The organism is Pseudomonas sp. UBA5666 (genome assembly GCF_002420785.1).
In the GTDB taxonomy this organism is placed as follows: Bacteria; Pseudomonadota; Gammaproteobacteria; order Pseudomonadales; family Pseudomonadaceae; genus Aquipseudomonas; species Aquipseudomonas fulva.
The window spans coordinates 57233-114903 of record NZ_DIIQ01000048.1; the positions used below are offsets into that span (position 1 = coordinate 57233).

The window sequence follows — 57671 nt, forward strand, 5'->3', positions numbered from 1 at the left end:
AATAACCGCTCGACGAGATGGCTGGACGAAATCATCTAAGGCAAACACTCAGAAGCAAGTAAAAACGACTGATGAATATGGAGCGTACTTCTTATAACCAACAGACTGTACTGATACACGGCAAAGGAGATTACCCCATGTCCTCGCGCATTACCCTACACGACCTGCAGACCGCACCAGAGGCGGCCAAGCCGTTTCTTGAAAACGCCCAGAAGAACTCGGGCTTCATCCCCAACCTGCTGCGTGTCTTGGCCAATGCGCCAGCAGCGCTGGAGACCTATGTCACCGTTTCGGCGTTGAACGGTAAGTCGGAGCTGACCTTGGCCGAGCGCGAAGTGGTGCAGTTGATCGCCGCCACCCAGCACGGTTGCGACTTCTGCGTGGCGGGCCATACCGCAGTGGCCCTGAATAAAGCCAAGCTGCCCCATGAAGTGGTCGACGCCCTGCGCGCGCGCGGTGAGCTTCCCGACGCGCGTTATGAAACCCTGGCGGCGTTTGCCCGCGAAGTCATCGCTACCCGCGGCGACGTGAGCCCGGCAACCTACCAGGCTTTTCGTGACGCCGGCTTCACCGAGGGCAATGCGCTGGAAGTGATTCTGGGCGTCAGCCTCGCAACCCTGTGCAACTTTGCTAATGTGTTCGCCCAGACGCCGCTCAACGAGGAGTTGGGTAAGTACCGCTGGCAACAGCCGTCTGCATAAGGCGCAGGCAACCCGCCGCACGGCGGTCGGTGCAGGAGCGGCCATTGGCCGTGGACGGGTCGCCAGGCGGCCGCGGCGTTTCAAAAGGAGCAAGAACACATGCAAGAGTGCGCATTTGGACAGTGGCTGGATGCCAATGCCGAAGCCATCGACCGAGGCCAGTGCGAGCCGCAACGGGTGCTGTCGCAGATCGCCCAGTCGCAGCTGCTGCGCGTTGGCATTGACCCTGCCCTGGGTGGTTCAGGTGGTCAGATCACCGATGCCGTGGAGGCCATCGCAGCCATTGCCAGCCGTTCACTGGCGACGGCCTTCGTTTGCTGGGGGCAGCGGGCCTTCATCGAGTACCTGCTACAGAGCCCCAATGCCGGGCTGCGCCAACGGCTACTGCCTGCACTGCTGAGCGGTGAACTGGCCGGCGCTACGGGTTTGTCCAACGCCATGAAGTTTCTTTCGGGTATCGAGACACTGCAGGTGCGCGGTAGGCCTCTGGAGGATGGCTGGGACCTGGAAGGGCGGTTGCACTGGGTGACCAACCTGCGCAAGAGCGGCTTCGTTGTCGCCGCGGCTATCGAAGATGAAGGCGGTGGCGCCCCCTTCGTGCTGGCCATTCCGTCCGATGCTCAAGGTCTTGAGCGCTCAGATGACCTGCAACTGATGGGCTTGCAGTCGAGTAACACCGCTGCGCTGGCCTTTCACCAGGTGCAGCTGCCGCGTGACTGGTTGCTGCACGATAACGCACGTGAATTCCTACCCCGGGTGCGGCCGGCTTTCCTGGGGCTGCAGTGCGGCATGGCCATCGGCCTGGCGCGCAGGGCGCTGGAGGAAGTCCAGGGTCACCTGCACGGGCGCGCTTCGTTCCTGGATGAAGCCAGGCAGGTACTCGGTGCTCGCCTGGAGAACACCGTGAGCGAGCTCAAGCAGGGGCTGCTCGATGAGCGCTTCAAGGAGCAACCGGCAGCGCTGTTCAAATTGCGCATCACCCTGGCCGAGTGCGCTGCCGATGCCGTGCAGCTTGAGCTTCAGGCAAGCGGCGGCAAAGCTTACCTGTGCGAGTACGGCGAAGGCTTCGCTCGGCGCTGGCGTGAGTCGGCCTTCGTGCCCATCGTCACCCCCAGCCTGGTGCAACTGCGCGCTGAACTTCACCGCCAGGCAGCATCGGCATGACCCGCGTGGTGCTACAAGCCCAGGGCATCAGCCTGGGTTACCCCCGTGCCGAGGGCTGGCAGCAGGTACTGGCGCAGTTCGATCTGCAACTGGCCCCAGGCGAGGTGGTGAGCATCCTGGGCCCCAGCGGGGTCGGCAAGTCCAGCCTGCTGCGCGTGCTGGCCGGCCTTCAGCAACCCCAGGGTGGGCATGTGATGTTGCACGGCCAGCCACTGCAGGGTCCGCATCCGCGCCTGGCAGTGGCCTTTCAGGATCCAAGCCTGCTGCCTTGGCTGAGCCTGGAAAAGAACGTTGCCTTCGGCCTGGACTTCGCTCGCCAGCCAGCGCTTGCCGCAGACGAGCGTCGGGCACGCGTCGACCATGCCATTGCCGCCGTGGGCCTGGAGCATGCGCGCAACCAGTACCCGGCCCAGCTCTCCGGCGGCATGGCCCAGCGCACGGCATTGGCCCGTTGCCTGGCGCGCCAACCTGAAGTGCTGCTGCTCGACGAGCCATTCGGTGCGCTGGACGAGGTGACCCGCGCCGACATGCAGCAACTGCTGCTGCAATTGATCGCCACGCACAACACCGCGGCGGTCCTGATCACGCACGACATCGACGAAGCCCTGCTGTTGTCCGACCGCGTATTGCTACTGGGCGACCACCCAGCGCACACGCTCGGGCAATGGCGCGTCGACCTGCTGCAACCCCGGACGCAGCAGGTCGAGGCATTGGGCGCCTTGCGCATCGAGATTCTCAAAACCCTTCGGCGGGCAAGCCGCTCAAACGAACCTCAACCCACCCCGTTGCCCTCGGAGGCTGTCCATGTGCATGGATGACTGCTGCGGCGCTTCTTCGCGTCGCGATTTTCTCAAGATGAGCGCACTGCTGACCGCAGCTGGCGCCTTGCCGCTGCTGTCCAGCCTGCAGGCGCGCGCCGCCGCAGAACCCGATGCGCCTGTGCGCATCGGTTATCTACCTATCACCGATGCCACCCCGTTGCTGGTGGCGCATAACAATGGCCTGTTCGAAGCCGAAGGCATCAAGGCCGAACGGCCCGTGTTGCTGCGCAGCTGGGCACAGGTGATCGAAGCGTTCATTTCTGGGCAGGTCAACGTCATTCACCTGTTGTCACCGATGACGGTTTGGGCGCGTTACGCAAGCAAGGTGCCGGCCAAAGTGGTGGCCTGGAACCACGTGGGCGGTTCGGGGCTGACGGTAGCGCCGGACATCACCGACATGAAACAGCTCGGTGGCAAGACCGTGGCCATTCCGTTCTGGTACTCGATCCATAACGTGGTGCTGCAACAGATGCTCGCCGACAGCGGCCTGACCGCCGTGTCCAAGCCTGCCACAGCAGCGCTCGCCGCCAACGAAGTCAACCTGCTGGTGCTGCCTCCCTCTGACATGCCCCCAGCGCTGGCCAGCAAGCGCATCGCCGGCTACATCGTCGCCGAGCCGTTCAACGCCTTGGCCGAAAACCTCAAGGTCGGTCGCGTGCAGCGCTTCACCGCAGACGTCTGGCGCAACCATGCCTGCTGCGTGGTGTTCATGCACGAGCACGACCTGAACAACCGGCCGGACTGGTCGCAGAAGGTGGTCAACGCCATCGTCAAGGCCCAGCAATGGACCCGCGAACACCGGGCAGAGGCGGCTGCCTTGCTGTCCAAGTCAGGCCCTAACAAGTACACCCCGCACGATCCCGCGGTGTTGACCAAGGTGTTGGCACCCGCTGCCAGCGACCGTGCCGACTACATTGCCACTGGCGCCATACAGCACCAGCAGTGGGATGAGAAACGCATCGATTTCCAGCCGTACCCGTACCCCAGCTACACCCAAGAGCTCGTTACCCGGCTCAAGCGCACCCTGATCGAAGGCAACAACGCGTTCCTCGCCGACCTGGACCCGGCCCACGTGGCCGGTGACCTGGTCGACGACCGTTTTGTGCGCAACGCCATCGCCAGCGTCGGTGGCCCTTCGGTCTTCGGTATTGGCGACAGCTTCGAGCGCAGCGAGGAGTTCGCGGTCTGATGCGCAAGCACGTGGTACATGCCAGCCTGGGGCTGGCCGGATTGCTGGGGTTGCTGCTGGTCTGGTGGGCGGGGGTGGCAGCCTTCGGCCAGCCCGATGGTCTGTCGGCACGCTTCTCGCCCTCAGCCACCTTTACCAGCCTGATCGAGCTGCTTGGGCAAGGCGAGGTGTACGGTCACATCTGGGTCAGCCTCAAACGAATCCTGATCGGGTTAGTGCTGGCACTGCTGATAGGCGTGCCCCTTGGGCTGTTGGTGGGCAGCTACCGGCACCTGGAGGCGGCGACTACACCTGCTTTTCAGTTTCTGCGCATGATCTCGCCGCTGTCGTGGATGCCGGTCGTGGTGATGCTGATGGGGGTGGGCGACCAACCTATCTACTTCCTGCTGGCGTTCGCAGCGCTGTGGCCGATCCTGCTCAATACCGCTGCCGGTGTAAGGCAACTGGACCCGCGCTGGCTGCAGCTGAGCCGAAGCCTGAGCGCCACCCGCTGGGAAACCTTGTGCAAGGTGATCGTCCCTGGTGTGATCGGGCACGTGCTCACAGGCGTACGGCTGGCCATCGGCATTCTGTGGATCGTGCTGGTGCCCTGCGAGATGCTCGGGGTGAGCGCAGGCCTGGGATACTTCATTCTCGATACACGCGACCGTCTGGCCTATTCAGAGCTGATGGCCATGGTGCTGCTGATCGGGGTGTTGGGCTTTGCCCTGGATGCGCTGGCCCGTGGTCTGCATCGCCGTTGGGTGCATGCCTGAGTGTGGGCAACCTGCGCCGTGTCACAGGCGCAGGAGCAGGGGGATCAATGTACCGTCAGGCGTTGCTGCACACAGGCTTGAGCCTGAAGGGCTAGCTCATCCAGACGCTCGTCCCGACGCTGTTCGGCCTCGATCATGGCGTCCTCGCCGTGCTGGTTCAGCAGATAGGTGTGGATTTGCATGACTTCGGTGGTCTGGTAGATGGGCGCGATGTCCAGGCGCCCGATCAGCGCATCACCGCCCTGACCGGTACTGCTCATCAGTACCTGTGGGCCGTTGGCCGAGACGGCTTGCATGCCCATGACTTCGAACCACGGCACCTGATGGGCAAAGGCATTCAACTCGATGTACCTGTACTGAGCCTGCAGGTCGGCCAGCAAGGCGCGCGCGACCCCCTTGCGGCGGTACGTGGGCGCTACAGCGAGAAAAGCCAGGGCGCAGGCCTGGTCGTCGTTGTCGGCGGGCAATGCCAGAGCGAAGCCCAGTAACTGATCCGGGGCATCGGCATCGAGCGCCAGCGTCAGGGCAACGCGCAGCCCGCGGGTGCCATCGAGTGCTTGCAGGTACTGGTGTACCTCCATGCCTACACCGTATTGGTACAACGGGTACAACGGGTTGTCAGGCGTAATGGCGACACTACTCAGCTCACCCACCTCGTGGATGACCAGTTCCCGGATCTGGTTCTGGAACGACTCGGGTGGCACGCTGGACAGGCGGCTCAGGATGTACATCGGCAAACAGGCTCCGGCGAATGGAATACAGCCCGCAGCATGAGTGCGCGGGCTGTACAGTCTACCCGTTTTTGCCGTTATCGCCGTCGGCGCGCAGGGCGTAGAGCATCAAGTCCAGGTTCTGCACGGCAGCCCCGGCAGCCCCTTTGCCCAGGTTGTCGAAGACGGCGGTCAACAGCACCTGGCCGTGCGAGGGGTTGGCGTACAGGGCCAGGCGCAGATCATCGGTCCCGTTGAGCGCCTGGGGGTCGAGCCGCTCGGCTGTGCCCTGGGTTTGCAGCGGCATCACCTTCACGTGGCGGGCGCCCTGGTAGTGCTGCTCCAGACACGCCTGCAACTGCTGCGCGCTGACCCGGCCGGGCAGCATGCGCAGGTGCAGGGCGATGCTGAGGACGATGCCCTGGCGATAGGCGCCATAGGCGGGCATGAACATGGGACGGGCCGATAGGCCGGCGTGGACCTGGATCTCGGGCACATGCTTGTGCGCCAGATCCAGCCCGTACATGAGCACGGCCGAGGCGTCGCTATTGTCCTGCTGCTCATGCTGCTGCACCGCTGCGCGCCCGCCGCCGGAATAGCCCGAGATGGCATGGATGGCCAGCGGGTAGTCGGCAGGTACCAAGCCTGCCGCGATCAAGGGGCCGAGCAGTGCGATCGCGCCCGTCGGGTAGCAGCCAGGGTTGCTGACCCGGGTACTTTGGCCGATATGCGCAGCCTGGTCACGATTCAGTTCGGCGAAACCGTAGGTCCAACCTGGCGCGGTACGGTGGGCTGAGCTGGCATCGATCACCCGCACCCCGGGATTGTCGATCACGCTCACCGCTTCGCGTGCAGCGTCATCGGGCAAACAGAGGATGGCGATGTCGGCACGGTTGATGGCCTCGCTGCGGCACTTGAGGTCCTTGCGCTGGGCGTCGGCAAGTGTCAGCAGGCGCAGGTCCTTGCGATCGTGCAGGCGGGCATGGATTTGCAGCCCGGTGGTGCCTTGATCGCCATCGATGAAGACAAGAGGTAGATGCATGTTCACGTGTCCAAGCCAGTAGGTCGGACACCAGCGTCGCTCAAGCCAGACGTAAAGAAAATTTACATTTCATGACCGGGACGTTCAGCTATTCTGAACCTTTCGACGTTTAGCTCAAGGAAACCGTGGCACTGTGCGTGAAATAAGCCTTGACCGCCTGCGGACGCTGGTGGTGATCAGTCAGCTAGGGTCTTTTGCGGCGGCAGCCCGTCAGCTCAATCTGGCACCCCCCACCATCAGCCTGCACGTGGCCGAGCTGGAGTCGCGGGTGGGCGCTTCGCTGCTGACCCGCACACGCGGCCAGGTTCGGCCGACAGCCATTGGCGAAACCCTTCTGGTGCGCGCCAGGCGCCTGCTTGCCGATGCCGAACTGGCCCTGGATGAGGTGCGCAATCAAGTGCAAGGCCTGACAGGGCGTGTGCGGCTTGGCGCATCGACAGGGGCCATCGCGCACCTGCTGCCCGAGGCGCTTGAGCACCTGCGCATTGATCACCCGGGCATCGATGTGCAGGTGCAGGTCCTCACTTCCCAGGCGTCCCTGGTGCAGTTGCGTGAAGGGCTGCTGGACATCGGCCTGGTGGCCTTGCCACAAGTGGCGGGCAAGGGCCTGGCGGTCACTGCTTGGCGCCGAGACCCCATCCTGGCTTACATGCCGGCTGACTGGCAGCCGCCGGCAGCTGTCACGCCTCAGTGGTTGGCCGAGCGCCCTTTGATCCTCAATGACAGCAGCACGCAGTTGTCGCGGGTCTGCTCCGAATGGTTCGCAGCGGCCGGGCTGCACCCACAGCCACGCATCGAACTGAACTACAACGACGCGATCAAGCGCCTGGTGAGTGCCGGGTACGGTGCCACGTTGCTGCCGCAGGAGGGTGAGGTAACGGAGGCAGACCCACGTCTGGTCTGTCGACCCTTGAGGCCTGGGTTGTGGCGGCAGTTGGGGATCGCCTGCCGGGACGCCAGGCAGGATAAGGCTACTCACTATGTGCTTCAGGCATTGGAGCGGCTGAGTCAGTAGCGTGGGCAGGCGCAGCAGCGGTCAATGCTGGGGATGACGGGTTGAGCAATGCCGAAAACGGGCAGGGCGCAAGTATCTGCGCCATGGGCTAAGCAGGCGGGGCCGCGATGGGCTGCGCCGCAGCCCCAGGCGTTCAGCCCGAATCGTCAATACAAGCCTTAGAACCAGCGATCGCTCTTTTTCCGCCCACGGGTCAAGGCCGGTAGAATGAGACCGACCAACAAGCCCGCCCCTGCGATGCTGCCGCCATACACCATGTAGCGCATCATCACCTGCTTGTTCTCGTCACCCAGGCGCGCCTGGGCATCGCGAAGGTTCGACTGGCTCTGGTCCAGTTGCTCGTTCAAGTCCTTGTTGCGCGCCTGGAGTTCGTCGACCAGTTGCTTGCGCGAATCCAGGGTTTCCTGCATGCCCTGCACCCGGTTCTTCCAGCTGTCATCGATGGTCTTCAATTGCCCTGTCAATTCGGCCACCTTGGCATCGAGCTCAGGCAAGCGCTCATTCTGGCCAGGCACTGACTGCAGATCACTGGAGAGGATCCACACCACATCACCGTTTTGTCCACGGACCTGGCTGTAGTTGCCCTGGGTACCGATCAGCGTCAGCGGCTGCCCGGACTTCAGCGTACCGACGATACGGTGGCCGTCTGTCGGACCACTGCGTACGTAGGTGCTGAGGCTGTCACTGACCCAGCGGGCATCGCTGGCTGGCGTCTCGGCGTGCGCGGGCGTGACGAGCGCCAGGGCGCTGGCAAGCAGACCGCCGCGCAGGGCAGGGAGGGCAAAGGCAGTTAGGCGGGAGTCGGGCATTTTGGGGTCTTCGCTGAAGCTGGACAAATGTAGGCCGATGAATGGGCCGCGAACCGGTCGGGTAGTGAACCGTCAGCCAAAGACCGTTTTTTTGTAAGCTGGTTCACCGTTGGCGTCGCGAAAAGTCTTCAACATGTTGCGCAAATGGATGAGGTGCGGGGCAGGGTCAACCAGGCATTCTTTCTGTACACCGGTTCGATTGGTAAACCTGAGCGCGGCAATGGGGCCTGCCTGGGTCTAGCAGGCGTCGCCCCTGGAATGGAAAACTGATGCCGTTCGTTCCCTGGCTGCAGCCCAACCCTGGCCGGCATCGAACCAGGCGACTCTACCTTGCTGAAGGTCATTCATGAGCGCTGCGCTCATTCGGCTGGAAGGCGTTGACGATATTGCGTCGGTCGCTGGGGCTGCGAAACTGGCACTTTTACCAGTTTCGCGGGTAGGCATCAGAGCGCCCGATCTGGCGACCTCATGATTCGGTCAGCTCTTTGGTTGCAACAGCTTTCACCGAGGCTTTCTTTTCCTGAACGACGATGTAGAACTCTTCGCCATGCTTGACGGCGCCATACAACACAGCTTTTTCGATCAGCTCGGTACCGCGAAGGTGGCGCAGCATCATGGGGTCCTTGCGCAGGTCGCGATAAAGCGCCAGACACAGCAGCACCATGACCAGTACGAAGGGCAGGGCCACCACGATGGTCAGGTTTTGCAGCCCGGTCAGGGCTTTGTCCGGCGCGCTGGGATCACCGATGGCCAGCATGATGGCTGCGACCGTGCCGGTGAGCGCTCCCCAGAAAATCACCGTGCGTCGTGAAGGGGAGGTGGTGCCATGTTCGGACAGCGTCCCCATGACCAGTGATGCTGCGTCGGCACCGGAAACGAAGAAAATACCGACCAGGATCATCACCAGCACCGAAGTGGCGGAGGCCAAAGGGTAACTGGCGAGCAATTGGTACAGCGCATGGTTGCTGTTGACGGCACCGTTAGCCAGCACGAAGGCGCCTTCGCGCAAGGCGTCGATGGCCGCTCCGCCGAAGATGGTGAACCACGCCAGGCTGACCAGGCTTGGCACCAGCAGTACCCCGGTGACGAATTGGCGAATGGTGCGGCCACGGCTGATACGGGCGATGAACATGCCGACGAAAGGCGTCCAGGAGATCCACCACGCCCAGTAGAACACCGTCCAGCCGGCCAGCCAGGCGTTCATGGGTTCGCCGCCGCTGGCGTTGGTGCGCGCCATCATTTCCGGCAGCATCTTGATGTAGATACCGATCGATGTCGGCAGCAGGTTGAGCATCAGCAGGGTAGGCCCGACCAGAAACACGAACACGGCGAGCACAAGTGCAAGCACCATGTTGGTATTGGACAGCCACTGGATACCCTTGCCGATGCCCGACACGGCTGAGGTGACGAAGGCGATGGTCAGCACGGTGATCAGTGCGATGTAGAACAGCTTGCCGGGGTGCTCGATCCAGCCGTTGTATTCAAGGCCACCTGCAATTTGCAGCGCCCCAAGCCCCAGCGATGCGGCCGAGCCGAACAGCGTGGCAAAGATTGCCATCATGTCGATCAGCCGGCCGAGCGGGCCATTGGCGTGCTTGCCGATCAAGGGCCTGAAGGCTGCGGATATCAGTTGGGAGCGGCCGCGCCGAAAAGTGCCATAGGCGATGGCGAGCCCGACGATGGCATACATCGCCCAAGGGTGCAGCGTCCAGTGAAACAGGGTGGTGGCCATGGCCACCTGCATCGCTTCGCTCGACTGACCAGTGGTCGAGCCCGGCGGCGGGGAAACGTAGTGCGACAACGGCTCGGCCACGCCGAAGAACATCAGGCCGATGCCCATGCCGGCGCTGAACATCATCGCCACCCACGACACCGTTCGAAATTCGGGCAGTTCCCCGTCCCGGCCCAGCGGCACACGACCATAACGACTGGCAGCCAACCACAGTACGAACACGACGAACACTGTCGAGGTCAGCACGAAGAACCAGCCGAAGTTGAGAATGACCCACGACTGCGCACTGGACGCGCTGCTAGCCAAATTGACTTGGTTGAGGAAACCCCACAGCACGAACGCGATGGCCAGCAGGCTGGTGAAACCGAACACGACCCAGTCGAGCTTGCCCTCCAGGCGCCTGTCCTGTCGGGCTTCGTCCGTTTTGGAGGGATCGGTCACGCCAAGATCGGGTGTCTCTGCGAAGTGTTCCTTTGCCATGAAGTTGAAGCCCTGTGTGACGTGCCTGCTGAAACAGGCTTGTTGTTGTAGGGGGGAGCGCGTGGTGGCGTTCTCGGCAGGGTGGTTTGCCGGGCGATTATCCTGCGCACCAAATCCCGCTGCCTGTCCCGGTTGCGCCCTGGGGCTTCCATTGCGCGACCTGCTGGTCACTTTTAGTTCCTGGGCGGATGACCCTTTCTGTGTCGTGTTCTGTTAACCTGATCGACATCACCCGGGCCTGCTTGTCCGAGTAGCGTGGACACGCTGCTGCTCGTGGCCTGGGCCGCATCAGGAAACGGAGATTCGTCAACATGGCCACTGATCGTGTGAGCCTGATTCATTTCGATAAATTGAGCATGAGCCCCGCCGCTGCCGATCGCTTCCAGCAGGCACTCGACGCCCTGGAGACACTGAAACTGCAGGATCGCTATGTCTACCTCATCGCGCCTTATCTGGGTGATATCGCCGACGCCTCCGATGCGGACCAATTAGCCACTGCCGTCGAGCAAGGCCTGCGTGTGGTCGACGAACTGCTGAGCGGCAAGTCGGTTACCAAGGCCAAAGCCGACGAGGTGCGCGAGGTGTTCCAGCGGGCCGGTGAGCGCGCGCGGGTAGAGCTGACCGCCTGAAGCAGGTTTTACGTCCAGTGCCCAGCGTAGGGAACGAGGAATCACAGCGTCGTCTGCCGGAGTTCTTGCATGATCAAGGGTTTGGTTGGCCTGTTGTGCCTCGGGCTGTTGCCATCGTTGGCAATGGCTGCCGAGCCGTGTAAACGCCTGACCGCTACCGGAAATCCGGAATACCCACCTTACCTTTGGCATGACCCCCTCGACCCGCAACACCTGGTTGGGGCCAATGCCGATCTGGTCACCCACCTGGCCAACAGCCTTGGCCTCGAAATCGACGTCCTCTATGTAGGCCCTTGGTCCAGAGCCCAGGAAGAGGTTCGCACCGGCAGAATCGACTTGATGGCCGGCTACTTCATCACCGACGCTCGCCGGCAGCAGATGGACTACATTCTGCCAGCATTTCTCTACACGCCGAGCGTGATCTGGGCTCGTCAGGGGCATGGCTTCGTCTACGGGCAATGGTCGGATCTGCAGGGCCTCAAGGGCGGAACGCTGGTCAATAACAGTCACGGTCAACAGTTCGATGCCTATGCCAGGCAGCACCTGATGCTCGAAGCGGTGCCCAGCGCCAGGCAGGCTTTCGAAAAGCTGATGCACGGGCGCAGTGACTATGTGATCTATGAGCAGTACCCGGGCATGGCCCTGGCGCGCACCTTGGGCATCGACCAGCAGGTGCTGATCCTGCAGCCGCCTGTCTCCAGCGAAGGCCTGTACCTGGCCCTGTCCAAGGCTTCGCCGTGCAACCAGCCGGCGCTGCGCGAAGCCTTGGGCCGGGCGATGCAGCAGCTCAACGCGCAGGATGTACCGCAGCAGTTGCTCAGACTCAACCTGCAACGCAGCCGCTAAGGCCTTCCCATGCTCGACGGCGTGGCATGCCTCAGCGCATTTGCAGGATGATCGGGCTGGGGCTGGCAGGGTCGGTATCGTTGCGCAGCTTGGCCACGGCCGCCGCTTTCACGGCGTTGCCGTGGTTACCCCAGGCACTTCGGGTATAGCTCAACACCTCTGCTATTTCCTGATCGCTCAATTGTGCACGCATGGCGGGCATGCGGTAGGCATCGGGCCTGCCATCGGCCACGGCCCGCTGCGACCCGTTCAGGGTGATGTTGATGGCCGAGGCAGCCTCCTTGGCGAGCAAGGAAGTGGCACCAGCCAGGGGCGGCATCCACTCGCCCTGGCCCTTGCCATCCATGCCGTGGCAGGTGGCGCAGCGTGCCATGTAAGTGCGTACGCCTGGGCGCTCCAGCTGCGCGAGTGTGGGCTCGGGCTGATACTGCCAGGGTTTGCCATCACGGGATGGGTCGCCGGGCAGCGCCTTGAGGTAATGGGCGATGGCCTGTAGATCGCCATCGGTCATGAACTGCGTAGAGTTGTTGAATGCCTCGGTCATCGAGCCGAAGACCACGGCATGTCGATTGCGACCGGTCTTGAGAAACTGCACCACCTCAGTCTCGTTCCAGCGCCCGAGGCCGGTGTTGGGATCATTGCGCAAACTTGGCGCGTACCAGCCATCGAGCAAGGCGCCTGCGAGGTACGCCGTGCCCGAGTCATCAAAGGCTTTTTCATTGAAGGCCAGGCCGCGGGGGGTATGGCAACTGCCGCAGTGCCCCGGTCCCTGCACGATGTAGGCGCCGCGATTCCACAGTGTGTTCTTGTCGTTCTTCGCCAAGTACGGGCTGGCAGGGGCGAAGGCTCCGTTCCACAGGGCAATGGGCCAGCGCAGGTTCAATGGCCAGGGTATGTCGACAGGCTTGTTCGGCTGCCGTGCTGGCTGAACACTGCGCATGAAGAATGCGTACAGCGCTCGTACGTCATCGTCGCTGAGTTTGGCATAGGAGGGGTAGGGCATGGCGGGGTAAAGGCGGCGGCCACCAGGCGCCACACCGTGGCGCACGGCCCGGTCGAAATCGGCCAGCGAGTAGGCGCCGATGCCTGTTTCTTTGTCAGGGGTGATGTTGGTAGCGTGGATCGTGCCAAGCGGCGTTGCCATTTCGAGCCCACCTGCCATGGGCGGGTTATCAGGCACGCTGTGGCAGGCGACGCAATCGCCCAGCCGTGCGACGTATTCCCCGCGTCGGATCAATGCCAGGTCGTCGGTGGCGCGTGCCTGCTCATCAGCGAACGGCGAGGCAGGTTCTCGGGTGACGTACCAACCGGCCAAGCCAGCGACGACCGCGCAGGGCAGCAACAGCCAGCCGAGGGTTCTAGCAGTACGAGGGTTCATGGCGGCGTCCTTGTCGGTCAGCTGAAGGTATGACGGCTCATGGGCAGGCTGCGAACCCGCTGTCCGGTCAGCTGGGCCACGGCATTGGCCACTGCCGGTGCTACCGCGGGCAAAGGTGGCTCGCCGATACCGCCCATCTTCGCGCCGCTTTCAACGATGCGTACATGCACCCGGGCCATGCGCGCAGGCGGCAGGATTGGGTACAGGTCATAGTTGCGCGCACGCGGCATGCCATCGACGTATACCGCTTCCTCGACCAGCGTCTGCGACAACCCCAAGGCAACCGCGCCATTGACCTGGTGCTCGATGATGGCCGGGTTGACGATGCTACCCGGATCGATCGCCTGCCAGATGTCGTGGACCTTCACGTGGCCATCTTCGATGGAGACCTCGGCGATCACGGCCGCTTCGGACCCGAAAGGGGACGCCATCGCCAAGCCCCGGGCCCGCCGCGTGCCATCCTCGGCAGTGAAAGGCCCGCGTTTCCAGCCACCTGAAAGCTCGACGACCGCTTGCAGTAACTGGGTCAGGCGTGGGTTGTCTCGCAGCAGGTGTTGACGCAGGGCCAGAGGGTCCTGGCCCCCTTTGTCCGCCAGCTCATCCAGGAAGGACTCATAGAAGAAATCGTTGAGCGAGTTACCCACCGACCGCCAATAGCCGAGCATGGCCGGGCCCTTGACGTACACCTGTGCAATGCGCTTGTTGGCAATGGCATAGGCTTTGCCCGATAGCCCCTCCAATGCCGTGGGGTCTACCTTTTCACCTTGTTTGCCGGCCAGGGCTTCAGTGGGGCCCTCCGTGGCGCTGACCGCTTCCAGGACCACCGGCAAGCCTTCGGCATCGAGCCCGGCCCGGAACTTGACCGCGGCGACTGGGCGTAGCACATCGCGCAAGAACTCTTCCTCGCGGCTCCAGATCAGCTTGACGGGTTGGCCTACCGCCTTGGCCAGCGCGATGGCCTGCGGGTAGGGGTTGGCCGACTCATACAGGAAGTGCCGACCGAAGAAGCCCCCCAGCAGTGGCGAATGCAGCGTGATCTGGTCGGGTGGCAGTCCGGTGCGCTTGGCAATGTCATCGCGGAACATGTCGGGCGCCTGGTTGGGCAGCCAGACCTCCAGTGTGCCGTCGGGATTGAAGCGGGCAAGGGCAGAAGGGGGTTCCAACTGGGCATGGTTCAGGTACTGGTTGTGGTAGCTGGCTTCTACAGTGGTCACGGCGTTGTCCAGCGCGCTTGCCACATCTCCGGCCGTTTCCTCATCACGGGCCGGACCTGTAGCATCGGCCAGGTGCTGGAGCCAGCCGTCGCTGGAGAAATCCGCCGGCATGGCCCTTACGGTGGAGTCTGCGGCCGGCTCCAGCCACTCCACTTGCAGCGCCTCGACAGCACGCTTGGCGTGCCACCACCGCGGCGCAACCACGGCAACAGCCCCGGGCAGGCGATGTACCGAATGCACGCCCTTCATGGCAGACACCTGTGCCTCATTGCGCACTTGGCCCACCGTCATGCCCAGGCGAGGGGCATGCTGCACGGCTGCGTGAAGCATGCCTGGCACGCTGATATCGATGCAGTACAAGGCCTTGCCGGTGGACTTGTCGTACGCATCCAACCGCCGAACCGGTTTGCCGATCCAGCGAAACTGGGCAGGATCTCGTAGCTTGACGGTGGCAGGGTCGGGGACCGGCAAGTCCATGGCGCGCTTGGCGAGCTCGCCATAACCGAGTGTGCGCCTTGACGTGGTATGTACTACGGTACCCGGTGTCGTGGTGAGCTCGCTCATCTCGACCCCGAGTTGCTGCGCGGCGGCCTGCAGCAACATCGCCCGCGCCAGTGCGCCCAGACGGCGCATGGTGGGGTAGCTCATGCGTACGGACATGCTGCCGCCGGTGATGCGCATGCCGTTTTCCATCACGACATAGGCTTGGCCGGGTGGGGCGCTGTCCACGACGAAATGAGCGGGATCCACATCCAGCTCCTCGCCAACGATCTGCGCCATGGCGGTAAACGGTCCTTGGCCGCCTTCCATGAACGGACTGAGCAGACGAACCGTGCCATCCGGTCGGATTTCCAGGAACGCCGGTACCTGGGTGCCTCGCTGCGCATCGGCAGCGGCTTGCACACGCGCAACGCCCGTCGGCAGGCCGAAGCCCAGGACCAATGCGCCTGCGGCCGTGCCCACGAGGAAACGGCGGCGCGAAAGATTGACGGTTTCGCCAGCTTGCAACCTATGCAGTTCGGCAACGGGATCAGGAGCGCTCATCAGGCTTTGACTCCCTGCGCCAAGTCATGCATGGCTGCATGGATAGCGTTGTAAGTGCCGCAACGGCACAGGTTGATCATGGCCGCATCGATCTGCTCGGCGCTGGGTGCAGGGGTATGCTTGAGCAGTGCGGTCGCCGCCATCACCTGACCGGACTGGCAATACCCGCATTGCGCGACCTGGTGTTCCACCCAGGCCGCTACCACCCGCTTGCCCACAGGGTCCGCTTCGATCGCCTCGATGGTCGATACCTGTCTGCCAACCACGCCGGACACCGGGGTAACGCAGGCGCGCACCACAACGCCGTCGACCAGCACCGAGCAGGCCCCGCATTGGGCCAGGCCGCAGCCATACTTGGTGCCGGTCATGCCCAGATCGTCGCGGATCACCCACAGCAAGGGCGTGTCGGCATCTGCATCGACCTGGTGGGTCGTGCCGTTGATGTGTAATTCCATGGTTCACCTGCCAGTGATCGGTCTGCGCTGTTCTTGTCGTAATGGTTGGGGGTGCGTTGCCCCGTGCAGAAACGCTAGCACACCGCTGAACCGTTGCCTGCGGCAGGCTGTGCAGATGCAGAGGATCAGGCAAGGATTTCCCCGGAATGCGCAAGCGTGCGCCTGTAGCTGCCGCGTACGACCTTCGGGGAGGATTTCCGCGGTGAAAAACCGGATAATGCCGACCATTGTGTTTTGCACGCTTAAAGTCACGGTAAACCCGCATGGAAATCAAGGTCAATTTTCTCGACAATCTCCGTCTCGAAGCCAAGTTCGACGACTTCACGGTGATCGCCGATCAACCGATCCGCTACAAGGGCGATGGTTCGGCCCCTGGGCCGTTCGACTATTTCCTGGCGTCTTCGGCGCTGTGCGCGGCTTACTTCGTCAAGCTCTACTGCCAGACACGCGGTATTGCGACCGAAAACATTCGCCTGTCGCAGAACAACATCGTCGACCCTGAGAACCGCTACAACCAGGTGTTCAAGATCCAGGTCGAATTGCCCGAAGACATCACTGACAAGGACCGCCAGGGCATCTTGCGTTCAATCGAGCGCTGCACGGTCAAGAAGGTGGTGCAGACCGGTCCGCAATTCGTGATCGAGGTCGTCGACAACCTCGACGCCGATGCCCAGGGTCTGCTGATGCCGGTGGCCGAAACCAGCACGCGCATCCCGGGCAAGGACCTGCCACTGGAACAGACGATTGCCAACATGTCCGGCATCCTGGCCGACCTTGGCATGAAGATCGAAATTGCCTCCTGGCGCAATATCGTGCCTAACGTCTGGTCGCTGCACGTGCGCGATGCGCAGTCGCCCATGTGCTTCACCAATGGCAAAGGCGCTACCAAGGAAGCTGCCCTGGCGTCAGCATTGGGCGAATTCATCGAGCGGCTGAACTGTAATTTCTTCTACAACGACCAGTTCTGGGGAGAGGAGCTGGCCAATGCGGCGTTCGTGCACTACCCGGACGAGCAGTGGTTCAAGCCCGGCCCCCGTGATGCCCTGCCCAGCGAAATCCTCGACGCGCATTGCCTGGCCATCTACAACCCCGATGGCGAACTGCGCGGCTCGCACCTGTACGACACCAACTCGGGCAACACGGCCCGGGGCATCTGCTCACTGCCGTTCGTGCGCCAGTCGGACCAGCAAGTGGTGTACTTCCCATCGAACCTGATCGAGAACCTGTTCCTGAGCAACGGCATGAGCGCGGGCAACACGCTGGCCGAAGCGCAGGTGCAGTGCCTGTCCGAAATCTTCGAGCGAGCGGTCAAGCGTGAAATCCTGGAAGGCGAGCTGTGCCTGCCAGATGTGCCGGACGAGGTGCTGGCGCGCTATCCATCCATCGTCGCGGGTATCCAGGGGCTGGAAGAACAGGGCTTCCCGGTGCTGGTCAAGGATGCCTCGCTGGGCGGTGAATTCCCGGTGATGTGCGTGACCCTGATGAACCCGCGCACCGGTGGTGTGTTCGCCTCGTTCGGTGCGCACCCAAGCCTTGAGGTGGCTTTGGAACGCAGCCTGACGGAACTGCTGCAGGGCCGCAGCTTCGAAGGTTTGAACGACCTGCCGCAGCCCACGTTCGAAAGCCACGCCCTGACCGAGCCGAACAATTTCGTCGAGCACTTCATCGACTCCAGCGGCGTTGTGTCGTGGCGCTTCTTCAGCGCTAAGCCTGACTTCGAGTTCGTCGATTGGGATTTCACTGCCCAGGGCGAAGGTGCCACTGCGCAGGAGGCAGCCACCTTGTTCGGCATCCTCGAAGACCTTGGCAAAGAAGTCTACATGGCCGTGTACGACAACCTTGGGGCGATCGCCTGCCGAATTCTGGTGCCAGGCTATTCGGAAATCTACCCGGTCGAGGACCTGATCTGGGACAACACCAACCGGGCGCTGTCCTTCCGCGCCGACATCCTCAACCTGCACCGCCTGGACAACCGCTCGCTCAAGCTGCTGCTCAAGCGCCTGGATAACTGCGATGTCGACGACTACACCACCATCACCACGCTGATTGGCGTCGAATTCGACGACAACACGGTCTGGGGGCAACTGACTATCCTCGAGCTCAAACTGCTCATTTGCCTGGCCGTGCAGCGCTTCGAGGAGGCCAAGGAACTGGTCGAGGCGTTTTTGCAGTTCAACGACAATACCGTGGAGCGGGGGTTGTTCTACCAGGCGCTTAACGTGGCATTGGAAGTGCAGTTGGACGATGAGCTGGACATGGCCGACTACGAAGTCAATTTCCGCCGCATGTTCGGCAACCCACGGATGGACGCGGTACTGGGCTCGATCGAAGGTAGCGTGCGCTTCTACGGCCTGACCCCGACCAGCATGAAGCTCGAAGGGCTGGATCGCCATTTGCGCCTGATCGACAGCTACAAGAAGCTGCACGCCGCTCGGGCGCGGCTGGCTTGACGTCCTGCAGGCATGCGGGCCTGGATAGGCCGCGCATGCCACACAGGGAGGCGGCTCGGGATTTCTTGCAGGATATTTCAGTGGTGCGTGGCTGAACTATCGGCTCGCCAGGGTGCTCATTTGCTAGGCGCACCCTGCGTATCCCCGTGGGCCGTCTCTCGTCGGCCCTGGTCACTGAACGAAAAGGAGGCACCGTGACCGTATCCGATCCTACCCTGTACCGCTGCAGACCTGGCCCACTGCATGCGTTGTTGTTGGCGGGCACCGTGCCGCTGTTCCTGGGGGCAATGATCAGTGACATTGCCTACTACAACAGCTACCAGATTCAATGGAGCAACTTTGCCGCCTGGCTGATCGCAGGGGGCCTGGTGTTCTGCGGGCTGGCCCTGCTGTTCGCCCTGGCCAACTTGATCAGCGCTCGGCGCAAGGCCGGGCGGCCGACCCTTTATTTCTTGTTGCTGCTGGTGACGTGGGTGCTTGGGTTGGTCAACGCCTTCGAGCACGCCAAGGACGCCTGGGCTGTGATGCCGTCCGGGCTGGTACTGTCGGTAATCGTGACGGTGCTCGCGGTGGTAACGGCGTGGCTTGGCTTGAGCAACCTGCGTTCGGGAGGTGAAGCATGAGAGCGCTGCACGCTGTGAGCTTGTTGTCCCTTTCGCTGTTGCTGGCCGCTTGCGGCGGTGAGGGTGACCCTACCCAGGCCCGTGGGCCCGACCCGAAACTGCCCGAGCCCCAGCGCGGTCTGCTGCCCAGCATGAAGATCGCCGAGCCGGTGGCTTGGGGTCAGCAAAAGCCGACCGTACCCGACGGTTTCAGCGTCACCGCCATCGCCACCGATTTGAAAATCCCGCGTCAGAGCCTGGTGTTGCCCAACGGCGACATCCTGGTGGCAGAGGGGCGCGGCGGCAGCGCTGCCAAACTCAAGCCCAAGGATGTGATCGCCAGCCAGATCAAGGCCAAGGGCAATACCCAGGTCAAGGGCGGCAACCGCTTAACCCTGTTGCGCGATGCCGACGGTGACGGCAAGTATGAGTTGCAGACCGTCTTTGCCGAAAACCTGAATGCGCCCTATGGCCTGGCATTTGCCGATGGCAAGTTGTACGTGGCCAATCAGGATGCGCTGGTGCGCTTCGACTACCGCGACGGCCAGACCAAGGCCGACGGCCCACCGGTCAAACTCACCGACCTGCCAGCCGAGATCAACCATCACTGGACCAAGGCACTGACCATCAGCCCGGACGGCCGCTTCCTCTATGTGGGCATCGGTTCGAACAGCAACATCACCGAGCGGGGCCTTGAGGTCGAGATCGACCGTGCGATGGTGTGGGAAGTCGATGCCCAGACTGGCGCGCATCGCCCCTACGCCACTGGGCTGCGCAACCCCACTGCACTGGCCGTCCAGCCGGGTACCGGGCAGCTCTGGACAGTGGTCAACGAGCGCGATGAACTCGGCCCGGACTTGGTTCCCGATTACCTGACTTCAGTGCGCGAAGGCGGCTTCTACGGCTGGCCTTACAGTTACTGGGGGCAGAATGTCGATGACCGGGTGCGCCCGCAGAACCCTGACAAGGTGGCTGCCGCGATCAAGCCCGACTACAGCCTGGGGTCGCATGTCGCAGCGCTCGGTGTCGACTTCTCCACGGCCGCCATGGGGCAAGGCTTTGCTGAAGGGGTGTTCGTGGGTGAGCACGGAAGCTGGAACAGGCCGAACCCGGTCGGCTACAAGGTCATCTTCGTGCCATTCAGCAACGGCAAGCCGGCGGGAGAACCCATCGATTTCGCCACCGGTTTCAGAGGCGAAGATGGCAAGACGCGTGGGCGGCCGGTGGGTGTGACCGTCGACCCGCGTGGGGCACTGATCATTGCGGACGATCTGGCCAACACCATCTGGCGGGTGACGCGCAACTGATGAATCGGCTACGGGGGCAGGACACATTGCCCCTGTAGCCGACACTCAATGTGAGAGTCACGCGGTGCCTGGGCGAAGACGCGCCAGGTTGCTATTCGCCATACGAATAGTTTGCATCTCAGTTTTCGATTTCCATGCGAGGCATCAATAGCCTCATGCTGAACTCCGTCCTGGTAGCGAGAACGGTCATGTTCAGTAAATCCCTTATATTTGTGCTGTTACCCATTGTTTTAGCGTTGATTGCTGGCGCTGTCCTGCCGTTTCAAGCAGCTGGCAATGCCGCTGCGGGGAAGGCACTCGGTCACTGGCTGTGGGGCGCTTTGCGTCACTTGCCGTCAGCGCGGTGGTCGTTATCACAGCGCTGCTGGTGATGCGGATCCCTGCGCCGGACATCGGCAAAGCCTTGCAAGGGCCTTGGTGGCTCTGGATCGGCGGTGTGTTGGGCGCCCTTTATGTGGCAGGGGCGGCGGCGCTGACGCCCAGGCTTGGGGCGGCAGGCTTTCTGGTGCTGGTGGTGGCAGGGCAGATCGTTACGGCGGTGGTTGCTGATCATTTTGCCATCATGAACCTGCCTGGCAGGCCCCTGGGACTGGCGCGAGTACTTGGGCTAGTTATGATTCTGGCGGGCGTGTGGCTAGTGCAGAGTCAATGGGCGACCAGTACATCCAGCAAAAGCGAGCCCGCAGTACAGTCTTCAAGCCACGATCAGACCTCCGGCTGACAGCACGTCAGCACCGTCTCGCGCAGCCAGCGATGCCCTGCGTCACCGTCTTTGCGGCTGTGCCAGGCTTGCCGGTAATCGATGCAGTCCAGAGGCACCGGCGGGATGAACTCGCGAACCCCTGCATGGGCAGGCAGCGGGGCAACGGCCCGTCGCGCCACGGTAAGAATCAGGTCGGTATCTTTCAACACTTGCACGGCTGCGCTCCAATGGGGCAGTGCAAGGGCAATGTGACGGCGATGACCTTGGGAGGCCAGGGCACGGTCAATCTCATCGAAGGCGTCGGGGCGCGTAGCCACCAGCACATGGGGGCGCGCCAACCACTGGCTCAGGCTCAGTTCGCCCGTGGCCGGCAGCGTCTGCTGGTCAGCCACGCTTACGAAGCGATCGTCAAACAATGACTGGGCGATGATGCCTTGAGGCAGCTCCGGAAAGACCCCCAGTGCCAGATCCAGTTCGCCGTCGAGCAATTGGGCCACCATCGCCTCGCGACTGGCCTGGCTGACCGCCAGGTCGATGCCCGGGGCAACGCGCCGCACATGGCGTAGCAGAGGTGGGAGGATGATCCGTGCGGCGTAGTCCGACAGCGAGAGCCGAAAGCATCGCCGGGCCTGCGTGGCATCGAATTGCGGCGTGCTCAGCAGCCCTTCCAGATCCGCCAATGCGTGTTCCAGCGGCTGTGCCAAGGCCTGAGCCCGCGGGGTGAGCATCATCTTGCCACCCTGACGTACCAGCAAAGGATCATCGAAATGCTCGCGCAGCTGTGCCAGCGCATGGCTGACCGCCGGCTGGCTGCGGTGCAGGCGAATGGCAGCGCGTGTCACATGCCGCTCGGTGAGCAGGGCGTGCAGGGCCAGAAGCAGGTTCAGGTCGATTCTGCGCAATTGATCCATGGTCCGGGCGTCTGATCCGTAAGGGGGCAGGGCCAAGCCTAACAAATGCGCGCCTGTGCCGCTGGCGGCACAACACGACCTTGCCGGCGGTTGCCGTTATACTGCGCACCTGTTCGATTTTTTCCGAGTATTTCGATGGGTCTTTCCGCTACCGCTTCACCTGAACCGCGCCGCCTGGGCGCACCCCTAGTCGCCTTGGGCCTACTGATGGCTGGCGCCTGGTTCCTGGATGTCAACGCAGGCTTCAAGCAGGTGCTGCTTCTGCTGCTGGGGGCTGCGCTGGGCCTGACGTTGTATCACGCCGCCTTCGGTTTCACTTCCGCGTGGCGCGTGTTCATCAATGAGCGGCGTGGCGCCGGCTTGCGCGCACAGATGGTCATGCTGGCACTGGCCGTACTGCTGTTCTTCCCGGCGCTTGCGGCCGGCAACCTGTTCGGCAACCCCGTGACAGGGCTTGTGGCACCGGCCGGGGTGTCCGTCGTGTTCGGGGCTTTCATCTTCGGCATCGGCATGCAGCTGGGGGGCGGCTGCGCGTCGGGCACCTTGTTCACCGTTGGTGGCGGCAATGCCCGAATGCTGGTGACCCTGCTGTTCTTCATCATCGGTTCCGTGACCGCCACGCACCACGCCGACTGGTGGTTTGCTTTGCCATCATTGCCTGCGACCTCGATCGTGCAGGCATGGGGCCTCGTGCCCGCCCTGCTGGTGAGCCTGGGCGTGTTCGGCCTGATCGCCTGGGTCACGGTGCACCTGGAAAAGCGCCGCCACGGTGGGCTTGAACAGCCTGAGCAGCATGGCCGGGCAGGTCTGCAACGCTTTGTACGGGGCCCCTGGCCGTTGGTCTGGGGTGCCGTCGCGTTGGCCGTGCTCAACTATGCCACCCTGGCGCTGGCTGGGCGGCCCTGGGGCATCACCTCGGCCTTCGCCTTGTGGGGCGCAAAGGTGCTGGACAGCCTTGGCGTTCAGGTAAGCAGCTGGGTGTTCTGGCAGGCGCCGGCCAATGCCAAGGCCTTGGCCTCGCCAGTCTGGCAGGATGTAACCACCGTTATGGACCTGGGCATCGTGCTGGGGGCGCTGCTGGCCGCAGGTCTTGCCGGGCGCTTTGCGCCGAGCCTGAAGATCCCGCTGCCGTCACTGATCGCTGCCGTCATTGGCGGCCTGTTACTGGGCTACGGTTCTCGCCTGGCCTACGGCTGCAATATTGGCGCTTATTTCAGCGGTATCGCATCGGGGAGCCTGCACGGCTGGCTATGGCTGATCGCCGCCTACATGGGCAACGTGGTCGGGGTACGGCTACGCCCTGCGTTCTTTGCAGGGGAGCGCCGCGCGACGACCTTGACCGGCTGTTAAGGCAAGGGGCTGGCCGGGTGGTTAACGACTCGGCCAATCAACGTTAGGTTGGGGCTGCTGGACTGATAGTTAACATCAAATATAGTTCTTAACTATCTGATTTAACTAGCTATCTACGTGCCACAGCATGCTGTACACATTGTTCATGGTAGGTTTTGCCGATGGCAGCCGGTGAGAGCCGCGAGCGGCTATTATAGGTTTGCTCGGTGATGCCGAAGGCTGTCATGCGCATCCACGGCTTGGCAAACTTGCGGGCCTGCAGCTTCTTGCGCGCGGTATAGAGCGTCACGCCAGACAACTTGGCTTGTTGGGCCTGGGCTGCAATCTGGGCACCCCACGTGCAGGCTTGGCGATCGTTCTGAGTCAACGATCGCGCGCTGACGCTGAGACCTACCGTCGCCAGCAGGCAGCCCGTTGTAATTGCTAGAATGACTCGCATGTTCCTGTCCTAAGCGCTTGAAGGAGAAGGAAGTTTGCCTAGTCCTTCCGTAGCCAGGGGCCAGCAGTTTGCCTTCAGGCCAGCGCAGCCTTGGCGCCTGTGCTGGCCTGTTCACACAGGCTGTACCCGGCGATAGCCGCTACCCAAACCACCCCCACGCCATAATTAAGCCGCTGGTAAAGCCCGAACAACTCGCCGCTTTGCATGGCTTGGCCCATGAACCCGATGGTGATGATTGCCCCAAGGGTACATACCAGCGAGGTGACCGCCAGGGCGCGAGAGTCCGCGACGCGAGCGCCGAGCCAGACCCACAGGCCACTGGCGAGGGTCAAGGACAAGAACATCAACAGCCCTGACAGGTTGTGCAACTGCTGCGACGTGGAAGGCTGGTCAGGCGCGCAGCCCTGGTCGCAGGCGAACCAACCCGTGCCCAAGCTGCCAACGGCGTGCAGTAGCAACAGTACCGCACTGACCATGGCCAGCCGGGAGCCGCGCCAGCGCCGCGCAATGCCCCAGGCGAACAAGGCGAACAAGAGCGCTAGTGGGAAATTGTTCACCAGCGGGGAGAGGCCATGGGTTGGGGCGCCGACGGCGCCAAGCTGGCTCATTGCCAATTGCAGATGATCATAGCCGGGGTAGGCCATGGCCGTCAGCGAAACGCCCAGAGCCAGCCAAAATGGAATGAGCAAGCCACAGCTCAGCAGTGCTCGGTCGAGCAGTTTCATGCAGACATCCTTCCATGGAAAGCCCGGACCTTAACAAACGGTGTCGTGATAGCACCAGCACCAATAACGTGGCAGCCGTATGTGATCGTACAACTGCCTGCTATCATGACAGCTGTCTTTCAAGGTGAAGCACAGGGCATGTCAGATCTACAACCACCGGCTCGGGCCAGGCGCAAGCCGCGCAGCCTGGCCCAGGAACTGGTCACGGTGCTGACCGAACGCATTCGCAGTGGTCAACTCAAGCGCGGTGACAAGCTGCCGACCGAATCGCAGATCATGGCCGAGGAAGGGGTCAGCCGCACGGTCGTGCGAGAGGCGATCTCGCGCTTGCAAGCCGCCGGGCAGGTGGAAACCCGTCATGGTATCGGTACCTTCGTGCTGGACGCTCCACCGGTTGGGGGGCTGCGCATCGACCCGGCCACGGTGGTGACGCTGCGCGAAGTACTCGCGGTACTGGAGCTGCGCATCGCCCTTGAGATCGAGTCGGCCAGCCTTGCCGCGCAGCGACGCAGCGATGAAGAGCTGGCTGGGATGCGCGCGGCCCTCGATGAGCTCAATGAAGGGGCAGCTCATGCTACCGATGCAGTGTCCGCGGACTTTCAATTCCACCTGCGCATCGCCCAGGCCAGCGGTAATCACTATTTCGCCGACATCATCAACCACCTGGGCACCAGCATCATCCCTCGAACCCGCCTCAATTCTGCCCGCTTGGCCCACGACGACCAGCCCCATTACATGAGCAGGCTGATGCATGAGCACGAAGCGATCTATGAGGCCATTGCACGTCAGGACAGCGAAGGGGCGAAAATGGCCATGCGCATGCACCTGAGCAACAGCCGGGAACGGCTGCGCCAGGCGCATGAGCGGGCACAGGTGAGCGGGGCGTGACACCATCGCCCCAGCCTCCTGGTGTCCCTCATCACGGCTAATGACTCAAGATTGTCCTTCGATCGCTTTATCACTCCACTGGCCATTCACCAGCCGGCGCAACCCCAGCGGGTTGCTGTCGCGCAGCGGCTCTGGCAGCAGCGCCTGCGGGTAGTTCTGATAGCACACCGGCCGTAGGAATCGGTCGATGGCCAACGTGCCGACAGACGTGCCCCGAGCGTCCGAGGTGGCGGGGTACGGGCCGCCGTGGACCATGGCATCGCATAACTCCACCCCGGTGGGGTAGCCGTTCACCAGGATGCGGCCGACCTTTTCCTCCAGCAGCGGTACCAACCAGGCGAACGCAGCAAAGTCTTCAGGCTCGCCGATCAGCGTCGCGGTCAGTTGGCCTCTCAGGCCCTGCAGGGCGCTGCGCAGTTGTACCTCGTCGCGCGCTTGCACCGCTATCGTCGTCGGGCCGAAGACTTCTTCCTGCAAAAGCGGGTCAGACTCCACCAGCAGGCGGGCCTCGGCCTCGAACAGCTGTGCACGTGCCTGCGGGCCTGTCTGCGGCTGGCCGGCCAGGTGCACGATACCGTCATGGGCGTGAAGATGATCCAGCCCACTGGCGTAGCTTCGCAGGCCACCTGCATTGAGCATGGTCTGGCCAGCCTGTTGATCAAGATGGCTGCCCAAGTTCTTGAGCAGTTGGGTGTAAGCGGGCGATTGCAGCCCTATCACCAACCCCGGATTGGTGCAGAACTGTCCAGCCCCCAGGCATACGGAGCCTGCCAGTTCACGCGCAATCGCTTCGCCGCGCTTGGCCAGCGCCCCAGGCAGGACGATCACCGGGTTGATGCTCGACATTTCGGCAAACACCGGGATCGGCTGGGGGCGCTCGGCGGCCATGCGGCACAGGGCATCGCCACCTTTGAGCGAGCCGGTGAAGCCCACCGCCTGGATGGCCGGATGCTTGACCAATGGCTCACCCACGCCTGCCCCGAACACCATGTTGAACACGCCTTTGGGCATGCCGGTACGGGCGGCCGCGCGTTCGATGGCACAACCGACCAGGTCGGCGGTAGCCATGTGGCCGCTGTGCGCTTTGAATACCACCGGGCAACCGGCAGCCAGTGCAGCGGCGGTGTCACCACCGGCGGTAGAGAAGGCCAGGGGGAAGTTGCTCGCGCCGAACACCGCTACAGGTCCAACGCCGATGCGCATCTGCCGCAGGTCCACGCGCGGCAGCGGCTGACGGTCTGGCTGCGCCAGGTCGATACGCGCACCCAGATAGTCGCCTCGGCGCAGCACCTGTGCAAACAGGCGCATCTGACCGCTGGTCCTGCCGCGCTCACCCTGGATCCTGGCTGCTGGTAATGCGGTTTCACGGCAGACGATCGCCACGAAGTCATCGTCGAGCGCATCGAGCTCTGCGGCAATGGCCTCCAGAAATTCGGCGCGCCGTGCCGGTGCCAACTGACGAAACGCTGCGAAAGCGGCCTGTGCGGCTTCGGCCGCCTCGTCCACTTCGCCCTCGGTGGCTTGTACGAAGCCATAGGGCAGGGGCTCACCGGTAGTGGCATCCAAGCTTTGCAGGCGCTGTGTGCCGGCGGCGCTGCGCTGGCCGGCGATGAAGTTGTGGCCAAGAATCTCTGGCATCTGGAACTCCTCAGAAAAAAGGATCAGGTAATGGGTGCGGGATTGAACAGGGTGATGTCGTTGTGCAGGCGGTGTTGCTCAGCCCAGGTGTGCTTGCGCCCGCTGGCCACGTCCAGGTAGTAATGGAACAGCTCCCAGCCCAGCTCTTCGATGGTGCTGCGGCCCGTGGCGATGCGCCCGGCGTCGATGTCGATCAGGTCCGGCCAGCGCTGCGCCAGCTCGGTGCGGGTGCATACCTTCACCACCGGCGCCATTGCCAGGCCGTATGGCGTACCTCGGCCGGTGGTGAACACATGCAGGTTCATCCCGGCGGCCAGTTGCAGGGTGCCGCAGACGAAGTCGCTGGCAGGTGTGGCACAGAAGATGAGCCCCTTGCCATTCACCCGTTCCCCCGGCCCGAGCACACCTTGAATGGCGCCGCTGCCGGACTTGACGATTGAGCCCAATGCTTTCTCGACAATGTTCGACAAACCGCCTTTCTTGTTGCCTGGGGTGGTGTTGGCGCTGCGGTCGGCAGCGCCCTGGTGCAGGTAGCGGTCGTACCAGTCCATTTCGCGTACCAGCGCATCGGCCACCTGCGGATCCTGTGCGCGGGAGGTGAGCATGTAGATGGCGTCGCGTACCTCGGTCACTTCCGAGAACAGCACTGTTGCACCGGCCCGCACGAGCAAGTCTGCCGCGTAGCCAAGCGCCGGGTTGGCGGTGATGCCGGAGAAGGCATCGCTGCCGCCGCACTGCATGCCCAGGATCAGCTCACTGGCCGGCACAGTCTCACGCCTGCGCTTGTCGAGTTTTTTCAGGCGGGTTTCGGCCAGGGCCATGATCTGCTCGATCATTTCCGTGAAGCCCAGGCTTGCGTCCTGCAGACGGTACAGCCAGGGCTCGCTGAGGTCGACCGACAGGTCGTCTTCGTGCATCACTTGGCTGGCCTGGAGCTTTTCACAGCCCAGGCTGATGACCAGCGCTTCGCCACCCAGGTTAGGGTTGCGCGCCAGGTTGCGCACGGTACGGATGGGGATATAGGCATCGCGGGCATTGATGGCCACGCCGCAGCCGTAGCTGTGAGTGAGGGCCACCACATCGTCAACATTCGGATAGCGCGGCAGCAGCTCATTGCGAATGCGCTTGACGGCATGCTCCAGCACCCCGGTGACGCATTGCACGGTGGTAGTGATACCCAGGATGTTGCGGGTGCCGACCGTACCGTCGGCATTGCGGTAGCCTTCGAAGGTATGACCCAGCAGCGGCGGTTTCGGCTGGGGAACTGCATCGCAGCGTGGCAGATCGTCCAGCTCGGGCGGGGCGGGCATGTCCAGCTGACCCTCCTGCACCCAGCTGCCTTGGCGCAGGTCCTCCAGGGCATAGCCGATCACCTGTCCATAGCGCCGTACCGCTTGGCCCTTGGCGATGGGCACGGTGGCCACCTTGTGGCTCTGGGGCACGTCTTCTACCAAGGTAAGCCCATCGGCGAACCGGGCCCCTTCGCCCAGGCCGCCGTCGTTGACCACTACCACCACATTGTCATCATCGTGAAGACGGATGTAGCGCGGCGATTCGGAATGTTCGATCAGCTGCATGTTCGGGCCCTATTGTTCAGGTTCTCAGGCTTTTTTTACGTGCGTGCGCACTGGCGGGCAGTGCGCACGTGCTCATTCAATGACGCGGGCTGGCAAGCTGGGCATCCGCCACAGGCGCTGGTTTGGGCTCAGGCGTCTCATCGCGCAGCTCGATGCGCTTGATCGGACCGACGATCACCAGATAGCTCAGTACTGCCACCAGCGCATTGGCGCCCACATAGACCAGCGCCCACTTGAACGAGCCGGTGGCGCTGATGATGTAGCCGATCACGATAGGGGTTGTGATCGAGGCGATGTTGCCGAAGGTATTGAACAACCCGCCGGACAGGCCTGCGATCTGCTTGGGCGAGGTGTCGGCCACCACTGCCCAGCCCAACGCACCAATGCCTTTGCCGAAGAACGCGAGGGTCATGAAGCCTACTACCATCCATTCGGCATCGACGTAGTTGCAGAACACCATGGTGGTGGACAACATCAGGCCGCACACGATTGGCAGTTTGCGCGAGAAGGTCAGCGAATTGCCGCGGCGCAGCAACCAGTCCGAGATCACGCCGCCCAGTACCCCACCGATGAAGCCACAGATAGCCGGCAGCGAAGCGATGAACCCTGCCTTGAGGATGGTCATGCCCCGTTCCTGCACCAGGTACACCGGGAACCAGGTCAGGAAGAAGTAGGTGATGGCGTTGATGCAGTACTGGCCAAGGTACACACCCAGGAGCATGCGGCTGGTCAGCAATTGCTTGATGTAGCCCCACTTGGGCCCGTGGTTGCCGCGCTTGTGGTCCATGTCCACCAAGCCGCCGTTTTGCTCGATGTGTTCAAGCTCGGCGGGGCTGATACGCGGGTGCTGGCGTGGGTTGTAGATGGTCTTGAGCCATACCATCGAAAAGAGGATGCCCAGCACGCCCATGACCACGAACACATGCTCCCAACCGAAACTGAACACGATCCAGCCCATCAGGGGCGCGAACAGGGCGGTGGCGAAATACTGCGCCGAGTTGAAGATCGCCGAGGCCGTGCCTCGCTCCTGGGTCGGAAACCAGGCGGCGACGATCCGGGCGTTGCCGGGGAACGACGGCGCTTCGGCAAAGCCGACCAGAAAACGCAGGGTGAACAAAGTGACGACTGCCCAGGCCACCGGCAGGCCGCCGACGAAGCCTTGCAGCAAGGTGAACAGTGACCAGGTGAAGATGCTGAATGCATAGACGTTTTTTGAGCCGAAGCGATCCAGCAACCATCCGCCGGGAATCTGTCCGGCCACATAGGCCCAGCCGAAGGCCGAGAAGATGTAGCCCAGGGTGACGGCGTCGATCCCTAGGTCTTTTTGCAGGCTCGACCCTGCGATGGCGATGGTTGCGCGGTCGGCGTAGTTGATCGTGGTCACCACGAACAGCATGAACAGGATCAGGTAGCGCACATGCGTTTTCTTCGTCGCTTGCATGCTGGTAGTACTCCCACTAGTTATTGTTGTGCGGGGTCTTCGAATTGTGCCGGAGTAGGGCGGGCCCACTCCGGGGGCGGCGCTGGCAGGCGCCGCGAGGGTTTACTGCGGCCCCATCTTGTCCATCAGGGCGGCAAGCATTTCATACTCCTCGGGGTTCAGGTCGGTCAGCGGTGCACGAACCGGGCCTGCGTCATGGCCGGCAATGCGGGCACCCGCCTTGACGATGCTGACGGCGTAACCGGCCTTGCGGTTACGAATTTCCAGGTAGGGCAGGAAGAAGTCGTCGATCAACTTGGCTACGGTGGCGTGATCGTCCCGGGCAATGGCGTGGTAGAAGTCCATGGCCGTCTTGGGGATGAAGTTGAATACCGCCGATGAATACACCGGCACACCCAGCGCTTTGTACGCTGCAGCATAGACTTCGGCAGTCGGCAGCCCGCCCAGGTAACTGAAACGCTCACCCAGGCGGCGACGGATCGACACCATCAGTTCAATGTCACCCAGACCGTCCTTGTAGCCGATCAGGTTCGGGCAACGCTCGGCCAGTTGTTCGAGCAAGGTGGCATTGAGGCGACAGACGTTGCGGTTATAGACCACTACGCCGATGTTGACCGACTTGCACACGGCCTCTACATGGGCAGCGACGCCATCCTGGCTGGCTTCGGTGAGGTAGTGCGGCAGCAACAGAAGGCCCTTGGCCCCCAGGCGCTCGGCTTGCTGCGCATACTCGATGGCCTGGCGGGTTGCACCACCTACGCCCGCCAGGATAGGTACCGACGTGGCGCATGTGTCCACCGCTGTCTTGATGACCTGGCTGTATTCGCTGGCAGCCAGGGAGAAGAACTCGCCCGTACCCCCGGCGGCGAACAGCGCACTCGCGCCGTATGGGGCCAACCATTCCAGGCGTTTGATGTAGCCAGCCTGATTGAAATCGCCCTGCGCAGTGAAGTCGGTGACAGGAAATGACAGCAAGCCGTGGGAGAGGATGGATTTCAGTTCTTGTGGGTTCATTGTTATAGGCATCCAGACACTTGGGTGGGAGCGGTGCGGTTTGTATGAGGTAAGTTATCGTACAACCTAACTCAAGAACAGTCCCCTCTGGATTTTTTTTCGGTCTAGGTGATGAGGGATTGCATTAATGGCGCGCTATGGATGAATGGTGGAGCGCAGAAAGCGGCCTTAGACAGTTGTGTCTGCTGTCGGGTCATCGTATCTCTGGGATGGGTAGTCGCTTTACAAACGAATGAGGCGGCCTTGCGCCGCCCCATGCTTAATTACTCGCCTGTGTGCGGGTGATCAGGCCGCCTGTTGAGGCTTGCCCTGTGCCTTGCGAACCTGCGCTCGGCACGCATCGCCAAAGGCCTGGAAGAGCTTGATCGAGTCAGGATTCTTGGCAGCTTGCCACTCCGGGTGCCATTGAACGGCAAACAGGAAAGACGAAAGGCCCGGGGCATGGATGGCCTCGACCAACCCGTCTTCGGCGTGGGCAATGGCTTCGATGCCCTTGCCCAGGTTGCGCAAGCCTTGGCCATGCAGGGAGTTGACGCGAATTTCGTCCGTGCCAAGGGTATCGCGCAGCCAGCTGCCGGGCTTGATCTTCACGCTGTGAGCCTGAGCGTACTGCACCTCGACAGGGTCTTCGGGGTTTTCACGGTGATCATTGAAACCAGGCTCGGCGTACACCTTCTGGTAGATGTCCCCGCCCAGCGCCACGTTGATTTCCTGCATGCCCCGACACACGCCGAAGATGGGTAGGCCGCGCTTGATCGCCGCCTTGACCAGCGGAATGTCGAACAGGTCACGGTTCCTGTCCTGGCCTTTGCCTGGGGTTTCGTTCTCCTGGCCGTACAGCGCTGGGTCGATGTTGCTGCCCGCGCCCGTCAGGTACACGCCGTCGGCCATGTCCAAGTAGGTCTCCAGTGCCTCGATGCCACAGCAGGTGGGCACCAGGACCGGGACGCAATCGGCGAAATCGACCAGCGGGGTGATGTATTTGTGGGTCATGACCTGGTAGTCATGGCCTTTGCGCTCTTGGGTGCCCATGGTCATCAGAACGATGGGTTTGCGCAGGGAAGGTTGCTTGTTGCCAATGTTGCTGTTGGACATATGTCACCTTGGGACAGGTTGAACCTGTCGTTGTTGTGCAGGTGCTCGGCGCGCGGCGCTGGTGCAACCTGGGGCCCCGAGCACTGCCGACTCGTCGGCGTCGACGATGCCGGTCGGGACTTGGTGTTAGATTGCCAGAGCCGTTCGATATGTCAAACGACCGCAGCAGCCCGCCAGGCCCCAATCACGGGGCCTGGCGGGCTGAAAGGCAGTGGCGGCGCGGGTTTGGCTAGGGCGTTGGTCAATAATACTTAACGACGCAGTCGACTCATTGCAGCGCCGCAATGTTCCAACGGTTCCAGGGGCTACAGGCTGATGCTTGGCAGGTGACTCGACCGGATCACGTGGCCCTGCCAGCAGGCGTGGGTTAGTCTTCCGAGCTGTTGCGGTGCAGCACATCCCTCCATGATCAGAAGAAGGATATTTTGATGGCCATCCCTAGCAGCGAGCCCGTCACCCATGTTCCCTTTGCTGAGCTCAAAGCCCTGCTTGAGTCGATCTTCGAGCGTCATGGCTGTACGCCGGCAGTGGCTCGGGTACTGGCCGCCAATTGTGCCAGCGCCGAGCGTGATGGCGCGCATAGCCATGGCGTGTTCCGCATGCCTGGCTACGTGTCGACCTTGGCCAGCGGTTGGGTGGATGGCAAGGCTACTCCCGAGGTCAGTGATCTGGCGGCCGGTTATATCAGTGTCGATGCACGGGGTGGTTTTGCGCAGCCCGCATTGGCGGCTGCCCGGGACGTGTTGGTGGCCAAGGCACGCGCTGCTGGGATCGCAGTGCTGGCCATCCACAATTCCCATCATTTTGCCGCATTGTGGCCGGATGTGGAGCCGTTCGCCGAACAGGGCCTGGTTGCCCTGAGCGTGGTCAACAGCATGACATGCGTCGTACCGCACGGTGCGCGCAAGCCGGTGTTCGGGACCAACCCGATCGCCTTCGCTGCGCCTTGCGAAGGGCATCCACCCATCGTGTTCGACATGGCCACCAGTGCGATGGCCCATGGCGATGTGCAACTGGCTGCCCGTGCCGGGGAGCCCGTGGCCCTGGGGGTGGGCGTGGACGGTCAGGGCCAGGTGACTCAGGACCCGGCCAAGATCCTGGACGGCGGTGCTCTGCTTCCGTTCGGCGAGCACAAGGGCTCAGCCTTGTCGATGATGGTGGAATTGTTGGCGGCAGCACTCACGGGTGGGCATTTTTCGTGGGAGTTCGACTGGTCTGGCCATCCCGGGGCCAAGACGCCGTGGACCGGGCAGTTGCTGATCGTCATCGATCCACAGATCGCACAAGGGCAACGGTTCGCCCAGCGCAGCCGCCTGCTACTCGAGCAGATGGAGGCGGCCGGCGTCAGTCGCATGCCAGGTGCCCGGCGGCACCTGGAGCGTGAACGGGCGCAGCGCGAAGGGGTGGCAATCGGCATCAGTACACTGCAGGCGCTGCGCGATCTGCTCATCTGATCGCCGCAGGGCAGGGTAGGCGGCCCTTACCCGATCATGCAGGGTTGCATATACCCCTTGCACGATAGTTGGTGCCCATTCTCAGCCAGTACGGGTATGCTCTTGGCTGCCTTTTTGACTCGTCCTGATCCCAAGGAGCTGCACGCTGTGTTCAAACATGTCGAAGCCTACGCCGGCGACCCGATCCTCTCGTTGATGGAAACCTTCAAGGCCGATCCACGCGCCGACAAGGTCAACCTGAGCATCGGCCTTTACTACGACGAAGCCGGAGTAGTGCCGCAGCTCGCTGCAGTGGATGCAGTGGAAAAGCGCATCGCAGGCCAGGATCACGATGCTTCGCTGTACCTGCCCATGGAAGGCCTTGCCAGTTACCGTCAGGCCATTCAGGCCCTGCTGTTCGGGGCCGACCACCCGGCGGTTGCCGACGGTCGCGTGGCAACGGTGCAGACCGTCGGTGGTTCCGGAGCCCTGAAGGTCGGTGCCGACTTCCTGAAACGTTATTTCCCGCAGGCGCAAGTCTGGGTCAGCAACCCCACCTGGGACAACCATCGCGCCATCTTCGAGGGTGCGGGCTTCACGGTGAACACCTACCCGTACTTCGACCAGGCCACCCGTGGCGTGGACTTCGAAGGTATGCTTGCCACGTTGCACACCTTGCCTGCCAACAGTGTGGTGCTGCTGCACCCCTGCTGCCACAACCCGACAGGTGCCGATCTGGACCAGGGCCAGTGGCAGCAGGTGGTGGAGGTGGTCAAGGCCCGTCAGTTGATCGCCTTCCTGGACATCGCCTACCAAGGCTTTGCCCAAGGGCTGGTCGAAGACGTGTTCGCCATCCGCGAAATGGCCAGCGCAGGCGTGCCGTGCCTGGTCAGCAACTCGTTCTCCAAGATCTTCTCCCTGTATGGGGAGCGTGTGGGCGGCCTGTCGGTGGTCTGCGACGATGCGGCCACGGCGCAGAGCGTGCTTGGCCAACTCAAGGCCACCGTGCGCCGTAACTATTCCAGCCCACCCAACTTCGGTGCCCAACTGGTCGCAGGCGTGCTCAACGATCCCGTCCTCAATGCCCAGTGGGCTGCGGAAGTGGAAGTCATGCGCACTCGCATTCTGGACATGCGCCAAGCGCTGGTCGATGCGTTGGGCGTGTTGCTGCCGGGGCGTGATTTCCAGTTCCTGCTGCGTCAGCGGGGCATGTTCAGTTACACAGGCTTCAGCGTGGAGCAGGTGCGCCGCTTGCGCGATGAGTTTGGCGTCTACCTGATCGACAGTGGGCGCGTGTGCATGTCAGGCCTGCGGCCGGCAAACCTGCAGCGTGTTGCCGAGGCATTCGCGGCTGTGCATCAGTAAGCGCCCACGCTTAACGTTATGCAACGACGATGGCCGAGGCCGCCCTGCGGCTTCGGCCATCGTCATTCTTTATCCGTGTCCTGCCCGCAAGGACGCCTGTGCCAGTCAAGACCTTCTGCACGCCGAGCGTGCTGAGCAGCCCGGCTGCACCTACCGCTTGTACAGACAAGTGCAACCGCCCCTCCGAAAAAGGCTTCGCAAGTGCAACCTTTCCGTGCACAATCGCGCCCCTCTTTTTCCGGTTGAGTAGGGCGCAGCCAACGCTTCGTCATTCTCAGCCTGTTGCAGTCTTGCGAGTGGAGCGTCACCCGGATGAATGAGCAGGCCTCAAGCGTAGAACAGCGTTACGAAGAAACGACCGCCGGTACCCTCGGCAAATGGTCCCGTCAGGACACCACCTGGATGCTCGGCCTGTTTGGCACCGCCATTGGCGCAGGTACGCTTTTCCTGCCGATCAATGCCGGGCTTGGCGGGTTCTGGCCATTGCTGGTGCTGGCGGCGCTGGCTTTCCCGATGACGTACTACGCCCACCGCGGGTTGACCCGGTTCGTGCTCTCGGGGCGCGAAGGGGCAGACATCACCGACGTGGTCGAACAACACTTCGGCATCAAGGCAGGCGCCGTGATCACGGTCCTGTACTTCTTCGCCATCTTCCCCATTCTGCTCATTTACAGCGTGGCCCTGACTAATACGGTCAGCAGTTTCATGGAGCACCAGTTGCACATGGCGCCTCCACCCCGTGCACTGCTGTCGTTCGTGCTGATCCTGGGCCTGCTTGCAATCGTACGCTGCGGCGAACAGGCCACCGTCAAGGTCATGAGCCTGTTGGTCTATCCGTTCATCGTGGCCCTGGCGCTGCTGGGCCTGTACCTGGTCCCGCACTGGACCGGCGGCATTCTCGACAGCGTCCACACCGTGCCCAGCGGTTCGGCCTTCCTGCACACGGTATGGCTGGCCATCCCGGTGATGGTGTTCTCGTTCAACCATTCACCCATCATCTCGGCCTTCGCGGTCGACCAGAAACGCCGCTATGGCGATCATGCAGACGCCCGCAGCGGCCAGATTCTGGCGCGTGCGCACCTGCTGATGGTGGCCATGGTGCTGTTCTTCGTCTTCAGTTGCGTGCTGACCCTCGACAGCACGCAGCTGGCCGAAGCCAAGGCGCAGAACCTGTCGATCCTGTCGTACCTGGCCAACCATTTCAGCAACCCGACCATCGCCTTCGCCGCGCCCTTGATCGCCTTCGTCGCCATCGCCAAGTCATTCCTGGGCCACTACATCGGCGCCAGCGAGGGTCTCAAGGGCATCATCGCCAAGACCGGCGCGCGCCCGGGTGCCAAGGCCCTGGACCGCGTGGTGGCGGCGCTGATGCTGGTGGTGTGCTGGATCGTTGCCACGCTCAACCCCAGCATCCTGGGCATGATCGAGTCTCTCGGCGGCCCGATCATCGCGGTATTGCTGTTCCTGATGCCCATGTATGCCATCCGTCGCGTGCCGGCAATGCGCAAGTACAGCGGGGCGCTGTCGAACGTGTTCGTCACCGTGATCGGCCTGGTCGCCCTGACTTCGGTCGTCTACGGCCTGTTGGCTTAAGCGCCCAGCTGCAGGCCCGCCCCGGTGCTCGGTACGTGCGCCGGGGCTGGCCAATGCTTCACCGCCAACAAATTCACGTTGCCCCATAGGCACATGCTGGCCTTCATGGTTAACTCTTGATCCTTTTCCCAACCCAAGATCAAGGATTTTGTCATGGCTCAAGTGACTCTCAAAGGCAACCCCGTCCAAGTCAATGGCTCGCTGCCACAGGTCGGTGCTCAGGCGCCGGCGTTCTCCCTGGTAGGCGAGGGGCTGGCCGACAAGTCGCTCAATGACTTCGCCGGCAAGCGCAAGGTGCTGAACATCTTCCCAAGTGTCGATACGCCTACCTGCGCCACGTCTGTGCGCAAGTTCAATGCCCAGGCCAACGAGCTGGCCAACACCGTCGTACTGTGCGTTTCCGCCGACCTGCCATTCGCCCAGGCTCGCTTCTGCGGTGCCGAAGGCCTGGAAAACGTCAAAAACCTCTCCACCTTGCGTGGCCGTGAGTTCCTTGAGCAGTACGGTGTTGCCATCGCCGACGGCCCATTGGCAGGCCTGGCTGCCCGCGCCGTCGTGGTACTGGACGAGCACGACAAGGTGCTGCACAGCGAGCTGGTCGCTGAAATCGCCGACGAGCCCAACTACGACGCCGCCCTTGCCGCGTTGAAGTGACGGCGCCGGGCAGGGATCGAACCTTCCTCCTGCCCATTGCTCCAAGCTATACCCTGTAACGGCCCGGAACGCTTTTCCGGGCCGTTTTCGTTTAAAGTTCAGGGTCTTGGCAACGTCAGGCAAAGGTAAACCTCTGGTAAAGGCGCTTTGCTTGGCTGTCGACAGTGCTTATCGTTCACCCTCCTGAATCGTCAATCCGAACAAGGTTCGTTCAACCCATGCAAGCGCCTACATCCCGTTCTCCCCGTCGCTGGCTCGTTATGCTGCTGATCGTGCTGCTGGTTGCAGTGCTGGCCTGGTGGCTATGGCCTGCCGCGCCAGCCACCGACCAGGCTGCTGGGGGGCAGGGCGGCAAGAGCGGGCGGCCCGGTTTCGGAGGGTCTACCGACCCTGTCCCGGTCAGGGTGGAACCTGCACGGGTGGGCGACTTCCCGCTTTACTACAAGGCGCTTGGCACCGTGACCGCGACCAATACCGTGAATGTGCGCAGCCGTGTAGGGGGTGAGTTGGTCAAGGTTCACTTCAAGGAAGGCCAGCAAGTAAAGGCCGGTGACCTGCTTGCTGAAATCGACCCACGTGCCTACCGTATTGCCCTGCAGCAGGCCGAGGGCACCCTGGCCCAGAACCAGGCGCAACTGAAGAATGCCCAGGTCGACGTCGCTCGCTACAAAGGGCTGTACGCCGAGGACAGTATCGCCAAGCAAACCCTGGACACTGCGCAGGCGCAGGTGGCGCAATTCCAGGGGCTGGTCAAGACCAACCAGGCGCAGGTCAACGATGCGCGCCTGAACCTCGAATTCACCCAGATTCGCGCGCCCATCAGCGGCCGTGTCGGCCTGCGCCAGCTCGACCTGGGCAATTTGGTGGCCGCCAACGATACCACCGCCCTGGTGGTGATCACCCAGACAGAGCCGATCAACGTGGCGTTCACACTGCCAGAAACCGAACTGGGCACCGTTCTTGAGCGCTATCGCACCGGGGCCAGCCTGCCCGTGGAGGCGTGGGATCGAGGCGACAGCAAGCTGCAGGCCACTGGCGTGCTGGGCAGTATCGACAACCAGATCGACACTGCCACTGGCACCCTCAAGTTCAAGGGCCGCTTCGAGAACAAGGACCTGGCCCTGTTCCCCAACCAGTTCGTAAACGTGCGCCTGCTTGCCGATACGCTCAAGCAGGTGGTGCTGGCGCCAGCCGCCGCCATCCAGTTCGGGAACGACGGGACGTTCGCCTACGTGGTCAACGGCGAAAATACCGTCAACGTGCGCAAGCTGAAAGTCGGCCCCAGCGACGGTGAGAACAGCGTGATCCTCGAAGGCCTGGCGGCCGGTGATCGCCTGGTGCTCGAAGGCACCGACCGTCAGCGCGAAGGCACCAAGGTGGACGTGGTCGATGACAGCTCCCAGGTGCCCACCACGCCCGGCCAGCATTTGCAGGGCCAAGAAAGCAGTGCCCCGGGCCAGGCCGACAGCACCGCAGGCAAGGCGGGCGCATGAACCTCTCGCGCCTGTTCATCCTGCGGCCAGTCGCAACGACCTTGACCATGCTGGCCTTGGTACTGGCCGGTCTGATTGCCTACCGCATGCTGCCTGTCGCCGCGCTGCCGCAGGTGGATTACCCCACGATTCGGGTCATGACCCTGTATCCCGGTGCAAGCCCCCAGGTCATGACCAGTGCCGTTACCGCGCCACTCGAACGTCAGTTCGGCCAGATGCCCGGCCTTGAACAGATGGCCTCGACCAGTTCCGGTGGCGCGTCGGTGCTGACCCTGCGCTTCAACCTGGACATGAACATGGATGTGGCCGAGCAGCAGGTGCAGGCTGCAATCAACGCCGCCAGCAACCTGCTGCCCAGCGATCTTCCGGCGCCTCCTGTCTACAACAAGGTCAACCCGGCCGATACGCCAGTGCTGACGCTCGCCATCTCCAGCAAGACCATGCCGCTGCCCAAGCTCAACGACCTGGTCGACACCCGCGTGGCACAGAAGCTGGCGCAGACCAGCGGGGTGGGCATGGTCAGCATCGCCGGGGGCCAGCGCCAGGCCGTGCGCATCAAGGTCAACGTGGATGCGCTGGCAGCCAACGGGCTCAACCTGGAGGATGTCCGCACACTCATCGGGGCCTCCAACGTCAATCAGCCAAAAGGCAATTTCGATGGTCCTACCCGCGTCTCGATGCTCGACGCCAATGACCAGCTGCGCTCGCCCGAGGAATACGCCAACCTCATCCTGGCCTACAACAACGGCGCTCCGCTGCGTTTGAAGGATGTGGCGGAAATCGTCGACGGCGCGGAAAACGAGCGGCTGGCGGCCTGGGCCAACCAGAACCATGCCGTGCTCCTGAACATCCAGCGTCAGCCAGGTGCCAACGTCATCGAGGTGGTGGACCGCATCAAGGACATGCTGCCCTCGATCACCGACAACCTGCCCGCGGGCCTGGACGTGTCCGTGCTCACTGACCGTACCCAGACCATCCGTGCCGCCGTGCGCGACGTTCAGCATGAACTGCTGATCGCCATCGCCCTGGTGGTGATGGTCACCTTCCTGTTCCTGCGGCGGTTCAGCGCCACGATCATTCCTTCGATTGCCGTGCCGCTGTCATTGGTCGGTACCTTCGCCGTCATGTACCTGGCAGGGTTTTCCATCAACAACCTCACCCTGATGGCGCTGACCATCGCCACCGGTTTCGTGGTGGACGATGCGATCGTGATGCTGGAGAACATTTCCCGGCACATCGAGGAGGGCGAAACGCCTATGCAGGCGGCGCTCAAAGGCGCCAGGCAGATTGGCTTTACCTTGATCTCGCTGACCTTCTCGCTGATCGCCGTGCTGATCCCGCTGTTGTTCATGGCCGATGTGGTAGGGCGCCTGTTCCGGGAGTTCGCCATCACCCTGGCGGTGGCCATCCTGATTTCCCTGGTGGTCTCGCTGACCCTCACGCCGATGATGTGTGCCCGCCTGCTAAAGCGTGAACCCACCCCTGACGAGCAAGGCCGCTTCTACCGCGCCAGCGGCGCCTGGATCGACTGGCTGATCAAGCACTACGCCAGCGCCCTGCAATGGGTACTCAAGCGCCAGCCCCTGACCCTGCTGGTGGCGGTGGCTAGCCTGGCGTTGACGGTACTGCTGTACATGGTGGTGCCCAAGGGGTTCTTCCCGGTCCAGGACACGGGCGTCATTCAGGGTATCTCCGAAGCGCCCCAGTCCACCTCGTTTGCGGCCATGAGCGAGCGCCAGCAGGCCCTGAGCCGCGTTATTCTGCAAGACCCTGCCGTGCAGAGCCTCTCATCCTACATTGGCGTGGACGGCGACAACGCCACGCTCAACAGCGGCCGCATGCTCATCAACCTCAAGCCTCATGGCGAGCGCGATGTCACTGCAACCGATGTCATCAAGCGCCTGCAACCCCAGCTCGACAAGCTGGTGGGCATCCGCCTGTTCATGCAGCCGGTGCAGGATTTGAGCATCGAGGACCGGGTCAGCCGCACGCAGTACCAGTTCACGCTGTCATCGCCCGATGCCGAGCTGCTGGGGCAGTGGAGTGGCAAGCTGGTCCAGGCCCTGAACCTGCGCCCCGAGCTTGCCGATGTGGCCAGTGACCTGCAGGAGAATGGCTTGCAGGTGTACCTGGTGATCGACCGGGACATGGCCAGTCGGCTAGGCATCAGCGTATCGCAGATCACCAACGCGCTTTACGATGCCTTCGGCCAAAGGCAGATATCGACCATCTATACCCAGGCCAGCCAATACCGGGTGGTGCTGCAATCGCGAGACGCGGCCGTGATCGGGCCCCAGGCACTGGAGTCGATCCACGTCAAGGCCAGTGATGGCGGGCAAGTGCGACTGTCCGCGCTGGCGCGCATCGAGCAGCGCCAGGCGCAGCTGGCCATTTCCCACATCGGTCAGTTCCCGGCGGTCACCTTGTCATTCAACTTGGGGCAGGGCGCGTCGCTGGGCAAGGCCGTGCAAGTGATTGAGCAGGTTCAGCAGGACATCGGCATGCCGTTGGGTATCCAGACCCGTTTCCAGGGCGCGGCGCAGGCGTTCCAGGCATCGCTGTCCAGCACCTTGCTGCTGATTCTCGCGGCGGTGGTGACCATGTACATCGTGCTGGGTGTGCTCTATGAGAGCTATATCCATCCGGTAACCATCCTCTCGACGCTGCCTTCGGCTGCCGTGGGTGCGTTGCTGGCGCTACTGATCAGTGGCAATGACCTGGGCATGATCGCCATCATCGGCATCATCCTGTTGATCGGCATCGTCAAGAAAAACGCCATCATGATGATCGACTTCGCGCTCGAAGCCGAGCGTCACCAAGGCATGAGTCCGCGCGATGCCATCTACCAGGCCGCGCTGCTGCGATTCCGACCGATCCTCATGACCACGCTGGCGGCCCTGTTCGGTGCAGTGCCGTTGATGCTGGCCACCGGGTCCGGCGCCGAACTGCGCCAACCCCTGGGCCTGGTGATGGTGGGCGGGCTGCTGGTGAGCCAGGTGCTGACACTGTTCACCACGCCGGTCATATACCTGTATTTCGACCGGTTGGGCCGTCGCTTCGGCAAGCGCGACCTGGCGCAGGAGCCGGTATGAGTACGTGCAGCGCGTTCCTAAGGGCGGCCCGATGAACCTGTCGGCGCCATTCATCCGCAGGCCCGTGGCAACCATGCTGTTGAGCTTGGCGATCATGCTGCTGGGCGCGGTCAGCTTCGGTCTGTTGCCGGTCTCGCCGCTGCCGCAGATGGATTTCCCGGTGATCGTGGTGTCGGCCAACCTGCCGGGCGCAAGCCCCGAGGTCATGGCCTCGACCGTGGCAACGCCGCTCGAGCGCAAGCTGGGCAGCATCGCCGGCGTCACCACATTGACCAGCAGCTCCAACCAGGGCTCCACGCGGGTCATCATTGGTTTTGAGCTTGGCCGCGACATCGACGGCGCTGCGCGCGAGGTGCAGGCCGCAATCAATGCCACCCGCAACCTGCTGCCCAGCGGCATGCGCAGCATGCCGACCTACAAGAAGATCAACCCGTCGCAGGCACCGGTCATGGTCCTGTCGCTGACCTCAAGTGTGCTGCAGAAAGGGCAGCTGTACGATTTGGCCGACACCATCCTGTCCCAAAGCCTGGCCCAGGTGCCTGGCGTGGGTGAGGTGCAGATCGGGGGCAGTTCGCTGCCGGCCGTGCGCATTTCGGTCGAGCCGCAATTGTTGAACCAGTACGGCCTGGCGCTGGATGAGGTGCGTACCGCCGTGGCCAACGCCAACCAGCGCCGGCCCATGGGCTTTGTCGAGGATGCCGACCGCAATTGGCAGGTGCGGGCCAACGATCAGTTGGAAAGCGCCAAGGACTACGGGCCGATCGTGATTCGCCAGGAGAATGGCACGATTCTTCGGTTATCGGATGTGGCAACCATCACCGATGGGGTCGAAAACCGCTACAACAGTGGTTTTTTCAATGACCAGAGCGCGGTGTTGCTGGTCGTGAACCGGCAGGCAGGTGCCAACATCATTGCCACGGTGGACCAGATCAAGGCGCAGTTGCCTGCACTGCAATCGCTGCTCCCGGCAAGCGTCGAGCTAAACGTGGCCATGGACCGTTCGCCGGTGATCAAGGCCACGCTAAAGGAGGCGGAGCATACCCTGCTGATCGCCGTGGTACTGGTGATCCTGGTGGTCTACCTGTTCCTCGGCAGCCTGCGTGCTTCACTGATTCCAAGCCTTGCGGTGCCGGTGTCGCTGGTCGGCACGTTCGCGGTCATGTATCTGTGCGGCTTCTCGCTCAACAACCTGTCGCTGATGGCGCTGATCCTGGCGACGGGACTGGTGGTGGACGATGCCATCGTTGTGCTGGAGAACATCTCCCGGCATATCGAGGACGGGCAACCACCCATGAAAGCGGCGTTCCTGGGCGCCAAGGAAGTCGGCTTCACCCTCTTGTCGATGAACGTGTCACTGGTGGCCGTGTTCGTGTCGATCCTGTTCATGGGCGGCATCGTGCGCAGTTTGTTCCAGGAATTTTCCATCACCCTGGCGGCCGCCATCATGGTTTCGCTGCTGGTGTCGCTGACCCTCACCCCCATGCTGTGCGCCCGCTGGCTGACTGCGCACCAGGCCGAGCAGACTCGCCTGCAACGCTGGAGCGATGCCGTGCACCGGCGCATGGTTGCCGCGTATGACCGCAGCCTGGGCTGGGCGCTGCGGCATCGGCGCCTGACCCTGATCAGCCTGCTGGTGACCATTGCAGTCAACGTGGCGCTATACATCGTGGTGCCCAAAACGCTGATGCCCCAGCAGGATACCGGCCAGCTCATGGGTTTCATTCGCGGTGACGACGGCCTGTCGTTCAGCGTGATGCAGCCAAAGATGGAAATCTACCGGCGCGCCTTGCTCGCAGACCCTGCCGTGCAGAGTGTTGCAGGCTTCATCGGCGGCAACAGCGGCACCAACAACGCCATGGTTCTGGTCAGGCTCAAGCCCATCGGCGAACGCAAGCTCGATGCCCAGAAGGTCATCGAGCGCCTGCGCAAGGAAATGCCCAAGGTGCCAGGCGGGCGGCTGTTCCTGATGGCCGATCAGGACCTGCAGCTAGGCGGAGGCGGGCGCGATCAGTCGTCCTCGCAGTACCTGTATACTTTGCAGAGCGGCGACCTGGCAGCTTTGCGCCAATGGTTCCCCAAAGTCGTCGCGGCCATGCGCGCCTTGCCCGAGCTGACCGCCATCGACGCACGCGACGGGGCGGGCACCCAGCAGGTGACACTGGTGGTGGACCGTGATCAGGCCAAGCGTCTGGGCATCGACATGCAGATGGTCACCACCGTGCTGAACAACGCCTACAGCCAACGGCAGATCTCCACCATCTACGACAGCCTCAACCAATATCAGGTCGTGCTGGAGATCAACCCGAAATACGCCTGGGACCCCAGTACGCTGGAGCAGGTGCAGGTGATTACCGCCGAGGGCGCGCGGGTGCCGCTGTCGACCATCGCGCACTACGAGAATAGCCTGGCCAACGACCGGGTCAGCCACGAAGACCAGTTCGCCTCCGAGGACATCGCCTTCGACGTCGCCGAAGGCTACAGCACCGACCAGGCGCTGGCGGCGGTCGAGCGTGCCGTGGCCAAGCTCGGCCTACCGGAAGGGGTGATCGCCAAGCTGGGCGGCACCGCCGACGCCTTCACCAAGACCGCGCAGGGGCAGCCTTTCATGATTCTGGGCGCACTGGTGCTTGTGTACCTGGTGCTCGGGATCCTGTACGAGAGCTATATCCACCCCCTGACCATCTTGTCCACGCTGCCCTCGGCCGGCGTTGGTGCCTTGTTGGCGCTGTATGTGACCGGTGGCGAATTCAGCCTGATTTCCCTGCTGGGGCTGTTCCTGTTGATCGGGGTCGTGAAGAAAAACGCCATCTTGATGATCGACCTGGCCCTGCAACTTGAACGCCACCAGGGGCTCTCGCCCGAGGAGTCCATTCGGCGCGCGTGCCTGCTGCGCTTGCGCCCGATCCTGATGACGACGCTGGCGGCCATTCTCGGCGCCTTGCCCCTGCTGCTGAGCCAGGCAGAAGGGGCGGAGATGCGTCAGCCGCTGGGGCTGACCATCATCGGCGGCCTGGTTTTCAGCCAGGTCCTGACCCTCTACACAACGCCTGTGGTCTACCTGTATCTGGACCGCTTGCGTCACCGCTACAACCGTTGGCGCGGCGTGCGCACCGACGCGGCCTTGGAAAACCCGCTATGACTTTTGCCCAGACTCCGCTTCATCGTGCCCTGCAAGTGCTCAGCCGTGTTCGCGGCTCGCGTTTGCTGGGGGCTGCCTTGGGGGCCGCCTTGCTCAGCGCCTGTACACTGGCCCCGGATTACCACCGCCCGGAAATGGCCGGCACGGCGCAATTCAAGCATGCCGAAGGCTGGACGCAGGCCACGCCTTCTGACGCCATCGCCCGCGGTGCCTGGTGGGAGATCTACGGCGACGCGCAACTCAACGCACTGGTCGAGGAGCTCAACCGCAACAACCAGAGTGTGGCGCAAGCCGAGGCTCAGTATCGTCAGGCCCAGGCGCTGGTGCGCAGTAGCCGCGCCGGACTGTTTCCAAGCCTTGACCTGAGCGTGGCCAAGAACAGGTCAGCCCAGGGCACCGGCAGTTCCAGCTCAAGCCTGTCCAATAACAGCAGCGGCATTCGTGACACCTACAACGCCCAGTTGGGCGTGAGCTGGGAAATCGACTTGTGGGGCAAGTTGCGCGAGACGCTCAATGCCAACCAGGCCAGTGCCCAGGCCAGCCTGGCCGACCTTGCCGCCATGCGCTTGAGCCAGCAGTCGGAGCTGGTGCAGAACTACCTGCAACTGCGCGTCATCGATGAGCAGAAGCGCTTGCTGCAAGCCACCGTGGCCGCGTACGAGCGATCGCTGCGGATGAACCAGAATCAATACCGCGCGGGCATCGCCGGCCCCGATGCCGTGGCCCAGGCGCGCACCCAGCTCAAAAGCACCGAGGCTGACCTGATCGACCTGATCTGGCAGCGCGCTCAATTCGAGAACGCCATTGCCGTGTTGCTGGGCAAGACGCCTGCGCAATTTGCCCTGGCCGACAGCCAGGCTATTCCTGCATTGCCACAAATCCCGGTGGCACTGCCGTCGCAACTGCTCGAGCGCCGACCCGACATCGCCGCTGCCGAGCGCAACGTGATGGCCGCCAACGCCAATATCGGCGTGTCACGTGCGGCTTACTTCCCAGATCTCAGCCTGAGCCTTAATGGCGGTTATTCGAGCAGCAGCTTCAACAACTGGATCGAGTTGCCCAACCGCTACTGGTCGGTTGGCCCACAGCTTGCGCTCACCCTGTTCGATGCCGGCAGGCGCAGCGCCGAGGTGGACCGTACCGTTGCCGTATACGACCAGACGGTCGCCCAGTACCGCCAGACCGTGCTCGATGGGTTCAAGGAAGTCGAGAACCTGCTGGTGCAACTGAAGGTATACGGGGACGAAGCCGTGGTGCGCCAGGAAGCCCTGGAGGCAGCCCGCGAATCGCTGCGGCTTACGGAAAATCAGTACAAGGCCGGCTTGATCGGCTATCTGGATGTGGTCAATGTGCAAGCCACCGCCCTGAGCAACGAACGCAGTGTGCTCAACCTGTTGCAGGGACGCTTGGTCGCCAGTGTCCAATTGGTGGCAGCGCTGGGCGGTGGCTGGGATGCCCGTGGGGCTTTCGCCGACCAGGATTGATGTGCAGCCCATGGCACATGTCGACGCACCTACCTGCTGTCGACATGGCCATTTGACATGTCGAAACACCGTGCGTTTTACCAAAGCTTGAGTACAATGGTCGGCCTTTCGTGCCTACCTCTGCCAGCCCCTGGTACTTCGCAAAATGCTGACCGCTAGCTACTCCTCCTCGCTGGTGCTGATTTCCCTGTGCGTGGCCATCCTTGCGTCCTACACGGCGCTGGACCTTGCCGGGCGCATTGCCACCGCCAGAGGGTATGCCGCCTCGCTATGGATGATCGGCGGGGCGCTGGCCATGGGGACCGGCATATGGTCGATGCATTTTGTCGGCATGCTCGCCTTGCAGCTGCCTGTCGAGCTGGGCTATGACCTCACGTTGACGGCATGTTCGCTGTTGATCGCGGTGCTGTCCTCGGGCTTCGCCCTGTGGCTGGTCAGCCAGCCCAGCTTGCCCGTCCTGCAGCTTGCCCTCGGCGCGCTCATCATGGGAGCCGGGATCGCCAGCATGCATTACACCGGCATGGCAGCGCTGCGCATGACACCTGGGATCGACTATGACCCGAGCCTGTTCATGGCCTCGCTGCTGATCGCGGTGGGCGCCTCGGCTGCGGCGCTGTGGACCGCGTTCCGGCTGCGCCGGCAGACCCCCTACGTGCGTCAGATACGTGGGCTGGCAGCGGTGCTCATGGGGATCGCCATCGTTGGCATGCACTACACCGGTATGGCGGCCGCTGGTTTTCCCCAGGGCAGTTTCTGTGGCGCGCTGCCCGATGGCCTGGAAGGGGACGGCCTGGTATCGCTTGTCCTGATCACGACCTTTGCCGTGTTGCTCGTAGCCTTGCTGACCTCCGTACTGGACGCGCGCCTTGAAGCTCGCACGGCGGCGTTGGCCAGGTCTTTGACCCTGGCCAACCAGGAGCTGACTCAGCTGGCATTGCACGACACGCTCACAGGGCTGCCCAATCGCAGTCTGCTGGCTGACCGCATAGAACTGGCCATCGCGAAGGTCGCTGAGCAGGGGGGGTGCTTTGCGCTGATGTTCATTGATCTGGATGGGTTCAAGCCGGTCAACGACGCCTTTGGCCATCATGCTGGGGACCTGCTGCTCAAGGCCGTGGCGACGCGATTGCGGGGTCACCTGCACAGTCAGGACACGCTGGCGCGCATCGGCGGGGACGAGTTCGTGCTGTTGGTCGATTTACAGGACCCGAGCGATGCCATGAACGTTGCCATCAAACAGGTGAATCTGGTCTCGCGGCCTTTCAGAGTGGCCGAGCATGATCTGCAGCTTTCAGCGAGCCTGGGTATCGTCCTGTATCCCGGCAACGGCCAGGATCAGCACGAGCTGCTGCGCAACGCCGACGCTGCCATGTATCACGCCAAGCGGGTCGGCAAGAATGGCTACAGCTTCTTCGACGCCTCGATGAACAGCAACGCCCGTCAGCAGCTGCAGTTGTTGCAGGACTTGCGCCTGGCAGTGGCAGCCGGTCAGTTCCGTCTGCATTACCAACCCAAGTTCGACGCCAAGCGGTGTCAACCGGTCGGCGCCGAGGCGTTGCTGCGTTGGGAGCATCCTCAGCACGGGCTTTTGGCCCCAGACCGTTTCATCGGCCTGGCGGAAAAGACCGGCCTGATCATCCCCATCGGTGACTGGGTATTGGACGAGGCGTGTCGCCAGATGCGCCTGTGGCTGGATGAGGGTATCGAGGGCTGGCGGATCGCGGTCAATCTGTCGGCCATCCAGTTTTGCCACGCGGGCCTGCTCGATAGCGTGGCGTGTGCCCTCGAACGTCACGCACTGCCCGCCAACTGCCTGACGTTAGAAATCACCGAAACCACGGCGATGTCCGACGTGGAGGTGAGCCTGACCGTACTCCAGCAGCTCTCGGACATGGGCGTGGATCTATCGATTGACGACTTTGGTACAGGTTACTCCAGCCTGATGTACCTCAAGCGCTTGCCAGCCAACGAGCTGAAGATCGACCGAGGGTTCGTGCGAGAGCTGGAAGATGAGGGTGAGGATGCGGCCATCGTGTCGGCCATCGTGGCCTTGGGCCGCGCACTGGGGCTGCGAATCGTCGCAGAAGGCGTCGAGACCTCCAGTCAGCAGGCCTTCCTGACGCGGTTAGGCTGCGATTCGCTTCAGGGCTACTTGCTCGGTCGACCCGTGCCGGCCGAGCAGTTGCGGGGGTCGAGCTCGACCCTGGGTTAACTGGCGTTGCGCAGCAAAGGAGGGGGTTGGAAGGCATCGAGTTCGGTTTCGACCGCTTCGATGATGCGCTCTACATCGCTGGCAGCCATGATGGCTGTGCAGGGGATGCCTGCTATGGCCAGCAAGGTTTCGCCCGTGCTTCGATCGAACAGCCGCGCCACCATGCTGCGCGGTGCATCCATGTTGGCTTCGAAACCCAACGGATGGAAGTGCCAGCGCATGACTTGACAGGCGTTGGGGAAGGTCATCTTGTTCATCCGAGCCTCCTTGTACGTGACTGAAAGCTGGTGAAGGGCGGCCGCGCACCGTGGCTGCCGGGAATGTAACCATAGCATCTGGCTGACGTGATTCTCGCTTGCAAATGTGACAAATGTTGCAGGGCATGACCTGCATCACAGCGCTGTGGGTATCTGAAGCCGGTTTAAGGCGCATCCTCATGATTTTGCCCGTCCGGCGGGCACACGCCCACCGCATCGAGCCAATCCAAACGCTGAACCTCGGAAGCCGGGTTCAGGGTGGGGATACGAGATAAGCCTATAGAACGTATAAAGCCGAGCATGGCGTGAGTTCATGAAACCTGACCGACGGGTGATTCACCCAAGCAACCCAGCCGCGATATTGATGGTAAAGCCAAGAATGGCGGTGTTGAACACGAACCCCACCAGCGAGTGGGCCAATACCACGCGCCGCATCGCGCTACCGGCTACCCCCACGTCGGATGTCTGGACGGCCACGCTGATGGTGAACGAGACGTAGTGAAAGTCCCAGTAGTCTGGCTGGGTTTCGCCATCGGCGAAGCGTAAAGGCGGCGCCGTGGCCTTCACTGCATAGAACAGCCGTGCATAGTGAAGGCTGAAGATGCAGCCAATCAGCAGCCAGGAGCCTGCGACGGTGAACCCGGTGTACAGGTAGTGAGCCGTCAATGCACTGCCCTGCAGCCCGCGGCTGGACACCAGTTGCAGCGTCACGGCGACCAGGCTGGCGATCGCTGCGACGCAGACGGTCAGCAGCACCAGGCCCGCGTTTTCGTCTTCGCTGTGGGCCACCTTGCGAACCTTTGCAGGGCTTGCGGTGCAGCTGAGCCAGAGTACCAGCATCAGGTACAACCAGACGCCAATGTTCCAGCCTGCCAGCAGGCGTTGCACAGGGTCGCTGACAGAGACCAGCCAGGCGCTCAGCAACCCTGCGCCTGTGGCCAGGCTCAATCGAGGGTGGGTGCGCGTCAGACGATAGAAAGCCATGGTGCCTCACAGCAATGGTGTGCTCGACAAGGCTTCTGACCGCATGGCTTGAGCCAAGATCCACATAAGGCAGGGGCTCGATATCCTCCCGTGGCAGGGACGGGGGGGCTGCATCAAATTATCATCGAGCGAGACCCGGGGTTTCTTTCGTGCCCTGCATCGCGCGCACTTGCAACTCTCAGTACACTGCACGCTCTAACCCCCCACATTTCGCTGAACTCGAGGTTAATGCATGACGCTCAGTCCTTTGGCAGGCAAGCCGGCTCCAGCCAGCGTGCTGGTCGATATTCCCCGCCTGCTCACGGCCTACTATACCGGCCGGCCGGACGCTGGCGTGGCGAGCCAGCGGGTCGCCTTCGGCACATCGGGGCACCGGGGTACTTCGCTTGAGTTGAGCTTCAACGAATACCATGTACTGGCCATCACCCAGGCCATCTGCCTGTACCGCCAGGAAAAGGGCATCGATGGCCCCCTGTTCGTCGGTGCCGACACCCACGCGCTGTCAGCACCTGCAGCAGCGAGTGCGTTGGAAGTGCTGGCTGCCAACGGTGTGCAGGTGATGTTGTCCAAGGACGACGAGTACACCCCGACACCGGCAGTGTCTCATGCCATCCTCTGCTACAACCGTGGGCGCCAGGGCGGCCTGGCCGACGGGGTTGTCATCACGCCCTCGCACAACCCGCCGCAAAGTGGCGGCTTCAAGTACAACCCGCCCAACGGCGGCCCGGCCGACAGCGACGTCACCAAGTGGATCGAAGCCAAGGCCAACGAGTTGCTGGCGGCCGGGCTGGCGGGGGTCAAGCGTATCGACCACGCCCAGGCGCTGCAGGCCCCTACCACCCATCGTCACGACTACGTCAGCCACTACGTGGCAGACCTGGAAAACGTCATCGACTTCGAGGTCATCCGTGCGGCCAAGCTGCGCTTGGGTGTGGACCCGCTGGGTGGGGCAGGGGTGCGCTACTGGTCGGCCATTGCCCAGCATTATCAACTGGACCTGGAAGTGGTAAACACCGAGGTCGACCCGACGTTCCGTTTCATGAGCGTCGACTGGGATGGCCAGATTCGCATGGACCCTTCGTCACCCTACGCCATGCAGGGCTTGATCGGCCTGCGCGAGCGTTTCGACGTGGCCTTTGCCTGCGATCCGGACCATGATCGCCATGGCATCGTCACCCCCGACGGCTTGCTGCAACCTAACAACTACCTGGCCGTGGCCATCGACTACCTGTACCGCAACCGTCCCCAGTGGCGTAGCGACGCAGCCGTCGGCAAGACGGTCGTGTCCAGCGGCCTGATCGATCGCGTAACCCAACGGCTGGGCCGCGAGCTGTACGAAGTACCCGTAGGCTTCAAGTTCTTCGCCCAAGGCCTGTTCGATGGCACGCTGGGCTTTGGTGGCGAAGAAAGTGCGGGCGCCTCGTTCCTGCGCCGCGACGGCTCGGTATGGGCAACCGACAAAGATGGCCTCATCCCGGCCTTGCTGGCTGCGGAAATGACCGCCCGGACGGGACGTAACCCAAGCCAGGCGTATGCCGAGCTGACCCAGGCCCTGGGCAAGCCGTTCGCTACCCGCGTGGAAGCCAAGGCCGATGCCCGCCAGAAAGGGTTGTTGAGCAAGCTTGCGCCCGAGCAAGTGACCTCCACCGAGCTTGCTGGAGAGCCGATCCTGCAGATCCTGAGCCACGCGCCAGGGAATGGGCAGGCCATCGGTGGTCTGAAGGTCATCACCGCCAATGGCTGGTTCGCAGCCCGGCCATCCGGCACCGAGGACATCTACAAGATCTACGCGGAGAGTTTCGTCGACGAAGCCCACTTGCAACGTCTGGTACAGGAAGCCCAGGTACTGGTGGATGCGGCCATTGCGTAAGCAGTGATAAAGGGCTTGGCCCTGTGGTGAGATGTAAATTAGAATTAATCCTATTTACATCATCGCAGGGACTTGTCCATGTTCGAAGCCGCGCCGCCGCCCTCGCAAAGCTTCCCTGACCTCTACCGGGAGCACCGAGGCTGGCTCGAGGGCTGGCTACGACGGCGCATGGGCAATGCCTGGGATGCGGCCGACCTGAGTCAGGATACCTTCCTTCGCGTGATGGCCAGCGCCCAGCCGTTGACCGACATCCGCGAACCACGCGCCTACCTGTTGACAGTTGGCAAGCGACTGCTGAGCAACCTGCACCAACGCCGCAGCCTTGAAAAAGCCTACCTTGAAGCCCTGGCCCACCTGCCCGAACAGCACGCACCTTCGCCCGAGCAGCGCTGGTTGTTGCTCGAAACGCTGCAGGCACTCGATGAATTGCTGGGCGGTTTGAAGCCGGTCGTGCGCAAGGCTTTTCTGCTGAGCCAGCTCGAAGGACTGAGCTACGCCGACATCGCCAGCCGGCTTGGTGTTTGCGAGCGGTCGGTCAAGCGCTACATGGCGCACGCTTATGAGCACTGCCTGCTGGCCGAACTCCTGTGAGTGCGCCTGTGCACCTGCGGGAGGCGGTGCGCGAGGCCGCGCAGTGGTTGGCGCTCATCGATTCAGGCGATACCCGTGAAGCGGACCTGGCCGGGCTTGAGCAGTGGCGCAGCCAAAGCGCTGTGCATGAGACCGCCTGGCAGCAGGCGCTGCGCTTGCGCGAGCGCTTCACCGGTTTGCCTGCCAGTCTGGCCATGGCCACGCTGGACCGTCCGGATCAGAGCCGACGTACCGCGCTTGGGCAAATACTGGGTTTGGCAGCGCTGGTGCCTACGGCTTGGTGGGTGAGCCACGAACTGCCCCTTGAGGCCTGGACTGCCGACCTGCGCACGGATGTAGGTGAGCGTCGAGTGGTGACGCTCAATGACGGCACCACGGTGCAGTTGAACACCGACAGCGCTGTCGACCTGGACACCGTAAATCACAAGGTGTGGTTGCGACGCGGCGAAATTTCAGTCACCACGCCTGGCCTTCAACCCCTGACCATCCAGGTGCCTTCAGGCCAGGTGTCGCTGGGTGGTGCAACCCTTGGCCCTGGACAGGTGTGCGTCCGCCTGATCGAATCAGGGTGTCAGGTCGCGGTAGTCCAGGGCAGGGCAGACGTGCAGCCCTCAGGGGGTAATCGCCTGCGCCTCAACGCCGGTCAGCAGGCCGACCTTGTGGCGTCAGGTATTCGAAATCTCGGTTTCTTCGAGGCATGGCGACTGGGATGGCGTGATGGCGTGTTGCGCCTGGACGATCAGCGGCTAGGCGACTTGCTTGTGGAGGTGAGCCGCTATCGCCCAGGTGTGCTGCGCTGGGACCCGGCGTTGGACAGGCTGCGGGTGACCGGCACCTTCCGACTGGATGACACCGACCAGGTATTGACGCTGCTCGCGGCAAGCCTGCCGGTGCAGGTGGTAGCCCGTACCCGCTACTGGATCACGCTGGTGCCGCGAGCAACGACTGCCTGAAGCTCGAACCCGCCAAGTTCACCCCCGAACGCTGCGTTGCGACGCATTGCACGTGATATCAACGAGAAGCTGTCCCCTTTTCCGGACTCGCCTGTCATTACCCCTAGAACACCATAAAGGGGAGCTTTATAGATGCCTGCAGTAAAGTCCATCCACCTGCGCCCATGGGTGCGGGCAGCACGCCCATTGTTCGCCATCAGCCTGCTGCTCGGCACGCCCGCTTGGGCCGATGAGCCAGCCCGGCGCACCTACCAAGTGCCAGCGGCGAGCCTGGGGGCGGCATTGACCCGCTTCGCCGATCAAGCAGGGGTCAGCTTGTCGCTGGACCCAGCGCTGGTCAAGGGCCTGCGCAGCGAAGGGCTGACCGGGCAATACAGCGTCGATGAAGGCTTCACGCAGTTACTGCGCGGCAGCGGTCTGCAATGGGTAGCCGTGGGCCAAGATGCTTTCACTCTCGTGCCGTCGCCCCAGCAAAGTGGCCCGCTGGAAATAGCCCCTACCAGCATCGTCGGTGGCCTACCGGCGACCGACGAAGCACCCCCTTATGCAGGCGGGCAGGTCGCCCGCCAAGGCGCGCAGGGCTTGCTGGGTGCGCGCGATTTCATGGAAACGCCGTTCAGCATCACCAGTTACACCAGCGACCTCGTGAAGAACCAACAGGCCCGCACCCTGAGCGAACTGGTCGCCAGCGACCCTTCGGTTCGTGCCACCAACCCGGCCGGTGGGCGTTTCGAGCAGTTCACCATTCGCGGTTTCAGCTTGTATAACAGTGATGTGTCCTACAACGGCCTCTATGGCTTGCTACCTACCTATTCGATCGATATGGAGATGGCCGAACGGGTCGACATCATCAAGGGCCCCAGCCAGTTGATCAACGGCATTGCGCCACGGGGTAGCGTCGGCGGCGGCATCAACGTCCAACCCAAACGCGCTGGCGACACGCCGATCACCGAGTTCACCGGCAGCTACGCCTCGGCGGGCCAGGTAGGCGGGGCCGTTGACGTAGGGCGAAGGTTCGGTGAACAGCAGCAGTTCGGCATGCGTCTGAACGCGGTGAAACAGTTTGGCGATACCGAATGGGACCACCAGCAAGTGGACCGCGAAATGGCCGTACTGGGGCTGGATTTTCGCGGCGAGCGCCTGCGGCTTTCGACCGACCTTGGGCATACCGAGCGTGACACCGATGCCCCTCAGGAGCGTGTGCTGGTAGGGGCAAGCGCCCAGGTACCGCGTGCTGGCGATGTGCACCGCAACTACGCCCAGGCGTGGAGCAAGGCGCGCACCAACGATACCTTCGGGGCAGTGCATGCCGAATATGACCTCAGCGATTCTGTGCTGGCCTATGGCGCAGTGGGCGCCCGGGAGAGCCGACACGATTTCCTGCGCCATAACGTCTCTGTGATCAACAATGCTGGCGACTTCACCATCCAGCCCCGCGATTTCAGCAGGGATGAATCGGTACGCACTGCCTTGGCGGGCTTGAGGACCTGGTTGCACACCGGGCCCGTCAGCCACGAGATCAACCTGGCTGCCACGTACTACTACATGGACTTCACCAATGGGGGTGCCCGTTACGCCGCCTCAGCCGGCAACCTCTATCATCCGACGGCGACGCCCACGCCAGGTACCCCGACGCGGCTCGATTCGAAGGATTACACCGAGAACCGTTTCTCTGGGCTGGCGTTGTCCGACACCCTCGGCTTCTTTGATGACCGATTGCTGTTGACCCTGGGGCTGCGCTGGCAGCGGGTGCAGGTGGACGATTGGAGTGATGGGGTCAAAGGCGACACGGCGTATGACGAGAAGAAGGTGTCGCCCTCCGGTGGTGTGCTGTACAAGGTGACGGATGAGCTGTCGGTGTATGCCAACTACATGGAAGGCTTGAGCCAAGGCAAGATCGCACCGTCCACCTCGATCAACGAGGACCAGATTTTCCCGCCTTTCACCAGCCGCCAGGTGGAAGTGGGTGCCAAGTATGACCTGGGCAACGTGGCGTTCACGGCCAGCGCCTTCAGAATCCGTCAGCCTGCCTATGAAACCAACCCCGGCTCCCGGGTCTTCGGCGCCAATGGCAAGCGCAACAACCGGGGTGTGGAGCTGACCGTGTTCGGTGAACCCACGAAAGGGGTGCGTGTGCTGGGCGGGGTGATGTACATCGACAGTGAGCTGACCGATACCGTGGGGGGTGCCTACGATGGCAACCGTGCGCCCGCAACGCCCGCGTACAACGTCAACCTGGGGGCCGAATGGGATGTGCCGGCGGTCCAGGGGCTGACCCTGACGGCGCGCGGGACGCACTCGAGCTCCCAGTACCTGGACCAGAACAACAGCAAGAAGATCGACGGCTGGGAACGCTATGACCTGGGGGCACGGTACGCCTTCAAGCTGGACGACACGCAGGTGACCCTGCGCGCCAGCGTCGAAAACGTGCTCGGCGACCGTTACTGGAGCTCAGCAGGCGCGCCGGATGACGCCGAACCGGGGCTTACCTTGTCGACGCCACGCACTTACCTGCTGTCTGCCACGCTGGGTTTCTGATCCGGCCAGCCTGAAGCCCGGGGCCAACACTGCGGGTGTCGGGTGTCGCCGGTTCAACCAGGCGCTATTGCGGCGAGCCGAACAGGGCCGTCCAATAGATGCCGGCATCGCTCTTCGGGTCTACGGCATAGGCTGCGCCGAGGTCCCGGAAGTCGGCGCTCATCAGGACTGCGCAGTGGCCTGGGCTGTCTAGCCAGCCTTGAACCACCTTGTGCGGCGTGTCGCGCCCGGCGGCGATGTTCTCGCCAATCTGCTGGTACAGATAACCGGCAAGCTCGGCCCGATCACCTGGGGTGCGGCCTTCTTTGTCGATGTGATCGAAGAAGTTCTGGTTGGCCATGGCCCGCGTGTGGCCGGCTGCCACTCCGGCCAGCACGGTGTTCCAGCCAAGTGCAGGTGCGGCGGCGTAGGGTTGGCCGCCGCACTGGCGGGGTTGCCGACGCGCGGCGTTGATTTCCTGGAGCATCTTTTGTCCTTCCGCCTGCCAGTCGCCCAGGCGACCAGAGAGCAGGGGGCGCGCCAGCACAATGCGCCAATCCCGACCTTCCTGGCTGACGCCGATGTCGACGAACTGAGGATCGAGCACCACCTGGCAGAAGCTTTCTTCAATGGCGTGCATGGCAGCGGGTGCATCTCGGGGGCCAGACAGGCTGATCGCCTGCACGTTGACCATGGGGTAACCGGCGCGGGTCATGGCCTGCTGAAGGTCACGGGTGCCTTCGGGAGACAGCGCCAGGCGGGTGTCGCTGTTGAGCGGCGGCAGTTCGAGCGAGCCTTGCTCGCCACAGGGCTGCGCCTGGCTGCGGTAGACGTTGATGGCCGCTATCAACTGTGCTTCTTCGCCCGTGACAGCCAGTGCCTGGGAGGAAACGATCAGCCCAAGCGTGAAGGCAGCGACAGATGACAGGACGCGCATATGGTTCTCCCTGAGGCTGGCAGCGGCGAGTAGGCGCTGCCTATCCTACACAAGCCCGATGGTTTTGACCCGAGCTGTGCAACGCATTGAAAACGCCTGCAGTCATTGTCGGTCGTAAGGGAGAGTAGACCGCAGGCTGGGCAAAAAGTGCGGCGGCGTGCAGGCCAGGTGTAAGGGGGCAATGCTGAGTGTGCGTGGACCGGACTTGCACTCGGCATGATATCGGCCATGCATGATGTTGTGCAGCTGTCAGCCCAACAACAGTGAAAGGACCAGAGGAAGCGTGGCCGCCGCCGCCACCGTCTGTACCGCAATGATGGTCGCCATCAGAGGCGCGTTGCCGCCCATTTGCCTGGCCATGACGTAGGACGACGATGCCGTTGGCAGCGCCTGGAAAATCACCGCCACTACAGCGGCCTGGCCACTGAGGCCGAGCAGGCGGCAGAGCCCCCATGTCGTCACCGGCATCACCAGGAACTTGAAGACACAGGCCGCTATCAATGGCTGGGCCTGATCACCGAGACGTGCACCACCCAGGGCCGCACCGACGCACAGCAACCCCAGCGGCAACGCGGCATGCCCTAGCGCGCCAAGGGTAGGCTCGATGCCAGCCGGCAGGCCCAGCCCCGTCACCCGTAACAGCATGCCCCCCGCACACCCTAGAATCAGTGGGTTGGCAAGGATCGCCCGCAGCACCGTCAGCGGCGAGCTGTGCCGGGCGCTGAAGCGCGCGAACACCAGCACGCAGAGCAGATTGACCAGTGGCACGATGGCTGCGTTGGCCACTGCTGCCAATGCGATGCCCGCGCTGCCGTAGATGCCCGCGGCCAAGGTCGCGCCGATGTAGTTGTTGAACCGGATGCCACCCTGAAACAGCGACGTGAAGTCGGTGCCGTCGTGCTGGCGCACGCCCTGGTAAAGCACCAGCAGCAACGCCCCGGACAGGGTCGAAAGCATCAGCACCGCGACCATG

The 57671-nt window shown here is 62.7% G+C and carries 46 protein-coding genes and 1 pseudogene (2 of these 47 running past the window's edge); 27 read left to right on the plus strand and 20 right to left on the minus strand.

Annotated elements, in window-relative coordinates; all coding sequences use genetic code 11:
• Nucleotides 1–35, minus strand: the 5' portion of a protein-coding gene (locus tag B2Y33_RS21175) for an AraC family transcriptional regulator (protein WP_027914832.1). It extends 877 nt beyond the left edge of the window; only the first 35 of its 912 coding nucleotides appear in the window; its start codon is at nucleotides 33–35; the stop codon falls past the left edge of the window.
• Nucleotides 36–137: 102 nt separating this feature from the next.
• On the opposite strand from B2Y33_RS21175, the gene B2Y33_RS21180 reads away from it, so the two are divergent.
• The 5 genes from B2Y33_RS21180 (at nucleotide 138) to B2Y33_RS21200 (ending at nucleotide 4630) form a co-directional block, all read left to right on the plus strand.
• Nucleotides 138–701, plus strand: coding sequence for a carboxymuconolactone decarboxylase family protein (locus B2Y33_RS21180; RefSeq protein WP_088523439.1), 564 nt, complete (start codon nucleotides 138–140; stop codon nucleotides 699–701).
• A gap of 99 nt (nucleotides 702–800) precedes the next feature.
• On the plus strand, nucleotides 801–1865 hold the full coding sequence (locus B2Y33_RS21185) for an acyl-CoA dehydrogenase family protein (RefSeq protein WP_027914833.1): 1065 nt from the start codon (nucleotides 801–803) through the stop codon (nucleotides 1863–1865).
• Complete coding sequence (locus B2Y33_RS21190; RefSeq protein WP_088523438.1) at nucleotides 1862–2683, plus strand: ABC transporter ATP-binding protein; 822 nt, start codon at nucleotides 1862–1864, stop codon at nucleotides 2681–2683. The genes B2Y33_RS21185 and B2Y33_RS21190 overlap by 4 nt, the downstream gene beginning before the upstream one ends.
• Nucleotides 2670–3875: an ABC transporter substrate-binding protein gene (locus tag B2Y33_RS21195; protein ID WP_027914835.1), complete on the plus strand. Its 1206-nt coding sequence runs from the start codon at nucleotides 2670–2672 to the stop codon at nucleotides 3873–3875. The genes B2Y33_RS21190 and B2Y33_RS21195 overlap by 14 nt, the downstream gene beginning before the upstream one ends.
• Nucleotides 3875–4630, plus strand: coding sequence for an ABC transporter permease (locus B2Y33_RS21200; protein ID WP_027914836.1), 756 nt, complete (start codon nucleotides 3875–3877; stop codon nucleotides 4628–4630). The genes B2Y33_RS21195 and B2Y33_RS21200 overlap by 1 nt, the downstream gene beginning before the upstream one ends.
• Nucleotides 4631–4674: 44 nt before the next feature.
• Here the strand turns inward: B2Y33_RS21200 and B2Y33_RS21205 are convergent, their stop codons facing one another.
• Together B2Y33_RS21205 and argC are read right to left on the minus strand one after the other, a co-directional pair.
• Nucleotides 4675–5361 carry a GNAT family N-acetyltransferase gene (locus B2Y33_RS21205; RefSeq protein ID WP_027914837.1) on the minus strand — a complete coding sequence of 229 codons (687 nt, stop codon included), beginning with the start codon at nucleotides 5359–5361 and terminating at the stop codon, nucleotides 4675–4677.
• A gap of 61 nt (nucleotides 5362–5422) precedes the next feature.
• Nucleotides 5423–6382, minus strand: a complete 960-nt coding sequence (gene argC, locus B2Y33_RS21210; RefSeq protein WP_206405495.1) for an N-acetyl-gamma-glutamyl-phosphate reductase — start codon at nucleotides 6380–6382, stop codon at nucleotides 5423–5425.
• A gap of 133 nt (nucleotides 6383–6515) precedes the next feature.
• Between argC and B2Y33_RS21215 the strand changes: the two genes are divergently transcribed.
• Nucleotides 6516–7397 (plus strand): LysR family transcriptional regulator, encoded by an 882-nt coding sequence (locus tag B2Y33_RS21215; RefSeq protein ID WP_028686363.1) that lies wholly within the window; start codon nucleotides 6516–6518, stop codon nucleotides 7395–7397.
• Between the two features lie 158 nt (nucleotides 7398–7555).
• Here the strand turns inward: B2Y33_RS21215 and B2Y33_RS21220 are convergent, their stop codons facing one another.
• Together B2Y33_RS21220 and B2Y33_RS21225 are read right to left on the minus strand one after the other, a co-directional pair.
• Complete coding sequence (locus tag B2Y33_RS21220; RefSeq protein ID WP_027914840.1) at nucleotides 7556–8206, minus strand: TIGR04211 family SH3 domain-containing protein; 651 nt, start codon at nucleotides 8204–8206, stop codon at nucleotides 7556–7558.
• Between the two features lie 466 nt (nucleotides 8207–8672).
• Nucleotides 8673–10418 carry a BCCT family transporter gene (locus B2Y33_RS21225; RefSeq protein WP_027914841.1) on the minus strand — a complete coding sequence of 582 codons (1746 nt, stop codon included), beginning with the start codon at nucleotides 10416–10418 and terminating at the stop codon, nucleotides 8673–8675.
• A 311-nt stretch (nucleotides 10419–10729) separates the two neighbouring features.
• Here B2Y33_RS21225 and B2Y33_RS21230 point away from each other — a divergent pair, with 311 nt between their 5' ends.
• Together B2Y33_RS21230 and B2Y33_RS21235 are read left to right on the plus strand one after the other, a co-directional pair.
• Entirely contained in the window at nucleotides 10730–11047 is a 318-nt protein-coding gene (locus B2Y33_RS21230) for a hypothetical protein (protein ID WP_027914842.1), read from the plus strand.
• 69 nt (nucleotides 11048–11116) lie between these two features.
• A complete protein-coding gene (locus B2Y33_RS21235) occupies nucleotides 11117–11893 on the plus strand; it encodes a substrate-binding periplasmic protein (RefSeq protein ID WP_027914843.1) in 777 nt (258 codons plus the stop codon).
• A 31-nt stretch (nucleotides 11894–11924) separates the two neighbouring features.
• Here the strand turns inward: B2Y33_RS21235 and B2Y33_RS21240 are convergent, their stop codons facing one another.
• The 3 genes from B2Y33_RS21240 to B2Y33_RS21250 are packed head-to-tail and all read right to left on the minus strand — an operon-like array spanning nucleotide 11925 to nucleotide 15984.
• Entirely contained in the window at nucleotides 11925–13271 is a 1347-nt protein-coding gene (locus B2Y33_RS21240; protein ID WP_132578706.1) for a c-type cytochrome, read from the minus strand.
• Between the two features lie 17 nt (nucleotides 13272–13288).
• A complete protein-coding gene (locus B2Y33_RS21245; protein WP_206405496.1) occupies nucleotides 13289–15529 on the minus strand; it encodes a xanthine dehydrogenase family protein molybdopterin-binding subunit in 2241 nt (746 codons plus the stop codon).
• Complete coding sequence (locus B2Y33_RS21250; RefSeq protein ID WP_027914846.1) at nucleotides 15529–15984, minus strand: (2Fe-2S)-binding protein; 456 nt, start codon at nucleotides 15982–15984, stop codon at nucleotides 15529–15531. Before B2Y33_RS21250 ends, B2Y33_RS21245 begins: the two co-directional genes overlap by 1 nt.
• A 263-nt stretch (nucleotides 15985–16247) precedes the next feature.
• On the opposite strand from B2Y33_RS21250, the gene B2Y33_RS21255 reads away from it, so the two are divergent.
• The 4 genes and pseudogenes from B2Y33_RS21255 to B2Y33_RS21270 all read left to right on the plus strand — a co-directional run bounded on the left by B2Y33_RS21255 (nucleotide 16248) and on the right by B2Y33_RS21270 (nucleotide 21064).
• Nucleotides 16248–18434 carry an OsmC domain/YcaO domain-containing protein gene (locus tag B2Y33_RS21255; RefSeq protein WP_088523435.1) on the plus strand — a complete coding sequence of 729 codons (2187 nt, stop codon included), beginning with the start codon at nucleotides 16248–16250 and terminating at the stop codon, nucleotides 18432–18434.
• Nucleotides 18435–18628: 194 nt separating this feature from the next.
• Complete coding sequence (locus B2Y33_RS21260) at nucleotides 18629–19057, plus strand: DUF2231 domain-containing protein (RefSeq protein ID WP_027914848.1); 429 nt, start codon at nucleotides 18629–18631, stop codon at nucleotides 19055–19057.
• On the plus strand, nucleotides 19054–20343 hold the full coding sequence (locus B2Y33_RS21265; protein ID WP_027914849.1) for a PQQ-dependent sugar dehydrogenase: 1290 nt from the start codon (nucleotides 19054–19056) through the stop codon (nucleotides 20341–20343). The genes B2Y33_RS21260 and B2Y33_RS21265 overlap by 4 nt, the downstream gene beginning before the upstream one ends.
• Before the next feature lie 188 nt (nucleotides 20344–20531).
• Nucleotides 20532–21064: pseudogene (locus B2Y33_RS21270) on the plus strand (DMT family transporter).
• Here B2Y33_RS21270 and B2Y33_RS21275 read toward each other — a convergent pair.
• Nucleotides 21049–21957 (minus strand): LysR family transcriptional regulator, encoded by a 909-nt coding sequence (locus B2Y33_RS21275; RefSeq protein WP_049695873.1) that lies wholly within the window; start codon nucleotides 21955–21957, stop codon nucleotides 21049–21051. The pseudogene B2Y33_RS21270 and the gene B2Y33_RS21275 overlap by 16 nt on opposite strands.
• Before the next feature lie 135 nt (nucleotides 21958–22092).
• Here B2Y33_RS21275 and B2Y33_RS21280 point away from each other — a divergent pair, with 135 nt between their 5' ends.
• A complete protein-coding gene (locus B2Y33_RS21280) occupies nucleotides 22093–23307 on the plus strand; it encodes a YeeE/YedE family protein (RefSeq protein WP_027914852.1) in 1215 nt (404 codons plus the stop codon).
• A gap of 109 nt (nucleotides 23308–23416) precedes the next feature.
• Here the strand turns inward: B2Y33_RS21280 and B2Y33_RS21285 are convergent, their stop codons facing one another.
• Nucleotides 23417–23746, minus strand: a complete 330-nt coding sequence (locus B2Y33_RS21285) for a hypothetical protein (RefSeq protein ID WP_088523431.1) — start codon at nucleotides 23744–23746, stop codon at nucleotides 23417–23419.
• Between the two features lie 74 nt (nucleotides 23747–23820).
• Nucleotides 23821–24471 (minus strand): DUF998 domain-containing protein, encoded by a 651-nt coding sequence (locus B2Y33_RS21290; RefSeq protein ID WP_206405497.1) that lies wholly within the window; start codon nucleotides 24469–24471, stop codon nucleotides 23821–23823.
• Between the two features lie 138 nt (nucleotides 24472–24609).
• On the opposite strand from B2Y33_RS21290, the gene B2Y33_RS21295 reads away from it, so the two are divergent.
• The gene (locus B2Y33_RS21295; protein WP_027914855.1) at nucleotides 24610–25359 is read left to right on the plus strand and encodes a FadR/GntR family transcriptional regulator; all 750 of its coding nucleotides are present in this window, start codon (nucleotides 24610–24612) and stop codon (nucleotides 25357–25359) included.
• Nucleotides 25360–25404: 45 nt separating this feature from the next.
• Here B2Y33_RS21295 and B2Y33_RS21300 read toward each other — a convergent pair whose 3' ends face one another.
• The 5 genes from B2Y33_RS21300 to B2Y33_RS21320 form a co-directional block, all read right to left on the minus strand.
• The gene (locus tag B2Y33_RS21300) at nucleotides 25405–26997 is read right to left on the minus strand and encodes an aldehyde dehydrogenase (NADP(+)) (protein WP_206405498.1); all 1593 of its coding nucleotides are present in this window, start codon (nucleotides 26995–26997) and stop codon (nucleotides 25405–25407) included.
• Between the two features lie 23 nt (nucleotides 26998–27020).
• Nucleotides 27021–28574: a galactarate dehydratase gene (garD, locus tag B2Y33_RS21305; protein WP_206405499.1), complete on the minus strand. Its 1554-nt coding sequence runs from the start codon at nucleotides 28572–28574 to the stop codon at nucleotides 27021–27023.
• A 76-nt stretch (nucleotides 28575–28650) separates the two neighbouring features.
• Nucleotides 28651–30015: an MFS transporter gene (locus B2Y33_RS21310; RefSeq protein WP_111475637.1), complete on the minus strand. Its 1365-nt coding sequence runs from the start codon at nucleotides 30013–30015 to the stop codon at nucleotides 28651–28653.
• 102 nt (nucleotides 30016–30117) lie between these two features.
• Nucleotides 30118–31029 carry a 5-dehydro-4-deoxyglucarate dehydratase gene (gene kdgD, locus B2Y33_RS21315; protein WP_027914859.1) on the minus strand — a complete coding sequence of 304 codons (912 nt, stop codon included), beginning with the start codon at nucleotides 31027–31029 and terminating at the stop codon, nucleotides 30118–30120.
• 285 nt (nucleotides 31030–31314) lie between these two features.
• Nucleotides 31315–32124: a gamma-glutamyl-gamma-aminobutyrate hydrolase family protein gene (locus B2Y33_RS21320; RefSeq protein ID WP_027914860.1), complete on the minus strand. Its 810-nt coding sequence runs from the start codon at nucleotides 32122–32124 to the stop codon at nucleotides 31315–31317.
• A 428-nt stretch (nucleotides 32125–32552) separates the two neighbouring features.
• On the opposite strand from B2Y33_RS21320, the gene B2Y33_RS21325 reads away from it, so the two are divergent.
• The 9 genes from B2Y33_RS21325 to B2Y33_RS21365 all read left to right on the plus strand — a co-directional run bounded on the left by B2Y33_RS21325 (nucleotide 32553) and on the right by B2Y33_RS21365 (nucleotide 48589).
• On the plus strand, nucleotides 32553–33578 hold the full coding sequence (locus B2Y33_RS21325) for an Ldh family oxidoreductase (protein WP_027914861.1): 1026 nt from the start codon (nucleotides 32553–32555) through the stop codon (nucleotides 33576–33578).
• A gap of 147 nt (nucleotides 33579–33725) precedes the next feature.
• A complete protein-coding gene (locus B2Y33_RS21330; RefSeq protein ID WP_027914862.1) occupies nucleotides 33726–34922 on the plus strand; it encodes an aromatic amino acid transaminase in 1197 nt (398 codons plus the stop codon).
• 312 nt (nucleotides 34923–35234) lie between these two features.
• On the plus strand, nucleotides 35235–36515 hold the full coding sequence (locus B2Y33_RS21335; protein ID WP_027914863.1) for a serine/threonine transporter: 1281 nt from the start codon (nucleotides 35235–35237) through the stop codon (nucleotides 36513–36515).
• 153 nt (nucleotides 36516–36668) lie between these two features.
• A complete protein-coding gene (gene tpx, locus B2Y33_RS21340) occupies nucleotides 36669–37169 on the plus strand; it encodes a thiol peroxidase (RefSeq protein WP_027914864.1) in 501 nt (166 codons plus the stop codon).
• Nucleotides 37170–37387: 218 nt separating this feature from the next.
• Nucleotides 37388–38662: an MdtA/MuxA family multidrug efflux RND transporter periplasmic adaptor subunit gene (locus B2Y33_RS21345; protein ID WP_288633398.1), complete on the plus strand. Its 1275-nt coding sequence runs from the start codon at nucleotides 37388–37390 to the stop codon at nucleotides 38660–38662.
• Nucleotides 38659–41754: an MdtB/MuxB family multidrug efflux RND transporter permease subunit gene (locus B2Y33_RS21350; protein ID WP_027914866.1), complete on the plus strand. Its 3096-nt coding sequence runs from the start codon at nucleotides 38659–38661 to the stop codon at nucleotides 41752–41754. The genes B2Y33_RS21345 and B2Y33_RS21350 overlap by 4 nt, the downstream gene beginning before the upstream one ends.
• Before the next feature lie 31 nt (nucleotides 41755–41785).
• The gene (locus tag B2Y33_RS21355; protein ID WP_206405534.1) at nucleotides 41786–44893 is read left to right on the plus strand and encodes an efflux RND transporter permease subunit; all 3108 of its coding nucleotides are present in this window, start codon (nucleotides 41786–41788) and stop codon (nucleotides 44891–44893) included.
• Complete coding sequence (locus tag B2Y33_RS21360) at nucleotides 44890–46377, plus strand: efflux transporter outer membrane subunit (protein WP_027914868.1); 1488 nt, start codon at nucleotides 44890–44892, stop codon at nucleotides 46375–46377. Before B2Y33_RS21355 ends, B2Y33_RS21360 begins: the two co-directional genes overlap by 4 nt.
• Nucleotides 46378–46522: 145 nt before the next feature.
• Nucleotides 46523–48589: a putative bifunctional diguanylate cyclase/phosphodiesterase gene (locus tag B2Y33_RS21365; protein WP_206405501.1), complete on the plus strand. Its 2067-nt coding sequence runs from the start codon at nucleotides 46523–46525 to the stop codon at nucleotides 48587–48589.
• Here B2Y33_RS21365 and B2Y33_RS21370 read toward each other — a convergent pair.
• The gene (locus B2Y33_RS21370) at nucleotides 48586–48846 is read right to left on the minus strand and encodes a DUF1652 domain-containing protein (protein ID WP_027914870.1); all 261 of its coding nucleotides are present in this window, start codon (nucleotides 48844–48846) and stop codon (nucleotides 48586–48588) included. The two genes, B2Y33_RS21365 and B2Y33_RS21370, sit on opposite strands and share 4 nt — an antisense overlap.
• Before the next feature lie 336 nt (nucleotides 48847–49182).
• Complete coding sequence (locus B2Y33_RS21375; RefSeq protein WP_206405502.1) at nucleotides 49183–49830, minus strand: DUF1345 domain-containing protein; 648 nt, start codon at nucleotides 49828–49830, stop codon at nucleotides 49183–49185.
• Between the two features lie 232 nt (nucleotides 49831–50062).
• Here B2Y33_RS21375 and pgm point away from each other — a divergent pair, with 232 nt between their 5' ends.
• The 4 genes from pgm (at nucleotide 50063) to B2Y33_RS21395 (ending at nucleotide 55782) form a co-directional block, all read left to right on the plus strand.
• On the plus strand, nucleotides 50063–51700 hold the full coding sequence (gene pgm / locus B2Y33_RS21380; protein WP_088523423.1) for a phosphoglucomutase (alpha-D-glucose-1,6-bisphosphate-dependent): 1638 nt from the start codon (nucleotides 50063–50065) through the stop codon (nucleotides 51698–51700).
• A 78-nt stretch (nucleotides 51701–51778) separates the two neighbouring features.
• Nucleotides 51779–52291: a sigma-70 family RNA polymerase sigma factor gene (locus tag B2Y33_RS21385; protein WP_027914873.1), complete on the plus strand. Its 513-nt coding sequence runs from the start codon at nucleotides 51779–51781 to the stop codon at nucleotides 52289–52291.
• Nucleotides 52288–53244, plus strand: coding sequence for a FecR domain-containing protein (locus tag B2Y33_RS21390; RefSeq protein WP_206405503.1), 957 nt, complete (start codon nucleotides 52288–52290; stop codon nucleotides 53242–53244). Before B2Y33_RS21385 ends, B2Y33_RS21390 begins: the two co-directional genes overlap by 4 nt.
• A 132-nt stretch (nucleotides 53245–53376) precedes the next feature.
• A complete protein-coding gene (locus B2Y33_RS21395) occupies nucleotides 53377–55782 on the plus strand; it encodes a TonB-dependent receptor (RefSeq protein ID WP_206405504.1) in 2406 nt (801 codons plus the stop codon).
• 64 nt (nucleotides 55783–55846) lie between these two features.
• Here B2Y33_RS21395 and B2Y33_RS21400 read toward each other — a convergent pair whose 3' ends face one another.
• The gene (locus B2Y33_RS21400; RefSeq protein ID WP_125922267.1) at nucleotides 55847–56698 is read right to left on the minus strand and encodes a CAP domain-containing protein; all 852 of its coding nucleotides are present in this window, start codon (nucleotides 56696–56698) and stop codon (nucleotides 55847–55849) included.
• Nucleotides 56699–56947: 249 nt separating this feature from the next.
• Nucleotides 56948–57671, minus strand: the 3' portion of a protein-coding gene (locus tag B2Y33_RS21405; RefSeq protein ID WP_049695884.1) for an AEC family transporter. It continues 194 nt past the right edge of the window; only the last 724 of its 918 coding nucleotides appear in the window; the start codon falls outside the window, past its right edge — the gene reads right to left on this strand; it ends in the stop codon at nucleotides 56948–56950.

Coding starts and splice junctions, on each gene's coding strand:
- B2Y33_RS21370 (WP_027914870.1), bottom strand. CDS start 48,846: ATGAACAAGATGACCTTCCCCAACGCCTGTCAAGTCATGCGCTGGCAC.
- argC (WP_206405495.1), bottom strand. CDS start 6,382: ATGCATCTACCTCTTGTCTTCATCGATGGCGATCAAGGCACCACCGGG.
- B2Y33_RS21285 (WP_088523431.1), bottom strand. CDS start 23,746: ATGCGAGTCATTCTAGCAATTACAACGGGCTGCCTGCTGGCGACGGTA.
- B2Y33_RS21360 (WP_027914868.1), top strand. CDS start 44,890: ATGACTTTTGCCCAGACTCCGCTTCATCGTGCCCTGCAAGTGCTCAGC.
- B2Y33_RS21400 (WP_125922267.1), bottom strand. CDS start 56,698: ATGCGCGTCCTGTCATCTGTCGCTGCCTTCACGCTTGGGCTGATCGTT.
- tpx (WP_027914864.1), top strand. CDS start 36,669: ATGGCTCAAGTGACTCTCAAAGGCAACCCCGTCCAAGTCAATGGCTCG.
- B2Y33_RS21185 (WP_027914833.1), top strand. CDS start 801: ATGCAAGAGTGCGCATTTGGACAGTGGCTGGATGCCAATGCCGAAGCC.
- B2Y33_RS21290 (WP_206405497.1), bottom strand. CDS start 24,471: ATGAAACTGCTCGACCGAGCACTGCTGAGCTGTGGCTTGCTCATTCCA.
- B2Y33_RS21230 (WP_027914842.1), top strand. CDS start 10,730: ATGGCCACTGATCGTGTGAGCCTGATTCATTTCGATAAATTGAGCATG.
- B2Y33_RS21335 (WP_027914863.1), top strand. CDS start 35,235: ATGAATGAGCAGGCCTCAAGCGTAGAACAGCGTTACGAAGAAACGACC.
- B2Y33_RS21180 (WP_088523439.1), top strand. CDS start 138: ATGTCCTCGCGCATTACCCTACACGACCTGCAGACCGCACCAGAGGCG.
- B2Y33_RS21355 (WP_206405534.1), top strand. CDS start 41,786: ATGAACCTGTCGGCGCCATTCATCCGCAGGCCCGTGGCAACCATGCTG.
- B2Y33_RS21195 (WP_027914835.1), top strand. CDS start 2,670: ATGTGCATGGATGACTGCTGCGGCGCTTCTTCGCGTCGCGATTTTCTC.
- B2Y33_RS21320 (WP_027914860.1), bottom strand. CDS start 32,124: ATGTCCAACAGCAACATTGGCAACAAGCAACCTTCCCTGCGCAAACCC.
- B2Y33_RS21200 (WP_027914836.1), top strand. CDS start 3,875: ATGCGCAAGCACGTGGTACATGCCAGCCTGGGGCTGGCCGGATTGCTG.
- B2Y33_RS21345 (WP_288633398.1), top strand. CDS start 37,388: ATGCAAGCGCCTACATCCCGTTCTCCCCGTCGCTGGCTCGTTATGCTG.
- B2Y33_RS21280 (WP_027914852.1), top strand. CDS start 22,093: ATGGGTCTTTCCGCTACCGCTTCACCTGAACCGCGCCGCCTGGGCGCA.
- B2Y33_RS21235 (WP_027914843.1), top strand. CDS start 11,117: ATGATCAAGGGTTTGGTTGGCCTGTTGTGCCTCGGGCTGTTGCCATCG.
- B2Y33_RS21395 (WP_206405504.1), top strand. CDS start 53,377: ATGCCTGCAGTAAAGTCCATCCACCTGCGCCCATGGGTGCGGGCAGCA.
- B2Y33_RS21375 (WP_206405502.1), bottom strand. CDS start 49,830: ATGGCTTTCTATCGTCTGACGCGCACCCACCCTCGATTGAGCCTGGCC.
- B2Y33_RS21220 (WP_027914840.1), bottom strand. CDS start 8,206: ATGCCCGACTCCCGCCTAACTGCCTTTGCCCTCCCTGCCCTGCGCGGC.
- B2Y33_RS21385 (WP_027914873.1), top strand. CDS start 51,779: ATGTTCGAAGCCGCGCCGCCGCCCTCGCAAAGCTTCCCTGACCTCTAC.
- B2Y33_RS21265 (WP_027914849.1), top strand. CDS start 19,054: ATGAGAGCGCTGCACGCTGTGAGCTTGTTGTCCCTTTCGCTGTTGCTG.
- B2Y33_RS21190 (WP_088523438.1), top strand. CDS start 1,862: ATGACCCGCGTGGTGCTACAAGCCCAGGGCATCAGCCTGGGTTACCCC.
- garD (WP_206405499.1), bottom strand. CDS start 28,574: ATGCAGCTGATCGAACATTCCGAATCGCCGCGCTACATCCGTCTTCAC.
- B2Y33_RS21365 (WP_206405501.1), top strand. CDS start 46,523: ATGCTGACCGCTAGCTACTCCTCCTCGCTGGTGCTGATTTCCCTGTGC.
- kdgD (WP_027914859.1), bottom strand. CDS start 31,029: ATGAACCCACAAGAACTGAAATCCATCCTCTCCCACGGCTTGCTGTCA.
- B2Y33_RS21240 (WP_132578706.1), bottom strand. CDS start 13,271: ATGAACCCTCGTACTGCTAGAACCCTCGGCTGGCTGTTGCTGCCCTGC.
- B2Y33_RS21205 (WP_027914837.1), bottom strand. CDS start 5,361: ATGTACATCCTGAGCCGCCTGTCCAGCGTGCCACCCGAGTCGTTCCAG.
- B2Y33_RS21300 (WP_206405498.1), bottom strand. CDS start 26,997: ATGCCAGAGATTCTTGGCCACAACTTCATCGCCGGCCAGCGCAGCGCC.
- B2Y33_RS21250 (WP_027914846.1), bottom strand. CDS start 15,984: ATGGAATTACACATCAACGGCACGACCCACCAGGTCGATGCAGATGCC.
- B2Y33_RS21275 (WP_049695873.1), bottom strand. CDS start 21,957: ATGGATCAATTGCGCAGAATCGACCTGAACCTGCTTCTGGCCCTGCAC.
- B2Y33_RS21225 (WP_027914841.1), bottom strand. CDS start 10,418: ATGGCAAAGGAACACTTCGCAGAGACACCCGATCTTGGCGTGACCGAT.
- B2Y33_RS21255 (WP_088523435.1), top strand. CDS start 16,248: ATGGAAATCAAGGTCAATTTTCTCGACAATCTCCGTCTCGAAGCCAAG.
- B2Y33_RS21310 (WP_111475637.1), bottom strand. CDS start 30,015: ATGCAAGCGACGAAGAAAACGCATGTGCGCTACCTGATCCTGTTCATG.
- B2Y33_RS21325 (WP_027914861.1), top strand. CDS start 32,553: ATGGCCATCCCTAGCAGCGAGCCCGTCACCCATGTTCCCTTTGCTGAG.
- pgm (WP_088523423.1), top strand. CDS start 50,063: ATGACGCTCAGTCCTTTGGCAGGCAAGCCGGCTCCAGCCAGCGTGCTG.
- B2Y33_RS21295 (WP_027914855.1), top strand. CDS start 24,610: ATGTCAGATCTACAACCACCGGCTCGGGCCAGGCGCAAGCCGCGCAGC.
- B2Y33_RS21245 (WP_206405496.1), bottom strand. CDS start 15,529: ATGAGCGCTCCTGATCCCGTTGCCGAACTGCATAGGTTGCAAGCTGGC.
- B2Y33_RS21350 (WP_027914866.1), top strand. CDS start 38,659: ATGAACCTCTCGCGCCTGTTCATCCTGCGGCCAGTCGCAACGACCTTG.